The organism is Lysobacter sp. Root690 (genome assembly GCF_001427785.1).
In the GTDB taxonomy this organism is placed as follows: domain Bacteria; phylum Pseudomonadota; class Gammaproteobacteria; order Xanthomonadales; family Xanthomonadaceae; genus Lysobacter.
This window is the reverse complement of the sequence record NZ_LMHM01000011.1, coordinates 437,550-494,348: the sequence shown is the minus strand read 5'-3', so window position 1 is coordinate 494,348 and position 56,799 is coordinate 437,550. Positions and strand designations below refer to the sequence as shown.

48 protein-coding genes, 1 tRNA gene and 1 pseudogene (1 of these 50 cut by a window edge) are annotated in these 56,799 nt (G+C 66.4%); 21 read left to right on the top strand and 29 right to left on the bottom strand.

What is annotated here, in order from left to right; translation table 11 throughout:
- Positions 1–759 carry the 5' portion of a PD40 domain-containing protein gene (locus tag ASD86_RS07295; protein ID WP_157476276.1) on the bottom strand. It extends 177 nt beyond the left edge of the window, so only the first 759 of its 936 coding nucleotides appear in the window; it begins with the start codon at positions 757–759; its stop codon lies off the left edge, out of view.
- 23 nt (positions 760–782) lie between these two features.
- Positions 783–1,403 carry a CGNR zinc finger domain-containing protein gene (locus ASD86_RS07290; RefSeq protein WP_056108770.1) on the bottom strand — a complete coding sequence of 207 codons (621 nt, stop codon included), beginning with the start codon at positions 1,401–1,403 and terminating at the stop codon, positions 783–785.
- 172 nt (positions 1,404–1,575) lie between these two features.
- Between ASD86_RS07290 and ASD86_RS07285 the strand changes: the two genes are divergently transcribed.
- Positions 1,576–2,535 (top strand): MBL fold metallo-hydrolase, encoded by a 960-nt coding sequence (locus ASD86_RS07285; RefSeq protein WP_056108768.1) that lies wholly within the window; start codon positions 1,576–1,578, stop codon positions 2,533–2,535.
- Between the two features lie 84 nt (positions 2,536–2,619).
- Here the strand turns inward: ASD86_RS07285 and ASD86_RS07280 are convergent, their stop codons facing one another.
- Complete coding sequence (locus ASD86_RS07280; RefSeq protein WP_056108765.1) at positions 2,620–3,996, bottom strand: trypsin-like peptidase domain-containing protein; 1,377 nt, start codon at positions 3,994–3,996, stop codon at positions 2,620–2,622.
- A 217-nt stretch (positions 3,997–4,213) separates the two neighbouring features.
- Here ASD86_RS07280 and ASD86_RS26515 point away from each other — a divergent pair, with 217 nt between their 5' ends.
- Positions 4,214–4,474: a hypothetical protein gene (locus ASD86_RS26515; protein WP_157476274.1), complete on the top strand. Its 261-nt coding sequence runs from the start codon at positions 4,214–4,216 to the stop codon at positions 4,472–4,474.
- Here the strand turns inward: ASD86_RS26515 and ASD86_RS07275 are convergent.
- The gene (locus ASD86_RS07275; RefSeq protein ID WP_056108762.1) at positions 4,459–5,832 is read right to left on the bottom strand and encodes a hypothetical protein; all 1,374 of its coding nucleotides are present in this window, start codon (positions 5,830–5,832) and stop codon (positions 4,459–4,461) included. The genes ASD86_RS26515 and ASD86_RS07275 overlap by 16 nt on opposite strands.
- Positions 5,833–6,320: 488 nt before the next feature.
- Between ASD86_RS07275 and rnr the strand changes: the two genes are divergently transcribed.
- From rnr to sugE, 4 genes are all read left to right on the top strand, one after another.
- The gene (rnr, locus tag ASD86_RS07270; protein ID WP_056108757.1) at positions 6,321–8,807 is read left to right on the top strand and encodes a ribonuclease R; all 2,487 of its coding nucleotides are present in this window, start codon (positions 6,321–6,323) and stop codon (positions 8,805–8,807) included.
- Between the two features lie 573 nt (positions 8,808–9,380).
- Positions 9,381–10,142: a 23S rRNA (guanosine(2251)-2'-O)-methyltransferase RlmB gene (gene rlmB / locus ASD86_RS07265; protein ID WP_056108753.1), complete on the top strand. Its 762-nt coding sequence runs from the start codon at positions 9,381–9,383 to the stop codon at positions 10,140–10,142.
- A gap of 1 nt (position 10,143) precedes the next feature.
- A complete protein-coding gene (locus ASD86_RS07260; protein WP_056108751.1) occupies positions 10,144–10,857 on the top strand; it encodes a DUF3592 domain-containing protein in 714 nt (237 codons plus the stop codon).
- 151 nt (positions 10,858–11,008) lie between these two features.
- Positions 11,009–11,320, top strand: coding sequence for a quaternary ammonium compound efflux SMR transporter SugE (gene sugE, locus ASD86_RS07255; protein WP_056108749.1), 312 nt, complete (start codon positions 11,009–11,011; stop codon positions 11,318–11,320).
- Between the two features lie 431 nt (positions 11,321–11,751).
- Here sugE and ASD86_RS07250 read toward each other — a convergent pair whose 3' ends face one another.
- The 17 genes from ASD86_RS07250 to ASD86_RS07170 form a co-directional block, all read right to left on the bottom strand.
- Complete coding sequence (locus ASD86_RS07250; protein WP_056108746.1) at positions 11,752–12,363, bottom strand: glycoside hydrolase family 19 protein; 612 nt, start codon at positions 12,361–12,363, stop codon at positions 11,752–11,754.
- A 173-nt stretch (positions 12,364–12,536) separates the two neighbouring features.
- Positions 12,537–13,508: a hypothetical protein gene (locus tag ASD86_RS07245; RefSeq protein WP_157476272.1), complete on the bottom strand. Its 972-nt coding sequence runs from the start codon at positions 13,506–13,508 to the stop codon at positions 12,537–12,539.
- Between the two features lie 46 nt (positions 13,509–13,554).
- Positions 13,555–14,199, bottom strand: a complete 645-nt coding sequence (rnt, locus tag ASD86_RS07240) for a ribonuclease T (protein WP_056108740.1) — start codon at positions 14,197–14,199, stop codon at positions 13,555–13,557.
- 203 nt (positions 14,200–14,402) lie between these two features.
- Positions 14,403–15,197 carry a putative DNA-binding domain-containing protein gene (locus ASD86_RS07235; protein WP_056108735.1) on the bottom strand — a complete coding sequence of 265 codons (795 nt, stop codon included), beginning with the start codon at positions 15,195–15,197 and terminating at the stop codon, positions 14,403–14,405.
- Between the two features lie 3 nt (positions 15,198–15,200).
- The gene (locus tag ASD86_RS07230; protein ID WP_056109216.1) at positions 15,201–16,085 is read right to left on the bottom strand and encodes a DUF692 domain-containing protein; all 885 of its coding nucleotides are present in this window, start codon (positions 16,083–16,085) and stop codon (positions 15,201–15,203) included.
- A gap of 49 nt (positions 16,086–16,134) precedes the next feature.
- Positions 16,135–16,581, bottom strand: coding sequence for a hypothetical protein (locus ASD86_RS07225; protein WP_056108732.1), 447 nt, complete (start codon positions 16,579–16,581; stop codon positions 16,135–16,137).
- Between the two features lie 214 nt (positions 16,582–16,795).
- On the bottom strand, positions 16,796–17,311 hold the full coding sequence (locus tag ASD86_RS07220) for a sigma-70 family RNA polymerase sigma factor (protein ID WP_056108728.1): 516 nt from the start codon (positions 17,309–17,311) through the stop codon (positions 16,796–16,798).
- A gap of 509 nt (positions 17,312–17,820) precedes the next feature.
- Positions 17,821–18,531: a phosphate signaling complex protein PhoU gene (gene phoU, locus ASD86_RS07215; protein WP_046656171.1), complete on the bottom strand. Its 711-nt coding sequence runs from the start codon at positions 18,529–18,531 to the stop codon at positions 17,821–17,823.
- A 130-nt stretch (positions 18,532–18,661) separates the two neighbouring features.
- Complete coding sequence (gene pstB / locus ASD86_RS07210; protein WP_082578136.1) at positions 18,662–19,519, bottom strand: phosphate ABC transporter ATP-binding protein PstB; 858 nt, start codon at positions 19,517–19,519, stop codon at positions 18,662–18,664.
- The gene (gene pstA, locus ASD86_RS07205) at positions 19,512–20,417 is read right to left on the bottom strand and encodes a phosphate ABC transporter permease PstA (protein ID WP_056108719.1); all 906 of its coding nucleotides are present in this window, start codon (positions 20,415–20,417) and stop codon (positions 19,512–19,514) included. Before pstA ends, pstB begins: the two co-directional genes overlap by 8 nt.
- Positions 20,417–21,388 (bottom strand): phosphate ABC transporter permease subunit PstC, encoded by a 972-nt coding sequence (pstC, locus tag ASD86_RS07200; protein ID WP_036113863.1) that lies wholly within the window; start codon positions 21,386–21,388, stop codon positions 20,417–20,419. The genes pstA and pstC overlap by 1 nt, the downstream gene beginning before the upstream one ends.
- A 352-nt stretch (positions 21,389–21,740) precedes the next feature.
- Positions 21,741–22,826 (bottom strand): phosphate ABC transporter substrate-binding protein PstS, encoded by a 1,086-nt coding sequence (gene pstS / locus ASD86_RS07195; RefSeq protein WP_056109213.1) that lies wholly within the window; start codon positions 22,824–22,826, stop codon positions 21,741–21,743.
- 452 nt (positions 22,827–23,278) lie between these two features.
- Complete coding sequence (gene pstS / locus ASD86_RS07190; RefSeq protein ID WP_056109211.1) at positions 23,279–24,301, bottom strand: phosphate ABC transporter substrate-binding protein PstS; 1,023 nt, start codon at positions 24,299–24,301, stop codon at positions 23,279–23,281.
- A 261-nt stretch (positions 24,302–24,562) separates the two neighbouring features.
- Complete coding sequence (locus ASD86_RS07185) at positions 24,563–25,855, bottom strand: OprO/OprP family phosphate-selective porin (protein WP_056108715.1); 1,293 nt, start codon at positions 25,853–25,855, stop codon at positions 24,563–24,565.
- Positions 25,856–26,001: 146 nt separating this feature from the next.
- Positions 26,002–26,658 (bottom strand): endonuclease III, encoded by a 657-nt coding sequence (gene nth, locus ASD86_RS07180; RefSeq protein ID WP_056109209.1) that lies wholly within the window; start codon positions 26,656–26,658, stop codon positions 26,002–26,004.
- A gap of 281 nt (positions 26,659–26,939) precedes the next feature.
- Positions 26,940–27,338: a hypothetical protein gene (locus tag ASD86_RS07175; protein WP_157476318.1), complete on the bottom strand. Its 399-nt coding sequence runs from the start codon at positions 27,336–27,338 to the stop codon at positions 26,940–26,942.
- Positions 27,339–27,412: 74 nt separating this feature from the next.
- The gene (locus ASD86_RS07170) at positions 27,413–28,195 is read right to left on the bottom strand and encodes an enoyl-CoA hydratase-related protein (RefSeq protein WP_056108710.1); all 783 of its coding nucleotides are present in this window, start codon (positions 28,193–28,195) and stop codon (positions 27,413–27,415) included.
- 234 nt (positions 28,196–28,429) lie between these two features.
- Here ASD86_RS07170 and ASD86_RS07165 point away from each other — a divergent pair, with 234 nt between their 5' ends.
- From ASD86_RS07165 to ASD86_RS07145, 4 genes and pseudogenes are all read left to right on the top strand, one after another.
- A complete protein-coding gene (locus ASD86_RS07165) occupies positions 28,430–29,116 on the top strand; it encodes an FKBP-type peptidyl-prolyl cis-trans isomerase N-terminal domain-containing protein (protein WP_056108707.1) in 687 nt (228 codons plus the stop codon).
- 175 nt (positions 29,117–29,291) lie between these two features.
- A pseudogene (locus tag ASD86_RS07155) lies at positions 29,292–30,166 on the top strand (CoA pyrophosphatase).
- Complete coding sequence (locus tag ASD86_RS07150; RefSeq protein ID WP_056108703.1) at positions 30,163–31,014, top strand: sulfurtransferase; 852 nt, start codon at positions 30,163–30,165, stop codon at positions 31,012–31,014. The pseudogene ASD86_RS07155 and the gene ASD86_RS07150 overlap by 4 nt, the downstream one beginning before the upstream one ends.
- Before the next feature lie 453 nt (positions 31,015–31,467).
- Complete coding sequence (locus ASD86_RS07145) at positions 31,468–32,817, top strand: substrate-binding domain-containing protein (protein ID WP_056108701.1); 1,350 nt, start codon at positions 31,468–31,470, stop codon at positions 32,815–32,817.
- Positions 32,818–32,946: 129 nt separating this feature from the next.
- On the opposite strand, the gene ASD86_RS07140 is transcribed toward ASD86_RS07145, so the two are convergent.
- Both ASD86_RS07140 and ASD86_RS07135 read right to left on the bottom strand, forming a co-directional pair.
- Positions 32,947–33,705, bottom strand: a complete 759-nt coding sequence (locus tag ASD86_RS07140) for an enoyl-CoA hydratase/isomerase family protein (protein WP_056108699.1) — start codon at positions 33,703–33,705, stop codon at positions 32,947–32,949.
- Positions 33,702–35,258: a DUF4139 domain-containing protein gene (locus tag ASD86_RS07135; RefSeq protein WP_056108697.1), complete on the bottom strand. Its 1,557-nt coding sequence runs from the start codon at positions 35,256–35,258 to the stop codon at positions 33,702–33,704. Before ASD86_RS07135 ends, ASD86_RS07140 begins: the two co-directional genes overlap by 4 nt.
- Positions 35,259–35,295: 37 nt before the next feature.
- Here ASD86_RS07135 and ASD86_RS07130 point away from each other — a divergent pair, with 37 nt between their 5' ends.
- Entirely contained in the window at positions 35,296–35,796 is a 501-nt protein-coding gene (locus ASD86_RS07130) for a copper chaperone PCu(A)C (RefSeq protein ID WP_235567687.1), read from the top strand.
- Between the two features lie 253 nt (positions 35,797–36,049).
- On the opposite strand, the gene ASD86_RS27710 is transcribed toward ASD86_RS07130, so the two are convergent.
- The 4 genes from ASD86_RS27710 to ASD86_RS07110 all read right to left on the bottom strand — a co-directional run bounded on the left by ASD86_RS27710 (position 36,050) and on the right by ASD86_RS07110 (position 43,762).
- Positions 36,050–36,442 (bottom strand): thioesterase family protein, encoded by a 393-nt coding sequence (locus ASD86_RS27710; RefSeq protein ID WP_235567698.1) that lies wholly within the window; start codon positions 36,440–36,442, stop codon positions 36,050–36,052.
- A gap of 374 nt (positions 36,443–36,816) precedes the next feature.
- Entirely contained in the window at positions 36,817–39,744 is a 2,928-nt protein-coding gene (gene uvrA / locus ASD86_RS07120) for an excinuclease ABC subunit UvrA (protein ID WP_056108695.1), read from the bottom strand.
- Between the two features lie 465 nt (positions 39,745–40,209).
- Positions 40,210–41,139: an OmpA family protein gene (locus ASD86_RS07115; protein WP_056108693.1), complete on the bottom strand. Its 930-nt coding sequence runs from the start codon at positions 41,137–41,139 to the stop codon at positions 40,210–40,212.
- A gap of 544 nt (positions 41,140–41,683) precedes the next feature.
- The gene (locus ASD86_RS07110; protein ID WP_162253624.1) at positions 41,684–43,762 is read right to left on the bottom strand and encodes a S8 family peptidase; all 2,079 of its coding nucleotides are present in this window, start codon (positions 43,760–43,762) and stop codon (positions 41,684–41,686) included.
- Positions 43,763–45,068: 1,306 nt separating this feature from the next.
- Between ASD86_RS07110 and rplU the strand changes: the two genes are divergently transcribed.
- The 3 genes from rplU to cgtA all read left to right on the top strand — a co-directional run bounded on the left by rplU (position 45,069) and on the right by cgtA (position 46,917).
- Positions 45,069–45,389, top strand: coding sequence for a 50S ribosomal protein L21 (gene rplU, locus ASD86_RS07105; protein WP_036113830.1), 321 nt, complete (start codon positions 45,069–45,071; stop codon positions 45,387–45,389).
- A gap of 12 nt (positions 45,390–45,401) precedes the next feature.
- Positions 45,402–45,662: a 50S ribosomal protein L27 gene (gene rpmA / locus ASD86_RS07100; protein WP_036113826.1), complete on the top strand. Its 261-nt coding sequence runs from the start codon at positions 45,402–45,404 to the stop codon at positions 45,660–45,662.
- Positions 45,663–45,849: 187 nt separating this feature from the next.
- On the top strand, positions 45,850–46,917 hold the full coding sequence (cgtA, locus tag ASD86_RS07095) for an Obg family GTPase CgtA (RefSeq protein WP_056108688.1): 1,068 nt from the start codon (positions 45,850–45,852) through the stop codon (positions 46,915–46,917).
- Positions 46,918–47,209: 292 nt separating this feature from the next.
- Here the strand turns inward: cgtA and rpsT are convergent, their stop codons facing one another.
- Complete coding sequence (rpsT, locus tag ASD86_RS07090; RefSeq protein WP_036113822.1) at positions 47,210–47,479, bottom strand: 30S ribosomal protein S20; 270 nt, start codon at positions 47,477–47,479, stop codon at positions 47,210–47,212.
- 137 nt (positions 47,480–47,616) lie between these two features.
- Here rpsT and murJ point away from each other — a divergent pair, with 137 nt between their 5' ends.
- From murJ to ASD86_RS07060, 6 genes are all read left to right on the top strand, one after another.
- A complete protein-coding gene (gene murJ, locus ASD86_RS07085; protein ID WP_056108685.1) occupies positions 47,617–49,248 on the top strand; it encodes a murein biosynthesis integral membrane protein MurJ in 1,632 nt (543 codons plus the stop codon).
- A 163-nt stretch (positions 49,249–49,411) separates the two neighbouring features.
- Positions 49,412–50,398 (top strand): bifunctional riboflavin kinase/FAD synthetase, encoded by a 987-nt coding sequence (locus ASD86_RS07080; RefSeq protein ID WP_056108682.1) that lies wholly within the window; start codon positions 49,412–49,414, stop codon positions 50,396–50,398.
- 86 nt (positions 50,399–50,484) lie between these two features.
- Entirely contained in the window at positions 50,485–53,298 is a 2,814-nt protein-coding gene (gene ileS, locus ASD86_RS07075) for an isoleucine--tRNA ligase (RefSeq protein WP_056109198.1), read from the top strand.
- Between the two features lie 99 nt (positions 53,299–53,397).
- Positions 53,398–53,916: a signal peptidase II gene (gene lspA / locus ASD86_RS07070; RefSeq protein WP_056109195.1), complete on the top strand. Its 519-nt coding sequence runs from the start codon at positions 53,398–53,400 to the stop codon at positions 53,914–53,916.
- Positions 53,917–54,019: 103 nt separating this feature from the next.
- Positions 54,020–54,970, top strand: a complete 951-nt coding sequence (gene ispH / locus ASD86_RS07065) for a 4-hydroxy-3-methylbut-2-enyl diphosphate reductase (RefSeq protein ID WP_056108679.1) — start codon at positions 54,020–54,022, stop codon at positions 54,968–54,970.
- A 93-nt stretch (positions 54,971–55,063) separates the two neighbouring features.
- Positions 55,064–55,139 (top strand) — tRNA-Thr (locus tag ASD86_RS07060).
- 236 nt (positions 55,140–55,375) lie between these two features.
- Here ASD86_RS07060 and ASD86_RS07055 read toward each other — a convergent pair.
- A complete protein-coding gene (locus ASD86_RS07055) occupies positions 55,376–55,885 on the bottom strand; it encodes a hypothetical protein (RefSeq protein WP_056108677.1) in 510 nt (169 codons plus the stop codon).
- Positions 55,886–56,414: 529 nt separating this feature from the next.
- Between ASD86_RS07055 and ASD86_RS07050 the strand changes: the two genes are divergently transcribed.
- On the top strand, positions 56,415–56,702 hold the full coding sequence (locus ASD86_RS07050; RefSeq protein WP_148650303.1) for a hypothetical protein: 288 nt from the start codon (positions 56,415–56,417) through the stop codon (positions 56,700–56,702).
- Positions 56,703–56,799: the final 97 nt, after the last annotated feature.

Sequence of the window (56,799 nt, the reverse complement as noted above, 5' to 3'; positions counted from 1 at the left end):
GCGCTCCTTCCAGGCATTGCCGCTGCGTTCGAAACGGTACAGATGCGAGCGGTCGCCGCGGTCGATCACCGCGATCATGCGACGGCCGTCGCGCGAAACCTCGGCTTCGTACTCGTTCGCCGCGGTGCTGACCGGCGAGCCGAGATTGCGCACCTGCCAGGCGCCCTCGGCTTGCGGCGTGGCCAGGTAGATATCGCCGTTGCCATGGCCGCCGTCGCGGCTGGAGCCGAAGTAAAGACGACCGTCGGCCGTCGCGCGCGGCAGCAGTTCGGACGCTTTCGAATTGACCGGTTCGGGCAGGCGTTGCGGCTGACTCCATTCGCCTTCGCGTGTGCGTTCGACGACGTAGATGTCGAGGTCTTCGCCCTTGGGGTCGTGGCGCGCGGATACGAAATACAGGCGGCGGCCGTCGGCGGTCACGAACGGGTCCGCGTCGAGGCCCGGCTTGGACGCGGCGAACGGTGGCGCGCTTGGCGTCGACCAGCCGCCGGCCTCGCAGCGCGAATGCAGCAGCCGCCAGTTGGCGAATTGCCGGTCGCTGCGCATGAAATAGATCTCGCGGCCGTCGGGGCTGAAGGTCGGCGAGGATTCGTATTGGTCGCTGCTGATATTCGGCGGCGCCCAACGCAGCGGTTCGGGCGCATGCGCCGAGGGACGGTGGTAGGCCATGGCGTAGGCGGTCGCGCAGGTCGCGGCGAGCAGGGCGCTGGCCAGCCAGTACACGGCGGGTTCCGGATGACGCGGAGGCGTTGGGTTCACTGTGGCGTCCTGTGCGCGGAGCGCTAGTCGTCGCGTTGCCGCTGCTGGAACCGCCGCGCCTTGGCCACGTTGCCGCAGGTGGCCATATCGCACCAGCGCCGGCGGCCGTTCTTGGAGGTGTCGATGAACACCCAGCCGCAATCGTTGCCGTCGCACACGCGCAGCCGGTCCAGGCGCGCGTCCTTGAGCAGTTCGATCGCATACGCGGTGATGACGTGCGCGATCAGATCGAGGCCGGAACGTTCTACCGACCATTGCGTCTGCAAGCGCGAATCGCGCGAGACCAGCCGCGCGGCGCGCGAGGCGGCGAGCCGCGCCTGATCGAGGCTGTCGAGCGACGCATCGTCCGGCTGCCGGCCGTGGGCGAGCGCGTACAAGGCTTCGCACAGCGTTTCGCGCAAGGTCTTGCAGCGCGCCAACGCGGCCGCGGCCTTGGCCGGCGACTCGGCGGCGAGCGTGTCCAGCGTGTTCAGATCGCCGCGCGCGAACAACTCGCTCTGGCGCGCCCAGCGCAGCAGCCCGGCATAGTCGTCGAGCCAGTCGCGCGGCTGGGTGTCGCGCGCGGTGACGGTGTTGACCAAGTCCAGGGCAGGGTCGCCGCCGACCAGATCGGCCGGTTTGAAGGCATGGAATTCCAGTTGCATGCTTCACCTTTAAAATTCGTTTTAAAGGTTATAGCGATTCGGGCCCGGGCGGCAATGCGGCATCGACGGATTTCCGATGGGCGGCATGCGCGCAAGCCGTCACGCGATCTGCGCCGGATCTGGTTCACCCTGACCGCCACCTTGGTCTGCCCTTTCGTCGGAGAACCCCGCCATGCCCTCCTCCCGATTGTCTGTCGCAGTTTCGCTGGCCTGCCTGAGCCTAGGCCTCGCCGCTTGCACTCGGCACGACGCACCAGCGCCGTCTACCGCCGAACCGACCGCGTCCGCCGCCAGTGCTCCGGCTCAGCCCGCCGAACCGGCCGCGCAGCCGTTGCAGACCCAGGTCTACAACCCCGGTAAGAACGGCCTGTTCCAGGTCAGCTCGGTGCTGGTCACTGGCGCGCGCGATGCGGTGTTGATCGACGCGCAGTTCGGCGCGGCGCAGGCGCGCGAACTGGTCGAGCGGATCAAGGCGTCCGGCAAGACCCTCACCACCATCTATATCAGCCACGGCGACCCGGATTACTACTTCGGCCTGGACACGCTGCAGGCCGCCTTTCCGCAGGCGAAGATCCTGGCGACGCCGCAGACGGTCGAACACATTCGCGCGACCCAAGCGGCGAAACTCGCCTACTGGGGCCCCAAGCTCGGCGCCGATGCGCCCAAGCGCATCGTGATCCCCGAGCCCTTGCAAGGCGACCACATCGAGCTGGAAGGGCAGGCCTTGCAGATCGTCGGCCTCGATGGGCCGACGCCGGACCGCAGCGTGGTCTGGATTCCTTCGATCCGCACCGTGGCCGGCGGCGTGCCGGTGGTGGCCGGCGAACATCTGTTCATGGCCGATACGCCCACGCCGCAATCGCATCGGGATTGGCTGGCGACGCTGCAAAAGATCGAAGCGCTCAAGCCCGACGTCGTCGTGCCCGGTCACTTCGCGCCCGGTTCGGCGCAGAGCTTGGACGCGGTACGTTTCAGCGCCGATTACATTCGCGCGTTCGATGAAGAGGCGGCCAAGGCCAAGGATTCGAAAGCCTTGATCGCGGCGATGAAGCGGCGTTATCCGGCACTGGAAGGCGAGTTGTCCCTGGATATCAGCGCCAAGGTCGCCAAGCGCGAAATGCCCTGGCCGTAAGCATTCGATGGTTGTCGCGCCTAAAAAAACGGGCCGCTGCATCGGCAGCGGCCCGCGTCCTTCACGCATGTTCAGACCGAGTGATCAGGGATTGAAATAGCTCGATACGCTCGAATAGATGTCCGAGAAGCGCGAGTAGTAATCCGGATCGCGCGGCGCGCTGCAGTACGAGGTTCCGCCGTACAGGCCGCCGCGCAGCTGATAGCCGCCGCTGCTGGTCACGGTGAACAGGCCCGAACCGGAGGAGCCGCCTTCGGTGACGCCCGTGTTCCAGACCACGCGGTACAGCGGCGACTTGCCGTCGATCGAGGTCGACAGGCCGGTCACCGAACCCAGCGAGTATTTCTTGACGTCGCCGGCCGGGTGGTGGATGCCTTCGATGGCGGTGCCGGTGGAGGCGATCGCCGAGCTCGACCAGCCCGCATATACCGCGCCCGACGGCGGCGCGGTCTTGAGTTCGAGCAGCGCGGTGTCGCGGGTGGTGTTGGCATGACGCAGATAGGCGCCGCCGCTGAGCGTGGTGTAAGCCGAATTCACCACCGAGCCGTTGCAGGTGGTGACGTCGTAGAACCAGTACGTCTGCAGGGTGTTGGCGACGGTCTGGGTGCTGATGCAATGCGCGGCGGTCCAGAACAGGCGCTTCTTCGGCGAGTAATTGTTGTTGAGCAGGGTGCCGGTGCACAGGTAGGTGCCGCCGCCGGTGGTGAAGGTCATGCGCGCGACCGACTTGGCCGTCGACACGAAACCCGACGGCGGGCTGACCCGGCACACGATGTCCTTCTCGCATGAATCGCTGTCGCCGATGGCCTTCTGCAATGCCTTCTCGCTGGCCGCCGGGCTGACGTCCAGGTGCGAGAGCTGCGGAATGTTGAGCGACAGCGACTTCGCGCTGACGCCCTTGGGCAGGACGATTTCGACCGTGGCGGTATCGCCGGCGACCACCGGCGACCAGCCCAGCGCATTGCCGGCGAAATCCGCGCCGCTTTGTTCGAACACGCGACCGTCGTTGCCGGCGAAATGCAGCAGCGCCGACTTGGCGCCGGCGCCGCGCAGCGACAGGCCCGCGCGCAGCGCGACCGCGCCGGCCGAGGACACTTCGAAGCGCGCGGCGCTACCGCCATTGGCCAGCGGCAGCCAGTTCAAGGTCTTGAGATCAACTTGGCTGCGCGCGATGTTGCGCGCGTAGCCGATTTCCAACGGCTCGCCGTTCTTGTCCTGGCGGACCCGGCGGTCCTTGAGCGCGGACACGTCCAGGCTGGTCGGCTGGCCCAGGCTGACCAGACGCGGCGCGGCGGCCTTGGCGGAGATCGCGAAATCGGCGGCGCCCATGGCGCCGGCCAACGGAGTTTCGGTGACCGGCGCCGAATCCATTTCGGCGTTGGCGGTCTTGGCGGACGCTTGGATCGAGAAGCAGGACAGGCCGGCGACGAGCGCCAGGCAGAGTGCGTTCTTGCGGATCATCGTGCGTTTCCTTGGGTGGCTAGGGGAATGTCGGCGCAGTGGCCGAAAGCTCCGCGTGACCACGCGGAGTGAGCACGCTATGCCGCATCGATATGGCTTTTTTGTGCTCTTATTCGGGCTTCTCGGAAGCCGGTGAAGTGCAAGCCGTTACCGATGAAACGGATTCGGTCAAGCGTGGTTGCGATCACAGATGCGGCGATCGGGACCAGGCGCGCGCATGCGCTATCGCTTGCACGATCGATGTATGGGGCCGGTAGCTGCGGCATTGCAACACGCGCAGGGCGCACGCGCGGCGCCGACGATGCGTGAGGCCTGGGCATTCGCGTCGGTATTTTTTGTCAGCTTCGCTATTGCGGCGAAGGCTTGCGCAACCGGGCTTGAGCAGGGTTTGTTGAAGCAGACGAAAAAAACCGGCCGCTGCTTGCGCAGCGGCCGGTGGCGACTTTCAGCCCGTGTCGACGATCAGGGATTGAAGTAACTCGCGACGCTCGGATAGATATCGGCGAAACGCGAGTAATAGTCCGGAGATTTCGGGTTGCTGCACGAAGCGCCGCCGCCGAGCAGGCCGCCGCGCAACTGATAACCACCGCTGCTGGTCACGGTGAACAGACCCGAGCCGGACGAGCCGCCTTCGGTGGTGCCGGTGTTCCAGACCACGCGATATAGCGGCGAGCTGCCCAGCGCCGACGACGACAATCCGGTCACCGTGCCCAGCGAATATTTCTTGAGATCGCCGCTGGGGTGATGGATGCCTTCGACCGCGGTGTTGGTCGAGCCGATCAACGCGTTGGACCAACCCGCGTACATCGCGCCCGCCGGCGGCGCGGTTTTCAGCTCCAGCAACGAGGTGTCGCGCGTGGTGTTGCTATGACGCACGAACGCCCCGCCAGTGAGGACGCTGTAAGACGGATTCGCGGTCGAGCCGCCGCAGGTGGTGGCGTCGAACAGCCAATACGTCTGCAAGGTGTCGGCGACGCTCTGCTCGGTGAAGCAATGCGCGGCGGTCCAGAACAACTGCTTCTTCGGCGAGTGGTTGTTGTTGAGCAAAGTGCCGGTGCAGATGAAGGTGCCCTGTGGATTGGTGAAGATCATGTGCGCGACGGACTTCGCGGTGGAAACGAATCCCGCCGGGGGATTGACCCGGCAGACGATGTCCTTGTTGCACGATCCGCTCGCGCCGATCCGGGCCTTGAGGCCTTTTTCGCCTACGACCGGGCTCGCATCCAGATGCGACAGGCGGGGCACGTTCAAGCGCAACGCCTTCGGATTCACGCCCTTGGCCAGCACCAGCTCGACCACGACCGTATCGCCCATGACCACCGGCGACCAACCGGGCGAGGCGCCGGCGAATTCGCCGCCGCGGCTCTCGAACACGCGGCCGTCGTTGCCGCCGAAATGCAGCCTGGCCGATTTCGCGCCGGCGCCGCTCAGCGACAGTGCCGCGCGCATCGCGACCGCGCCTTCGGACGACATCTCGAAGCGCGCCGCGCGGCCGCCGTCGGCCAGCGGTTGCCAGGCCAGGGTGTTCAAGTCGATGCGGCCGCGTTGCACGTCGCGGTTGAAACCGATTTGCAGCGGCAGACCGTCTTTTTCCTGCTGCACGCGCTGCGCTTGCAAGGTGCTGACGTCGGCGCGGGTGAGCGGAGCCAGGCTCAGCACGCGCGGCGCGGAGATTTTCGCCGAGGCGGCGAATTCGGCCGCGCCCAGGGCGCCGGCCGAAGGCGCCGCGGTCACCGGCGCGGAATCCATCTGCGCGATGGACTGAGCCGCGGCGGACGCCGACAGGCAGGACAATCCGACGAGGACGGCGATACGAAGCGTGTGGTTGACGATCATTGAGCGGTTCCTTATCAGGGCGAGCGGAAGCAAAGGGGAGCGAGTCCGGCGGGGTGGCCGCCGTGTCGTGCGCGGTCTGAGCGGATCCAGGCGATGGGTGGCGCGAGATCCGGGCCGGGCAGGGACGCTTCGAACCTAGGCCGCGCGCGCGGCGAGGTTTTGTGCGCTCTGGCGGACTTCGCGAAAGCCGCGCGGACGCAAGGGGCGGGGCGGCGATGGCGGCGGCCGATCTGTGAAACGCCTAGCAACCCACGCTGAAAATTTGGGTGCATAAGCGGCACAAAATCGCTGATCTGGTTCGAAAATCCGGCAAATGCCGGTTCGACTGCGCGAATGCATGTGGTCGCGCATACCTTCGGATGTGCCGTCGCGGGCCCGCTCAGCGGCTGGGATCGGCGCGACGGGCAGGCCCGGCGCGACCTCGCTCACGGCCCTGCCGAGGGGCCGCTGCGACGCCGCGTTCATGGCGATGTGAGACCATTTAGGCCATGACCAAAAAAACGAACAGTAAGAAGCCCGGTAAGCCCGGCACTGGCAACACCCCCTCGCACACCGGCGCCGGCCCGGGTCCCAGCAAGAAAGGCGGCGCCAAGCCGCCCGCGGCGCGCCCGCCCTGGCTGCCCGACAATCTCCAGCACGGCGCCAGCAAGACCCCGCGCAAGAAGGCCGCGTCCGGCCCCGCCAGCTTCCTCCCGCAGGTTCCCGGCCCCGCTGTCAAAGGCCCGGCCGGCAAAGCGCCGCCTTACCACGATCCCTACGCCGACCGCGAAGCCTCGCGCTACGAGCAGCCGATCGCCAGCCGTGAACTGATCCTGCAGACCCTGGCCGCGGCCGACGGCCCGATGTCGGCCGAGACCCTGGCCGAACAGCTCAAGCTCAGCGAGCCCGACCGCGCCGACGCGCTGGGCAAGCGCCTGGGCGCGATGATTCGCGACGGCCAGCTGATCCGTAACCGCAAGGGCGATTTCGCCCCCGCCGCGCAGATGGACCTGATCCCCGGCGTGGTGATCGCCAATCCCGACGGCTTCGGCTTCCTGCGCCCGGAAAGCGGCGTGGGCGACGACCTGTTCCTGCCGCCGTACGAAATGCGCAAGGCCATGCACGGCGACCGCGTGCTGGTCAGCGTCACCGGCATGGACCGGCGCGGCCGCCGCGAAGGCGCGATCGTGGAAGTGCTCGAACGCCGGCTCAACCGTCTGATCGGCCGCTTCACGATCGAGCAGGGCATCAGCTACGTCGTGCCCGACGATCGCCGCATCCAGCGCAATGTGCAGATCCCGCCGGACGCGCGCATGGACGCGCACAACGGCCAATTGGTCGTGTGCGAACTGGTCCAGGCGCCCGATCACAAGCGTCCGCCGATCGGCCGCGTGCTCGCGGTGCTCGGCGACAAGCTCACCGCCTCGCTGGCGGTGCAGGCGGCGATCCACGGCCACGAAATTCCCGACGTGTTCCCGCAGGAAACCCTCGACGAAGCCGCGGCGGTGCCGCTGACCGTGCCCGAGTCGGTGGCCGCGCAACGCGTCGACCTGCGCAAGCTGCCGCTGGTCACCATCGACGGCGAAGACGCGAAGGACTTCGACGACGCGGTGTATTGCGAAAGCAACCGCGACGGTTTCCGCCTGGTGGTCGCGATCGCCGACGTATCGCATTACGTCCGCCCGGGCACGCCGCTGGACGATGAGGCGCAAAAGCGCGCGACCTCGGTGTACTTCCCCGGCTTCGTCGTGCCGATGCTGCCGGAGACCTTGTCCAACGGCATCTGCTCGTTGAACCCGAAGGTCGACCGCCTGTGCTTCGTCTGCGACATGCAGATCGATCGCGAGGGTCAGGTCAGCGAGTCGAAGTTCTATGAGGCGGTGATGAACTCGCACGCGCGCCTGACCTACACCACGGTCTGGAACGCGGTCGGCGACGTCCCGGAAGAATTGAAGAGCGAGGCGCGCGCGCAGATCGGCTCGCTGCTGCCGAACATCGAGCGCCTGCACCAGTTGTTCCATGTGTTGTTGAAGGCGCGGCAGAAGCGCGGCGCGATCGAATTCGAATCCAGCGAAGTGCGCTTCGTGCTCGGCAGCAACGGCGAAGTGACCCAGGCCGGCATGCTCCAGCGCAACGACGCGCACAAGCTGATCGAGGAATGCATGATCGCGGCCAATGTCGAGGCCGCGAAGTACCTGATCGCGCAGGAAGTGCCGGCGCCGTACCGCATCCACGATCGCCCGCCGGAACAGAAGTACGCCGATCTGCAGGAGTTCCTCAAGGAATTCAAGCTGCGCATGCCGGCCTGGAATCAGGTCGAACCACGCGATTTCACCGCGTTGCTGAAGAAGATCCGCGAGCGTCCCGATGCCGCGCTGATCGAATCGGTGCTGCTGCGCAGTCAGAGCCTGGCGGTGTATGCGCCGGAGAACGTCGGCCACTTCGGCCTGGCGCTGCATGCTTACGCTCACTTCACCTCGCCGATCCGGCGTTATCCGGACTTGCTGGTGCATCGCGCGATCAAGCACGCGCTCAGCGGGGCCAAGCCGAGCACGTACGGCTATTCGCCGCGGCAGATGAGCGCGCTGGCGCTGCAATGCTCCGAACGCGAGCGCCGCGCCGACGAGGCCGAGCGCGAGGTGGACGAGCGCTACCGCGCCGCGTGGATGGAGCAGCATGTCGGCGGCGAGTTCGAAGGCACCATCAGCGGCGTGACCAGCTTCGGCCTGTTCATCGAACTCGACGAATCCAAGGTCAACGGCCTGGTCCACGTGACCCAGTTGCCACACGACTACTACCACTTCGATCCGATCCGCAAGACGCTCAAGGGCGAGCGCACCGCGCGCGAGTTCCGGCTCGGCGACCGGGTCGCGATCGTGGTGCTCAAGGCCAGCGTGGAAGACCGCAAGATCGACTTCCGCCTGGTCGAGGAGCGCGGCGCCAAGCCGTTGCCGCCGCGTGGGCAGCCGGCCAAGCGGACTAAGCAGAAGTATTGAGGCCCCGCGGCCGGCGTGGATCGGGAGTTACCTGACCGCGCCGGAACCATCCCAGGCTGGATGTGAGCCGAACGCTGGCCGTGGGGCTTTATCGCCCTGCGACCGCGCCCGTGTGCTGGTGAGGCTGCGGGTGACTGCGACTTCGTAACCACGATCCAGATTGCCTGTGATTGCGACCGCGGCGCGTTAATCAGTCGCCCCCTTTGACAAAGGGGGCGGGCGCCCGGCGCAACTTCGATTCGAGCCACCAACTCCAGCGCGGGGGATTTGCTCTTCTTCCGGGTGGTTGCGTTGCTGCGGGTGGGTAAGAGCAAATCCCCCCTGGCCCCCCTTTTTCAAAGGGGGGAATCCTTCGGCGGGTGTCGCGGGATGGGGCGATTGCTTCGGCTCGGACGCAAGAACCCGCGCCGGCCGGCCCCTGCCACGGCAAAGAAACGCCACGCCGCGCGACTCCCACGACCCCCGCCAACCGCCCCCAACCCTGCGGTAGCTTAGAATTCATCCCCCAAGATCCAGCCCCGGCCTCGCGCGCCCGCGCGGGCGCCCCGGCCACGACCGCCCCACGGAATCCCCATGAGCCAGAAACAATGGATCGCCGGCATCAACGCCGTCGCCGCCTCGATCGAACACGATGCGTCCAACGTGCGTGAGGTCCTGATCGAGGCCGGCGCCAAGAACCCGCGTCTGACCGAGATCGAGACCGCCGCGCGCCGCGCCGACATCGATGTGCGCCGGGTCGCGACCAATGCGCTCGAAGGCGTGGTCGGCAATCTGCGCCATCAGGGCGTGGTCGCGCGCTACGCCGCGGCCAAGACCTGGAACGAGAACGAACTCGAAGGACTGGTCGAAGCCGCCGAGGGCAAGGCGCTGATCCTGATCCTCGACGGCGTGCAGGACCCGCACAACCTCGGCGCCTGCCTGCGCAGCGCGGCGGCGGCCAACGCGACCGCGGTGATCATCCCGAAGGACAAGTCGGTGCAGGTCAACGCGACCGTGCGCAAAACCTCGGCCGGCGCGGCCGACAGCATTCCGGTGATCCCGGTGACGAATCTGGCCCGGGCCATGCGCGATCTGCAGCAGTTGGGCGTATGGATCTACGGTCTGGCGGGCGAAGCCGAGGCATCGCTGTACTCGATCGATCTCAAGGGCAACGTCGCCCTCGTTCTCGGCGGCGAAGCCGATGGTCTGCGCCGCCTGACCCGCGAGAACTGCGACCAGTTGGTCAAGATCCCGATGCCCGGCGGCAATGCGGCCAGCGGCGTGGAAAGCCTCAACGTATCGGTCGCCTCGGGCGTGACCTTGTTCGAAGCGGTGCGTCAGCGCGGCGCGGCGTGAGATGAGCCTGTCGCTGGGCCGGGGCATGAATTGGTTGTGGCTGTTCCCGGCCATCGGCGCGGCGATGCTGCTCGGCGCGATCGCGATCGCGGTGACGCAGCAACGGTTCCGGACTCACGCGCTGCATGCGCAGGGCTTGGTCGTCGACCACAGCTTCAGTCGCTCCGACGATTCGAGCAGCGGCGGCACCTATTGCCCGATCGTGCGTTTCACCGCCGCCGACGGCCAGCAGATCGAATTCGCCGGCGGCGTGTGTTCGCAACCTCGCGCCGAAAATGTCGGCGACACGGTGGCGGTGCTGTATCGCGGGGACGATCCACACGACGCCAGGATCGATTCGTTCCTGACCCGCTGGCTCGCGGTGATGGTCGTGGGCGGCCTCGGTAGCGTGTTTCTCGCGATCGGCCTGCTGGCGGTGGTACCGGGTCTGCGAGGCCGTCGCATCGCGGCCGACTTGCGCGCGACCGGCGTGGCGGTGCAGGCCGATGTGGTCGAGGTGGCGCGCGACAGTTCGATCAAGGTCAACGGGCGCTCGCCGTGGCGGATTCACGCGCAATGGCGCGATCCGGCCAGCGGCAAGATCCACCTGTTTCGCAGCGACATGCTCTGGTTCGACCCGAGCGACTATGTCGGCGAACATATCAGCGTGTTGATCCGGCCCGGTAAGCCCAAGCGCTACTGGGTGGATACGCGTTTTCTGTCCGAGCTGGCCTGAGCGCGGCGGCGCGGCCGCAACGGGCCGCGGGGTTACATCCCGGTCATCGAAGGCCGCGGGGCGCGTGAGAAACTGCGCATCACGAGGCGGGGACGACCCCGCTGCTTCAATCGCATCCGGGGACGGCCCCATCGTCAACCTGGAGTCAGTCATGTCCTGGATCTTGCTCGTACTCGCCGGCCTGTTCGAAGTGGGCTGGGCGATCGGTCTGAAATACACCGAAGGTTTCACCAAACTTTGGCCCTCGCTCGGCACGGTCGCGGCGATGATCGTCAGCCTGGGCCTGCTCGGCCTGGCGATGAAGTCGCTGCCGGTCGGCACCGCTTACGCGATCTGGGTCGGCGTCGGCGCGGTCGGCACGGTCATTCTCGGCATCGTGCTGTTCAACGAACCGGTCAATGCGTTGCGCATCGGCAGCGTTGTGTTGATCGTCGCCGGTCTGGTTGGTTTGAAGCTGGCCTGACGTAGCGCGTGGTTCGGCGTGATCGACGCGAGAGGCGTCGATGGCGCTGACACGTTGGAATCTGATCGATGCGGGAAAACCAGGCAGCCGGCGGGTCGATGACCTTGCCGGCTGTTTTCTTTTGATGCCGCTTCCAGTCGGCAGTTTGATCGCTTCTTCGTGTCGTGCTCTTACGGCAACGGCAACGGCAACGGCAACGGCGATGGCGATGGCGATGGCGGATCGCGTGTGCCAGGCAGTCGATCGATTGAACTGTTGCCCCCTTTACAAAAGGGGGCGAGCGCCATCGCGGCCTCGTTTCGATCGCAATTGTCTGCGCGGGGGATTTGCTTTTATCGCGGCAGACGCAGTGGCTGGAAGCAAAAAGCAAATCCCCCCTGGCCCCCCTTTTTCAAAGGGGGGAAGTGCTTGGGGCGCGCGCGGACAGCGGTTTATTGCAGCGCGTTGACCAGCAACTCATCGAACCGGCGCGCGATGTCGGCGATGGTCTGCGCCTTGTCCTGGCCGTTGATGATGCGCCGCGCTTCCTCGTAGTTCGGCAGTTGCCCGGGCTTGAAGTAGTTGTCGAGCTTCTTGCCGGTGAACCAGCCCTTCTTCATGCCTTCCATCGCGATCGCGTAAGCGACCTCGGGCTTCTTGGCATCGTCGGGCTTGTTGAGCAGATCGATACCGAGGATCTTGCCGGCGCGCTCGTAGTTGGCGCGGCCGGTCAGCTGCACGTAGCCGCGGCCGTGGAAGCGCGCGCCGTCGCCCGCGCGGGTGTTGCCGAGCATCTTGCCTACGCGGGTGTCCGGGCCGTACAGGCGGTTGAAGCGCGCGTCGTCACCGAACTCGTCGATCGGGCGCAGGGTGTGCGCGGTTTCCCATTTGAACGTCGCCAGGCAATAGGCGATCTGATTGCGATGCACCGGGTTGGAACTGAAACTGGCGTCCTGCTCGATGCGTCCGATCAAGAAGCGCAGCGCCTGCGCGAGGTCGTCGCGCAACGGTCCGAAGCGCTTGCGGTAACCATCGAGAAATTGCTCGTCGTCGAAAGCGAACATCCTGTCCTCCTGTCCATGAGTACCGTTCGTGCGCGCGGCGGGCGCGGCGCATGAGGGCGGTCGAGGCGGCGCGATGCCGCTCGATGTTCATTGAACGCGCGTGCTTTGGCGGGCAGGACAGCGAGGGGTGTTACAGCGGTGAAACATGTCGCGCCGGCTGTCGCGGCGATGGCTCAGCTCAGGTCGTAGCGCTCGAGCACCACCAGCACGGCGGCGTCGTATTGCCACAAGGTGGTGGTGCGATCGCATTCGGGGATCGGACATTCCGCCAGCGCCTCACCCCAGCGCAGCATCGTTGTCAGGTCTAGCCGCTGCTTCAGCGACGCGACCACGACCCGACGCGGCGTTGCGCCGAAGAACGCGAACTGCGGCGCGTCCGGGTCGAGCGTGCGCGACGGAATGCTGCCGTCGAGCAGCCAATGTCCGTCCCAGCCGATGTCCAGATACGTCGGGTTGTGCATGTGCTCGGGCTGCTGGCCGTCGAACAGCAGTGGTGCGGCGCCAGCGAGCCAGACCACGAATGCGCAACGCCATGCGGCATCGTCGATGGCCAGCGCCGAGGCGATCCAGCCGTCGATCGACTGCTCATCCAGGTAGCGCAACACCAGGCAGCACGCGGCCGAGATCGCGTGGCCGGGATTGATCGCGTAGAAGCCGCTGCCGAGCGGTCGCAGCAAGGAGCCATCGCCGCCCGCCTGCGCGCCGGTCCAGCACGACGGCGCCATCAGCCTGCGGCCGAGCGTGTCGAGCAGGTCGCGGCGGAACCCCGGATCGCGTCCGGGCAAGGCCGGGTCCAGGCAATGCACGAACACCGCGGTGACCAGCAGTTCGTAGCTGTCGCCGTCGTCGGCGCGCTCGAGAATGCGCGGCAGCAGGAAGTCGAACCACTCGCTCCATTCGTCGCTGTGGTCGAAACAGCGAGGGCCCGAGGTCAATGCGTCGAGCGCGTTATCGAGTTCGCGCCGGGACCAGGTCTGCGGATCGGGCTGCATCAGGCCGCTGTACATCGCCCGCTCGCCGCCCATGAACCAGGCTTCGCCCATCGGTTTTTTCGGCCGCGGCGCGCGCTCGCGCAGTCGCCGCAAGGCATCGGCATCCGGGCCTTGGCCGGGAATCCATCGGTACGCGGGCGGTGCGGAAGGCACGCGGCGCTCCTTGCGCGGGCCGGTCAGGCGAGCGCCGGCGGGTGGATCAGCCGCGCGGCCACGCGTTGACGATCTTGCAGAACAGCTCGGCGGTGCGCTGGGTGTCGTAGACGGCCGAGTGCGCTTCCTGCGCGTTCCACGACAGGCCGGCGGCCTGGACCGCGCGCGCGAGCACGGTCTGGCCGTAGGCGACGCCGGCCAGGGTCACGGTGTCGAACACGCTGAAGGGGTGGAAGGGATTGCGCTTGTGGCCGCTGCGGGCGACCGCGGCGTTGAGAAAGTTGAGGTCGAAATGGGCGTTGTGGCCGACCAGGATCGCGCGCTGGCAGCCGTGGCGCTTGACCGCCTCGCGCACCGGTCCGAACACCGCTTCCAGCGCCTGCCGCTCGGGCTTGGCGTCGCGGAACGGGTGGTCGATATCGATGCCGGTGATTTCCAGCGACTTGGGGTCGATCAGGGTGCCGGGCGCGGGCACCACGTGGGCGCTGGCGATCTCGCCGGGCACGATCCGGCCTTCGGCGTCCAGTTCCAGCGGCTGCACCGCGATTTCCAGCAGCGCGTGCTTGTTCCAGTCGAAGCCGCCGGTTTCGACGTCGACGACGACCGGCAGGTAGCCGCGGAAACGGTTGGCCAGGGTGGTGGGGAAGGGCGCCGCGGTGGGCGCGGTCGCGGTCGGGCCGGTTTCGGTCATCGCGAAAGCCTAGCAGGTTGGGGCGATGGCTTTGGCGCGTTCGGCTGAACCGGTGGCGTGCGGTGTGGGTGGCCTGGCTCGGTCCAAGGCCTCGGTCTGAGGTCGTGATCAGGAGCGCAGTGGCGTCGTGGTTGCGGTGGCGCGGTCGCGGCTTGCGCCGCTCCTACAGTCTGAGACGGACCAGCGCGGATGTGGGGCGGGAATCAGGCTTCGGGATTCGCGGCGCGCGCAAAGACGATCACTCCGCTCGCGCGCATCTGCCGCAACAGACCATCGCCGAGCGCGAGGAAGGCGGAGCTGTCGTCGCTGCCGGCTTCCTGGGCCAGGGCGTGCAGTTGTTCGCGCGCGCTCAGTTCCGGCGATTCGCCGATGCGTTCGACCAGGCGATAGGCCAGTGGGCTGAGTTCGGAAAAACGCACGTCGCCATCGGCTTCGCGGCGCAGCAGGACCAGGGTCGGTGTCGCCGGCGGCTGTTCGGGTTGGTAGTCGGGGCCGAGCCGATGCACCGGCCAGGCATAGGCCAGCGGCCAGGCCAGCGGCGACAGCTGCGGGTGATGGTCCAGCAGTTCGTCGTCGCTGATTGCGACTTCGTCTTGCGGCGCGGCGGCGTCGCTGAGTTGCAGCGCCAGTTCGACCCACTCGTAGTGCGCAAGCTCGGGCAGGAACGGCGGGATGACGTCGCTGTCGAGAGCGTCGCTGTCGAGATCGTCCAGGTAGCGCAGGAACTCGCGCGCGATCTCGGCGAATAGCGGGGTGCGGCAGCGGTAGTCGCGGTAGAAATCGCGAACGAGCCGTTGCCAGCGTTCCTCGCCCAGCAGTTGGCTGATGACCGGGAAATTGCCCGACAGCAAACCCAGGATGTTGTTGAACAGCAGCTCGCGATAGATCCCCAGGCGCCGGTCCTCGATGCCTTGCGGCGCGGGGCTGGCCTGCGGATCGCGCAGATGCCGGGTCAGTTCGAACTGCTGCGCGCGCAGGCGCGAGGGGGCCTCGTTCATGGCTCAGGCGCGCACGCGGCGGGCCGGGCTGGCCGCGGCCTCGCTGGTCGCGGCTTGGCTCGATTCGCTCAGCACCCGGCGCACGATCCGCAGTTCGTCGACCAGTTCTTCGTAGGGCGGGAAATTGAAATCGCGTTCGAGCAGGGTCGGGCGCGCGCCGAACATGCGGTAGGCATCGCCGAGCAGCGACCAGACTTCGTTCTTCACCGGCGCGCCGTGGGTGTCGACCTTGAGATCGTCGGCCTCGTCGTAATGGCCGGCGACATGGATATAGGCGATGCGCTCGTGCGGCATCGCCTGGATGAATTCGCGTGCGTCGTAACGATGGTTGATCGAATTGACGTAGACGTTGTTGACGTCGAGCAGCAGGTCGCAATCGGCCTCGGCCAGGATCGCGCGGGTGAATTCGACCTCGCTCATCTCCTGGTGCGGAGCGGCGTAGTAGGACGCGTTTTCCACCGCGATGCGGCGGCCGACGATGTCCTGGGTGCGGCGGATGCGCGCGGCGACGTGATGCACGGCTTCCTGCGTGAACGGAATCGGCAGCAGGTCGTACAGATGGCCGTCGTCGCTGCAATAACTCAGGTGTTCGCTATAGCAGGCCACGCGGTGTTCGTCGAGGAAGCGACGCACCCGGGCCAGGAAGGTTTCGTCGAGCGGCTCGGTGCCGCCCAGCGACAGCGACAGGCCATGGCAGACCAGCGGATGGCGCGAGGACAGATCGCGCAGCGCTTCGCCGAAGCGGCCGCCGATGCCGATCCAGTTTTCCGGCGCGCATTCGAGAAAATCGAAATCGCGTTCGGTCTCGGCGGTCGGCGCGGACTGCAGCGGGCTCAGCAGAGCCCGCCGCAGGCCAAGACCGACGGCATCGGGTTTCAAATTGCGCATGCCGGCCATCGTGTCAGCTCAGTGGCATATCAGACCGATTCGAAACGAATCAGACCGAACCGCCGCACTTGCCTTCGCCGCACTTGCCTTCACCGGCCTTCTTGGCCGCCGCTTCGCCGGTCTTGACCGGCTTGGCAGCGTCCTTCTTGTCGCCGCCGCACTTGCCTTCACCGCACTTGCCTTCGGCGTGCTTCTTCTTGTCGACGCCGCACTTGCCTTCGCCGCACTTGCCCTCGGCGTCCTTCTTCTTGTCTGCGCCGCAGCTGCCTTCCTTCGCCTTCTTGTCGGCGCCACAGCTGCCTTCGGCCGTCTTGGCGGTGTCGGCGGCGGCCTTGGCGTCGGCGGCCTTTTCGGCGGCCGGCGGAGCCTGCTGGGCGCCGAGCAGGTAGCCCTGCGACAGATCGCTCATCGCGAACGCGGAAGCCGACAGGCTCAGACCACCGATCAGGGTGGCGCCGAGGGCGAGGGCGAGGGGCTTCTTGATTTGCTTGGACATGGATGACTCCTGTGGCGATGAGGGCGGAGGATGGTCCGCCGTTGGAATAACGGCCCAGTGTGCCGGGTTCCGTCAGATCGGGTTGTGCTTGAATCGCGATGGATGCGGTCGAGCTGTTGGGTGATACGACTTCGTTACGAACATGGATGCAGCGGGCCGGCGGCGGTCGACGGGCGTGGTCGTCAACAAGCGCGGCCTTCAAGCAGCGCGCGCGTCAACAGGCCAGGTACTCGCGGGCGAGCAGCCGCGCTCTGTGCAAACGCGATTTCACCGCTTCGCGGGTCAGGCCGAGCTGTTCGCCGATTTCGGCGATGGTCAGCCCTTCCAGATCGCGCAGCAGGATGATGCGGCGGTAATGCGCGGGCAGGGATTCCAGCGCGGCGGCGACATCATGCCGCCACTCTGCCGGTTCGTGGCTCACCATCGGCGCGATGTCGTCGCTGATGGCGTCGCCGCTGAGCATGCGCCGGCCGCGCTTGAGCCGGTTGCATTCGCGCTTGACGATGCGGAAGGTCCACGACACGAAGCATTCGAGTACGCGCAGGTCGCGCAGCTTGCGCGATACGGTGAACAGGCTTTCCTGGACCGCGTCCTCGACGTCGTTGATGACGCAGTGGTACTCGGCGTAACGGCGCAGGTCCTGGCGCGAATGCACCAGCACCCGTTCCAATGCGGCCGTGTCGCCCGAGCGGGCGGCTGCCAGATCACCGTTGGCCATCGATAGCGTCATGCCGGGCTGTCCTCCTGAGTTCCCAAAAATACACTGCAGCGTGGGGCTGCGGACATGTACCAAGAGTTTAGGAGGAGGCGAACGGATTCGCGCTTCCGCGGCGATGCGCCGAAATTGTTTAGAACGGGTTAAGCCGGATTGGGCTGTAACCGTTTGCAGCCTTTATTTGCAAGGCTCGGACGCGTGCGCGTCGAAGCGTCGCGCGAGAGGGGCGAAGGCGTCGACCGGCAGGACGCGTTGGAAGGTTGGCGCCGGCCGGGGCGGGCGATATGCCGTTGCTGCACTGCAACGTGCGCGAAAACGGCCGCTTCGTCGGACCGTTCGCTTCGGCGGTCGGGGTGACGTCGCCCGCCAAACTGACTCGTCGGAGCGAGGCTGGATGGGCGGGGTTTCGCCGGACGGGTTTCAGTCTCGGCGGTTCTAACCTCGCCGCGCGGACGCTCGCGACGCTCGATCGAAACAAGGACGGGGCCGAAGCCCCGCCCGTAACGGCATCCGCTGACGCGGGCTTACAGCGCGCCGGTGGTGTTGGTGTCGTCGCGCTTCTCGCGCGGCGGCAGCAGTTCTTCGCCCTTGACCAGGAACCACACGTTCTCGGCGATGTTGGTGGCGTGGTCGCCGATGCGCTCGATGTTCTTGGCCATGAACAGCAGATGGGTGCAGGCGGTGATGCTGCGCGCGTCCTCCATCATGTAGGTCAGCAATTCGCGGAACAGGCCGGTGTAAGCAGTGTCGATCTCGGCGTCGCGCGCGCGCACCTTCTGCGCCAGCTCAATGTCGTTGTCGCGATAGGCGCTCAGCACATCGCGCAGTTGCTTGACCGCGAGCGTACCCAGCGCATGCAGGCCGGCGACGTGCGGCAGCGGCGGCGACAGGTTCAGCGCGGTGGAGCGCTTGGCGACGTTGGCGGCGTAGTCGCCGACGCGTTCGATGTCGGAGGCGATGCGGATCGCGGCGAGGATCTCGCGCAGGTCGCGCGCCATCGGCCCGCGCAGCGCCAGCTTCATCACGTCGTGGCTGATTTCCTGCTCGAGTGCGTCGATCGCCTCATCGTTGGCGATGATGCGCTCTGCGGCCTTGTCGTCGCGGCGCTGGACCACGTCGAGCGCGGCTTCCAACTGCGAAGCGGCCATCTCGCCCATGCGCAGGGTTTCGTCGAGCAGGCGGCGCTGCTCGTCGTCGTAGCTTTTGACGATGTGGTCGTGCATTTGGGTGCTCATATTAATGCCGAGATTCGGGAATCGGGATTCGGGATTGGAAAAAGCAAGGCGATCTGCTCGGGATTGGCGGAGGCGGGGAGGCGATCGCTTTTGCGAATCCCGAATCCCGAATCCCTAATCTCGGGCCGCTTCAACCGAAGCGGCCCGTAATGTAATCCTCGGTCTGCTGCTTGGTCGGCTGCGAGAAGATCTGTTCGGTCGGGCCGTGTTCGATCAGGTCGCCCAGGTACATGAAGGCGGTGAAGTCGGACACGCGCGCGGCCTGCTGCATGTTGTGGGTCACGATCGCGATGGTGTAGTCCTTCTTCAGCTCTTCGACCAGTTGCTCGATGCGGCTGGTCGAGATCGGGTCGAGCGCCGAGGTCGGTTCGTCGAGCAACAGCACCGACGGCTTGAGCGCCACCGCGCGTGCGATGCACAGACGCTGCTGCTGGCCGCCGGACAGGCCCAGCGCGCTCTGGCCCAGCTTGTCCTTGACCTCGTCCCACAGCGCGCCCTGGCGCAGCGCGTGTTCGACCCGATCGTTCATTTCCGACTTCGACAGCTTTTCGTGGTGACGGATGCCGTAGGCCACGTTCTCGAAGATCGTCATCGGGAACGGCACGGGCTTTTGGAACACCATGCCGACCTTGCTGCGCAGCCGGTTCATCGGGTACTTCGGATCGAGGATGTTTTCGCCGTCGAGGATCACCTCGCCGCGCGCTTCCAGCTTCGGGTACAGCGCGTAGATGCGGTTGAAGATGCGCAGCAGGGTCGACTTGCCGCAACCCGACGGGCCGATCAGCGCGGTGACCTGCTTCTCCGGGATGTCCAGGTTGATCGACTTGAGCGCGTGGAACTTGTCGTAATAGAAGTCCAGGCCGCGCGCGGAGAGCTTGACCGGCGAAGCGCCGACCACGGCCGCGGCGCGGTCGGGGGTGGCGACGGAGATACGTGCATCGTTCATGGCCGGGGTCCGGGCAACAGGTTGGTTCGAGAGGTCAGTCATTGGCGATCCGATTGCGCAACACGAGGGCGCGGGCGAGCAGGCTGACGACGAGGACGAAGAAGGTGAGCACCAGGGCGCCGGCCCAGGCCAGGGTCTGCCAGGTTTCGTAGGGGCTGCCGGCGAACTGGTTCATGACCACCGGCACGCTGGCCATCGGCTGCAGCACGTTGTGGCTCCAGTACTGGTTGCCGAAGGCGGTGAACAGCAGCGGCGCGGTTTCGCCGCTGATCCGCGCCAGCGCGAGCAGCACGCCGGTGACGATGCCGGCCGAGGCGCTGCGGTACAGCACCTGCACGATCACCTTCCATTGCGGCACGCCCAGCGACAGCGCCGCTTCGCGCATCTGCGCCGGCACCAGCCGCAGCATTTCGTCGGTGGTGCGCACCACCACCGGCAGCACGATAAAGGCCAGGGAGATCGCACCGGCGAGCGCGGAGAAGTTGCCGCCGCTCTGCATCACCACCAGGGTGTAGACGAACAGGCCCAGCACGATCGACGGCGCCGACAGCAGGATGTCGTTGACGAAGCGCACCACCGTGCCGATCTTGCGACCGGCGCCGTATTCGGCCAGCCAGGTGCCGGCGGCGATGCCGAGCGGCGTGCCGATCACGATCGCGATCAGACACATCACCGCGCTGCCGAAGAAGGCGTTGAGCAGGCCGCCTTCCTGCATCGGCGGCGGCGTGTTCTGGGTGAACAGCGCGACGTTGATGCCGCCCAGGCCCTTGGCGAGCAGGGTGTAGAGAATCCAGCCCAGGAAGAACAGGCCGAACGCGGCCGCGGCGCAGGCGAGGATGACGGCGACTGTGTTGACGATGCGGCGGCGGCCGTACAGCGAATCGGCGACGCGATGGCGGCGCTGGGTGTCGGCATCGACGGTCTTGGCGACGGTGCTCATCAGTTGCCCTCCTTGCGCGAGAGCTGCATCAGCATGAAGCGCGCCGCGGCGAGCACGACGAAGGTCACGATGAACAACACGAAGCCGAGCAGCAGCAGCGCCGAGCGGTAGGTCTCGGTGGCTTCGCCGAAGTCGTTGGCGATCAGCGCGGCGATGGTGGTGCCCGGTTCCAGCAGCGAGGTCGAGAAGTTGACCGAGTTGCCGATCACGAACGCGACCGCCATGGTTTCGCCGAGCGCGCGGCCCAGGCCGAGGAACACGCCGCCGATCACCGCCGAGCGGGTGTAGGGCAGGACGATGTCCCAGCTCACTTCCCACTTGGTCGAACCCAGCGCGTACGCCGATTCCTTCAGGCGGGTCGGCACGGTCAGGAACACTTCGCGCATGACCGAGGAAATGAACGGGATCACCATGATCGCCAGGACGATGCCGGCGGTGAGCATGCCGATGCCGAGCGGCGGTCCCTGAAACAGCGTACCGATCACCGGCAGGGTGCCGACGTGGTCGTTGAGCCAGGGCGTGACGTACTCGGTCATCACCGGCACCAGCACGAACAGGCCCCACATGCCGTAGATGATCGAGGGAATGCCGGCCAGCAATTCGATCGCGGTGCCGATCGGACCGCGCGCCCAGCGCGGCGCGACCTCGGTCAGGAAGAAGGCGATGCCGAAGCTGATCGGCACGGCGATGATCATCGCGATCATCGCGGTGACGATGGTGCCGTAGATCGGCACCAGCGCGCCGTAGTGGTTCTCGACCGGGTTCCATTCGGTGGTGATGAAGAAATCGATGCCTTCTTCGGCCAGTACGTGGCGGCCGCCCCACAGCATCGACAGCGCCGCGCTGGCCAGCGCGATCAACACGAAGACGACGGTGGCGGTCAGTACGTAGCGGAACAGACGATCGTTGCGCGCATCTTTGCCGTCGCGGCTATTGCTGCCGGTATGGGCGGGTAGGGCGGTCGCGTTCATTGCGAGATGGGGTCCGTCGTGGCCGGGCTTGCGGTGGCGGGCTTGGTTCTGCGCGTTTGGGTGGTGCGAGATGCGGGAGTTCGTGAGACAGCGCTGCGAGCGGTTTTTTTGCTCGTCATTCCCGCGAACGCGGAAATCCAGCGACTTAAAGTTGTTGCGGTGTTGCGGCTTCTGCCTTTGCCGTCATTCCCGCGAACGCGGGGATCCAGGGCTTCATCGCGACGTATCTCTCAAGTGGAGAAACGTGTCGTTCTGAAGCAGGTGGCATTACGCGGAAGACTCTGGATTGCCGCTTTCGCGGGAATGACGAACCGGCAAACCCGCGTCCGCGATGCGGACGCGGGCCGATGCATCACTTGAACTCAGCCGCCCAATACGCCTCGATCTGCTTGACCAGTTCCGGCGGCAGCGGCACGTAGTCCAGCGCCTGCGCCTGCGTCTGGCCGTTCTCGAACGCCCACTTGAAGAAGCCGCGGGTGTCGGCGCTGCGCTTGGCGTCCTTGGGCTGCTTGTACATCAGGATGAAATTGGTCGCGGTGATCGGCCAGGACTTCTCGCCGGTGGCGTTGGTGATCACCAGGTTGAAGTCCTTGGCGCTCGCCCAGTCGGCGGTCGAGGCCGCGGCCTGGAAGGCTTCGGCGCTGGGCTGCACGAACTGGCCGGCCGCGTTCTGCAACTGGGTATGGGCCATCTTGTTCTGCAGCGCGTAGGCCAGTTCGACGTAGCCGATCGAGCCCTTGATCTGCTTCACGTACGAAGCCACGCCTTCGTTGCCCTTGCCGCCGACGCCGCCGGGCCACTGCACCGAGGTGCCTTCGCCGACCTTGGCCTTCCAGTCCGGGCTGACCTTGGACAAGTAGTTGGAGAAGTTGAAGGTCGTGCCCGAACCGTCGGAGCGGTGCACGATGTTGATCTTCACGTCCGGCAGGGTCGTGCCCGGGTTCGCCGCGGCGATCTTGGGATCGTTCCACTTCGACACGGTGCCCAGGAAGATGTCGGCCAGCAGCGGGCCGGTCAGGCGCAGTTTGCCGGCCTCGATGCCGTCGACGTTGACCACCGGCACCACGCCGCCGATCGCCGAGGGGAACTGGCCCAGGCCGGCGGCGGCGAGCTCTTCGCTCGGCAGCGGCTTGTCGGAGGAGCCGAAGTCGACCGTGCCGGCCTTGATCTGGGCGATGCCGCCGCCCGAACCGATCGACTGGTAGTTGACCTTGGCGCCGGTCGACTTGTTGTAGTCGTCCGACCACTTGGACAGCAGCGGGTAGATGAAGGTGGCGCCAGCGCCGGTGATCTGCACGGCGACCTGGTCGCCCGCGGGGGCGGCCGCGTCGGTCTTGGCTTCACCGGCCGGGGCCGGGTTCTGCTTGCCGCCGCACGCGGCGGCGGCCAGCGCGATGGCGAGGGAGAGGGCGGCGATGCGGGCCGGCGACGATTTCATGCGGTGCTCCATCAAGGGGGCCGGCATGGGCGCCGGCTGGGCTGGCGCCATTTGATGATCTTTTTGTTACACGGCTATGACACGGATTCGTCACGAATCTGTAGTGAAAGGCCGGGCGGGGTGCTGGAGGTCGCGGTTTTGCGAGTTTTCGGCGGGGCGGACGGTAACAAACGTGTGATGAGTGGGGGCGGGGAGGCCCTCATCCGGCCCTTCGGGCCACCTTCTCCCGCGGGAGGGAGAAGGGTTCGGTCAGCCGGCGGGCGAAATATCGACCCCACAGCGTATGCCTTCCCCAAACGCGCACTGAGGCCCTCTCCCGCTCGCGGGAGAGGGGTTGGGGTGAGGGCCGCAAAAACAAAACGGGCCCGAAGGCCCGTTTCATCCGATCACTGCAATTAAAAACCGATCTCCCCCGATCTGAAGGGTCCCCCCGGATCCGACGATCGCTCGGATCAGTAATTCATGCTCGTGGTCCAGTAGGTCTCGATCTGCTTGACCAGCGCGTCGGGCAGCGGGACGTAGTCCAGCGTCTTGGCCTGCGCGTCGCCGTTGGCGTACACCCAGCGGAAGAATTCCTTGGCGTTCTTGGCGCCTTCGGCGTTCTTGGGCTGCTTGTACATCAGGATGAAGTTGGTCGCGGTGATCGGCCAGGAGTTCTCGCCCGGCGCGTTGGTCATCACCAGGTAGAAGTCCTTGGCATCGCCCCACTGCGCGCTGGCGGCGGCCGCGGCGAAGGTCTCGTCGGTCGGCAGCACGAACTTGCCGTCGGCGTTCTTCAGGCGCGAATACGCCATCTTGTTCTGCAGCGCGTACGACAGCTCGACATAGCCGATACCGCCCTGGATCTGCTTGACGTAAGCGGCCACGCCTTCGTTGCCCTTGCCGCCGATGCCGATCGGCCACTTGACCGCGGTGCCTTCGCCGACCGAGCTCTTCCACTCGCCGCTGACCTTGGACAGGTAGTTGACGAAGTTGAAGGTGGTGCCCGAACCGTCGGAACGGTGGACGACGGTGATCTTCTTCGCCGGCAACGGCACGCCGCCGTTGAGCGCGACGATCGCCGGGTCGTTCCACATGGTGATCTTGCCGAGGAAGATGTTGGCGAGGGTCTCGCCGTCGAGCTTCATCGCGCCGGAAACGACGCCCGGAACATTGAGCACCGGCACCACGCCGCCGATCACCGACGGGAACTGGGCCAGGCCGAACTTGGCCAGTTCATCGGGCTTGAGCGGCGCATCGGACGAGCCGAAATCGACCGTGCCGGCCTTGATCTGGGCGATGCCGCCGCCGGAACCGATCGACTGGTAGTTGACCTTCTTGTTGGTGGCCTTGGCGTAGTCGGCCGACCACTTGGACATCACCGGATAGACGAAGGAAGCGCCGGCGCCAGTCACGTCGGCGGCCTGCGCGTTGAACGCGAAGGCGGCAGCCAGTGCAAGCGCGGTCACGCGGAACGAACGGGTATTGAACACGATGAGGCTCCTGAAGAGAGACGGCTGGCACGAATCCGTTGTGGCGCATTGCATAACGGTTCGATGACAGTCGCGAGTCGTAAACATGACAAACGCGTGACTTGCTCCCCGATCCGATCCCGGCCGTCGCGCGATCGGCGGCGGGCGAGCCCGGCGACGGGCGGCGATCGGAAAAATAAGGGCGCGGCACCGGCCGCGCCCTTGAACGATCGGTGCCGATCGAGGGGGAGAGATGTACGGTTTGACGCGGTGTGAGGGTGCGGCTTACCAGTAGAACTGGAAGCGCGCCGACAGGATGTTCGGGCTGTCGTCGACGACGCGGTTGAAGGTGCGGTTGTTGTAGACCGGGTTCTGCGAGTAGGTCGCGCTGGTCTTGCCGATGTAGCGCGAGCTGTCGACGACCGAGTAGTCGAGCATGAACTTGAAGTTCGAGCGCCAGTACCAGTTGACGCCGACGGTCCACGAATCCATCTCGCCGCCGAGCACGCCGTCGACGATCGGAGCGGCGGTCGGGGTCGCGCCCGGGCGCAGCGAGCCGTCGTTGAGGTCGATCTTGTCGTAGCGCACGGCGAGCTGCCACATGCCGCTGGAGGGTTCGTCGGGCAGCGGGGTGGTCGGCACGCCGGCCTTGTAGCCCCAGGTCTCGCCGGTGATGTTCCACACGCCGCTGACGTAGAAGCTGTCGGTGGTGTAGTCCTTGCCGGTCAGGGTCGCGGTCTTGTAACGGCCGATCTTGCTCTGCATGTACTCGGCCTGCAGCTTGATCGGGCCGTGCACGTACATCGCTTCGGCGCCGACGATGGCCTGGCGATCGAGGTTGGTCAGGGTGCCGCTGTCGACCAGGCGGCCGCCGGCGAGGTCGGCCTGCGGACGGGTGCGGATGCGCAGGCTGTCCTTGACCACGCCGGTGTTGCCTTCCAGCTCCGCTTCCAGGTTCACGTACGACAGACCCAGGTGCAGGATGTTGCCCTTCTCGTTGATCGGGGCGAAGGTGCCGCGCAGGCCGTAGCCGTCGCCGCGCTTGAGGTTGCGGGTCAGCTCGTCGCCGAAGTAGCTGGCGGTGATGCTCCAGTCGTTGCTGCCGTAGCTGTAGGCGGCGCCGACGCGGCGGGCGATGCCGAAGGTGTTGGTCACCATCGCCTTGGAGATGAAGTCGTTGTTCTTGGTCGAGGACAGCTCTTCCAGGCTGTTGGGCTGCTTGAACTGACCGAACTGGACGTAGTGGTTGGCGTCGCCGCCGAGCTTGTACTTCAGGTTGACGTCGAGGAACTTGTCGGCCTTGGCGTCGTAGCCGGCGACCCATTCGAAGTTGCCCGGGCCCTTGCCCTTGAGCACCAGTTCGGCGCGGCGCAATTCGTTGTCGGAATCCTTGCCGTCGGGCAGGTCGCCGTTGAGGTTCAACACGTCGCTGTTGAAGTCGTTGTAGTCGCCCTGGAGCAGACCTTCGAAGGTGACTTCCGAGTCGCCGATGACGTCGAGTGCGATTTCAGCATGCGCGGCGGGCGCCGACAGAGCGGCGAACAACGCGACGGCAAGGGTGGTGCGGGAGAGTTTCATTGGTCTAGCCCTGAGGCGTGGAGAGATGCCGCGCAGGCTAGGGTGTGAAAGTTGCGTAAATGTGACAGAACTGACTTATTTCGCGGGCATGACGCTGCGATGACGCTCGCGCAACCGCGGCGTGTCGGTTGCAAACGCGTTGAAAATCAAGCCGCTACGGGCTCCGGATCGCCTGGCGTCTTGTCCTGGAAGCGACAAAGATCACGGATGACACAATGCGGGCAATCGGGTTTTCGTGCCTTGCAAACGTAACGTCCGTGCAGAATCAGCCAGTGATGCGCGTCCTGCAGGTAGCGTTCGGGGACAACTTTGAGCAGTCCTTGTTCGACCGCGACCACATCCTTGCCGGGCGCCAGGCCGGTCCGGTTCGACACCCGGAAGATGTGCGTGTCGACCGCGATGGTGGGTTCGCCGAACGCGGTGTTGAGCACGACGTTGGCGGTCTTGCGGCCGACCCCGGGCAGCGCCTCGAGCGCGGCGCGGTCGCGCGGCACTTCGCCGCCGTGCAGGTCGATCAGTTGTTGCGACAGCGCGACCACGTTCGCGGCCTTGGTGTTGAACAGGCCGATCGTGGCGATGTAGGGCTTGAGGCCGTCGACGCCGAGCGCGGCGATCTGCCGCGGGGTATTGGCGATCGGAAACAACTTGCGTGTGGCCTTGTTGACGCCGACATCGGTCGCCTGCGCCGACAGCGCGACCGCGACCAGCAGTTCGTACGGGGAGCTGTATTCGAGTTCGGTGGTCGGATGCGGGTTGAGCGATTGCAGGCGCGAGAACATTTCCCCGATTTCGGGAGGGCTCAGGCGCGCGCTGCGTTTTTCGCGCTGGGCCGCGGGTTTGCTCGCCGATTTGCTTGCAGCCTTGCCGGTCGAAGTGCCGCCGAGGGTACGCGCAGGCTTTTTCGCGACCTTTTTCGCGACGGCTTTCTTGGCGGCGGATTTAACCGTCGCCGACTTCGGCTTGGCGTCAGTTGCCGCCGCGAATTTTTTCGCCGCGACGTTCTTGCTGGGCGTGCGCGCGGCGGCGGAAGCGGGCTTGGCTGGCGACTTGGCTGGCAGAGGCTTGGGCATGCGGGTTCGTGGGATCAGGTCGGTCCGCGTTGCGCGGCTTTGGCCTTGGCGCGCGCGAGCGCGGCCGCGGCCGCGGTGGGCAGGGCCGGACGCGGCGGCGTTGGCGCGTCGTCGGCCGCATTAATAAGGTTGCCGGCGGGTGCGGTGCCGGCTGCTGCAATGCTGGCGGATGCGACCGCCGCTGGCGCGCCCGCGCGTTGCGCGGCGCGTTCGTCGGCGCGGCGTTGCAGGCGTGCATCGCGCGCGCGATAGCGTTCGCGCGCGGCCAAGGCGCGCAGCCGTTGCGCGCGCGCGTCGCGCGTGGCCTGCGTGCATTGCGGTGTGCAATGCGCGCAGACCGGTGCTTGCTCGTCCTGCAACAAGCCGAGCGTGATCGCGCGATCCAGGTCGTCCGAGGCCAGCGCCAGCGCGATCGCATGCGCCGCCGCGCCGCTCGGGTCGGCGCAGCCGCAGGCACAGCTCGCGGAGACGACGGACACGGCCGGACTCAGGTGCCGTTGAAAGCCGGCTTACGGCGTTCCAGGAACGCGGTCGTGCCTTCGCGCATGTCGTCGGTCGAGAACATCAGGCCGAACTGCGCGGTTTCGTATTCGAGGCCTTCCTCGATCCCGCATTCGCCGCCGACCGCGACGCAGTCGAGCACGCCGCGCAGCGCCAGTGGCGCCGAGGCGGCGAACTGCTCGGCCAACTTATAGGTCTCGGTTTCCAGCTCGGCCGCGGGCACCACCCGATTGACGATGCCCAGCTCCTTGGCGCGCGCGGCATCGATCGGCGTACCGACCAGGCACAGCTCCAGGGTCGCGGCGCGTCCGGCCAGGCGCAGCAGGCGCTGGGTGCCGCCGAAGCCGGGAATCAGCCCGAGGTTGATCTCCGGCTGGCCGATCTTGGCGCTGTCGGCGGCGATGCGCAGATGGCAGCCCATCGCCAGTTCCAGCCCGCCGCCCAGCGCGAAACCGTTGATCATGCCGATCACCGGCTTGGGCATTTTCTCGATCCGGCGCATCAGTTTCTGCCCGCGCAGGGAGAAATCGCGGCCCTGGACCGGGCTGAGGGTGTTCATTTCCGAGATGTCGGCGCCGGCCACGAAGGCCTTCGGGCCGGCCCCAGTCAGGATCACCGCGCGCACCGAGGGGTCGTTGGCGGCGGCTTCGAATGCCACCAGCAGGGCGTCCAGGGTCGCGGCATTAAGCGCGTTCAGCTTGTCCGGACGGTTGACGGTGATCTGGCGCACGGCGCCGCGATCGGCGACGAGAAGGGGCGATTCGGTCATGTGATGGCCGTAGGATGTCGGGAAAGGGGGATGTGATCGCCGTGGAACTCCGGGCCTGGGGCGCGGTCAGATCCGGGGGCGTCAGTGGCGGTTAAGCGCTGCCGCCGGTATCCTAACCCGTCCTGTTGCGGCCTTACGACCGAACCGGGCTTTACCTATCGGGGCTTTGGAAACTGCCCCCAGCTGATCGGAACGGCCTCGCGCCTTCCGTGCCACCACCGGAGATTCCACCGAATGAAGTTGCGTTTGATTGCTGCCGCCGTCGCAGCCCTGGCACTGACCGCCGGCAACGCCGTCGCGCAGGACACTTCGTCCGAGAAGGGCAAGCTGAGCTACGCGCTCGGTTACGACCTCGGCCGCAACGCCGTGGAGAGCGGCGAACAAGTCGATGTGAACACGATCGTCAAGGGCCTGCAGGACGGCTACGCGAAGAAGCAGCCCGCGGTCGCGGTCGACCAGCTGCGCACCGCGGTGCAGAACATGCAGAAGCGCCAGCAGGACAAGGCCAAGGCCGAGTGGGACAAGGCCGCGTCCGAGAACAAGACCAAGAGCGACACCTTCATCAACGCCAACAAGGCCAAGGCCGGCGTGAAGGTGCTGCCGAGCGGCGTGCAGTACCGCGTGATCGACGCGGGCAGCGGCGCCAAGCCGACCCAGTCCAGCACCGTCGCGCTTGAAGTCGCCGGTCCGTTCCCGTTCGGCGAGCGTCCGGCGCAGGCGCGTCCGGCCAATGCGATCCCGTCGATCAAGGTCAGCGAGATCGAAATGGCGGCGATGCGCGAAGTGCTGCTGCAGATGCCGACCGGCGCGAAGTGGGAAGTGACCCTGCCGTCGGCGCAGGCCTACGGCGCCGACCCGCGTACCCCGTATCCGCCGAACGTGGCGGTGCAGTTCGAAATCAAGCTAGTCAGCGTCAAGTAAGACCGGCGCGAACGAAAGTGTGATGCGCTTGCGCCGGCATGTCCGGCGCAAGTCGTTTCTGGGGTCTGGCGGTGCGCGAACGGTTATTCGTTCGCGCGCCGCGCCGATATTCCGATCTGCTTGCCGGCCTGCCGGTAAGGCTTTACCCCGCCGTGTCGCCAGGCAGAATGGCGGCATGGCCTCGGTGGACGATATGACGACTTTTCGCGCGGTGCTGAGCCCGTGCATCGGCATTTGCCAACTCGGCGACGACGGCCTGTGCGAGGGCTGCCTGCGCACCACCGCGGAAATCGCGCGCTGGTCGCAGATGAACGACGACGAGCGCCTGCGCCTGATGGAGGATGTGTTGCCGCTGCGCGAGTCGAGGGTTCGATGAGCGGTGCCACATCCGATTCCGGTTTCGGCGGAACGTTGTTCGACAAGAACTTTCTCGACGGCGATTCGCGCGCGCGCACCCGCCTGATCGCCGCGTTGCATCCGCTCGATGCCGCGCCCGAGAGCGACGGCTGGAACCTCGACGACCTGACCGACCTGCTGCCGGCCGACGCGCTGCGCGCGCAAGCCGCGGTGCTGGTCGGCCTGGTGCCGCGCAGCGACGGCGTGCAAGTGCTGCTGACCCGCCGCACCGATGGCCTGCGCCAGCACGGCGGCCAGGTCAGCTTTCCCGGCGGCCGCATCGAGCCCGACGACGAGGACGCGGTCGCCGCGGCCTTGCGCGAGACCGAGGAAGAGATCGGCGTGCCGCCGGCGTTGATCGCGCCGCTGGGTTTTCTCGATCCGCTGGTGACCATCACCGGGTTTCGGGTGCTGCCGCTGGTCGCGGTGATCGATGCGGACTATGTCGCGCGGCCCGATCCCAATGAAGTGGCGCAAGTGTTCGAAGTGCCGCTCGATTTCCTGCTCGATCCGGCCAACCTGACCACCCGCACCCTTGATTACAAGGGCCGCGCGCGGCATGTATTGGAGTACCGCTATCCGACCCAGCGCATCTGGGGCGCGACGGCGTCGATGCTGTTGAATCTGCGACAACGACTGGAGGCGACGCGATGAGCGACTGGACCACGCTGGTATCGGCCGAAGACCTGGCGGCCGCGCTGGGCAACGACGATCTGATCGTTGTCGACACGCGCACTTCGCTGACCGATCGCGCCGCGAGCGAGCAAGCCTATCGCCAGGCGCACATCCCCGGCGCGCGTTACGCCGACCTGGATCGCGACCTGTCCGATCACCGCAAGACCACCGGCGGCCGCCATCCGTGGCCGGACGCGGCCGATTTCACCGCGACGCTTGGCCGCTGGGGTATCACCCCGCAGCACCAGGTCGTCGTCTACGACAGCGCCGACGGCGCCCTGGCTGCGTCGCGCCTGTGGTTCCTGCTGCGCGTGCTCGGCCATCGCCGCGTGGCCGTGCTCGACGGTGGCTGGCAGCGCTGGAGCGCGCTCGGCCTGCCGAGCGACGCCGAGATTCCCGCGCCGCAACCGATGCAGTACGAAGCCAGTTTCGATGCGCGCCGCCTGCTCGACGCGCAGGACGTGCGCGGCCTGCTCGATTCGGGCGGGCTGTTGATCGATGCGCGCGCGGGCGAGCGTTTTCGCGGCGAAGTCGAGCCGCTGGATCGCGTCGCCGGCCACGTGCCCGGCGCGCGCAACCGCGCCTATGCGCTCAACCTCGACGATGGGCGTTTCAAGTCGCCGGAGGTGTTGGCGGCGGAGTTCGCGCCCTTATTCGACGGTCGCGAACCGTCGCAGGTCGCGGCGATGTGCGGCTCGGGTGTCACCGCCTGCCACCATCTGCTGGCGATGTCGCATGCCGGGTTCGACGGAGCGGCGTTGTATACCGGATCGTGGAGTGGGTGGATCGAGGATTCGCAGCGGCCGGTTGCGATTGGCGACAGCTGAGCGGGCCGAGCAACACACCGCGATCCGCTCAGAAACTGTCTATCAGTTTCATCGTTGCGACGAACGCTACCTGTAGGAGCGGCGCAAGCCGCGACCGTGATGCATCCGTTTGTGTCGTTGCCGCCCGAAGGGTAGTTGCCGCGACTGCGCGGTAGCGGTTTACCTCGTCGGCGTAGGTTCGCGGTCGCGGCTTGCGCCGCTCCTACAGTTTGGGGCCGGACAGACGTCGGATTTGACTTGGGAGTTTGGCCTTTGATGGGCGTTCGCGTCCTGCGATCGCGGTAGTCCGTGTGCGAACGCCGCCGCTAGGCAAAACACACCACACCCATCGCTCATGCGATTTGCGCAATGTGCTAATTCCATTGCGTTACCGAAGTGACGCGCATCGCGTAATGGCGGCGTCACAGGCCGCACCCATCCTTGCGCGAAATTCGCACAGGGGGAGTGCGCACCATGTTGCGTGCCGTGGTTTTGCCGCTGTTGTTGTTGTTCGCGTCGCTGTCGTCCCTGTTCGCCGCGCCCGCTCGGGCCCAGGACGCCGAACGCGTACGCATCCATGGTTCCAACACGCTCGCTCACGCGCTGGTGCCCGGCGTGGCCGAAGCATGGCTGCGCGATATCGGCTACACCGGCATTCGCAGTTCGCGTCCGCGCGCGACCTTGACCGAAATCCACGCCAGCCGCGATGGCCTGCCGTTGGTGGTGGAGATCGATGCCAGCGATTCGGCGCAGGGTTTCGCCGATCTGGTCGAGGGCGAAGCGCAGATCGCGATGATGACGCGGCGACCGAACGCGGCCGAACTCGATGCCGGCTGGCAACTCGGCGATCTGGGTTCGCAGGATCAGGAGTTCGTGGTCGCGCTCGACGGCGTCGCGGTGGTGGTCAACAGCCGCAACCCGGTGCTGCGCATGGATCTGGACCAACTGCGCAAGCTGTTTTCCGGGCAGTCGCGCGATTGGAGCGAACTCGGCGGCGCGGCCGGCGAAGTGCGCGTGCATCTGGACCCGAACGCCGGCGCGGTGCGCGATCTGATGAACGAGCGGGTGATGCGCGGCGCGGCGTTCGCCGAAGCGCAGTTGCACGCCAGCGCGCGCGAACTGGTCGCCGCGGTCGCGGCCGATCCGCTCGCGATCGGTCTGATTCCGATCGGCGAGCATTACGGCGATGGCACCCGGCCGCTGGCGATCGCCGACGGCGGCCGCGCGATCGTGCCGACCCGCACCGAAGTGCTCGGCGAGGACTATCCGCTGAGCCGGCGTCTGTATCTGTATGGCGGCCAGATGATGGGCGCGCTGAGCCGCAGCTTCGCGCTGTACGCGATGACCCGCGCCGGCCAGCGCGCGGTCGCGCGCAGCGGTCATCTCGCGGTGACCCTGGTGCCGGGCCGCGCGCGCGCGGCGACCGCCGGACCGGTCGAGTATCGGCAACTGGTCGAAGGCGCGGTGCGTCTGCCGCTGAGCCTGCGTTTCAATTTCAACGGCGCCGGCGAAGCCGGCGTCGCCGCGAGCGTTTACGACAGCCGCGCGGTGCGCGATCTCGATCGCCTGCGCGCGTTCATGCAATTGCCGCTCAATCGCGGCCGCCGTCTATTGGTGATCGGTTTCGCCGACGCCAGCGCGGGTTCGAGCATGGCCGCGATGATGATGAGCAACGACCGCGCCGATCTGGTCGCGCAGGAACTGATGTCGCGCGGCCTGAAAGTGCAGCAGGCGCGCGGGATGGGTACAGCGCTGCCGCTGACTTCGAGCCGAAACGCGGGAGCGCGTTACCGCAATGAACGCGTCGAGGTTTGGCTGCTTTAAAGCGAAAAAATAGTTGAAAGGAGTGAGTAAGAGCCAGAAGTGAGTGCAGAGGAGTGAGAAGTGAGTAGGACCGAGTGGCGATCCCGCTTTTACTCACTTCTCACTTCTCTGCACTCACTCCTCGCTTCATCACTTGCCGAGCTTCGCCACCAACGCCTTCAACGCACCCTGGGTATCCGGCGAATACCACGCATCAACAAAGCGATCGAGTTCGATGTGTTCCGGACGCAGTGCTTCGACCAGATCGGCGCGGGCCAGCAAGCGCGTCTGCAGCATCGCGCTGCGCGGCAGGGTCAGCAGCTGCGCCAGCCACGCGCGCGCGCGTTCGCTGACGGCGTCGATTTCGACCAGTTCGTCGACCAGGCCTATCCGCAGCGCGGTGTCGGCATCGACCATCTCGCCGGCGATCAACAGGCGCTCGGCGCGGTAATGGCCGATCACTCGCCGCATCAGGCGCTGGATGCCTTCGGGCGCGACCAGCCCGACCTGGGTTTCGTTGAGGCCGATGCGGTAATTGCCCGCGGCCATGACCCGGTAATCGCAGCACAGGGTCAGCACGCAGCCGCCGGCCGGAGCGTGGCCGGCGATCGCCGCGACCACCGGCACCGGCGCCGACGCCAACGCGCGCGCCAGGCCGAAGAACGACTGCCATGCCAGCAGAAGATGATCGCGCTGATCGCCAAGCGACAGCAGGTACGGCACGTCGAGGCCGGCCGAGAACACCTTCGGCCCGCCGCTGAGCACGATGCCGTGCGCGCCGTGATGGATCGCGCTTTCCAGCGCTTCGCGCGCGGCGTTGCACAGCTTGGGATCGAGCGCGTTGACCGGCGCGCGCGCCAGTTTGATTTCGACGATGTCGCCGTGTTGGAGGGTTTCTACGCAATTCATGGTTTGACGTCCTGGGGCCAGCGATAACGCACGGTGTAGGTCAGCTTGGTTTCGCCGTCGGCCGGCACCGCCACGTCGAACTCGGCATGGCGCGCGTCCTTCTTCTTCGACGGCAGGCTGGACGACACGATCTCCCAATCGGCCCAGCGCGGCAAGGGCTCGGTGACCCGAACCGTGGCCGGGTTCTTCTTCGCGTTCTTGAGCGTGATCGCGAACGATTCGGTGATGGTGCGTCCGGTACGGTCCAGCTTGAACGCGGTCGCCTCACGCTTGCCGCTCAGGTCGAACACTTTGCCGAGTTCGAGCTTGATCTGGGCATTGGCCGGAGTGTGGCCGAGCGCAGATTCGCCGAGGAAATCGCCGCCGTCGAACACGCGCACGCGCCCGGCCGGCAGCGGCAGGCCCAGCCCGGAGGCCTTGTCGTTGTTGAACTCGACCTTGGACATCACCGGCAGGTCGCCGAGCTGGCCGTGATAATCGCGGTCGATCAGCGGCGTGGGCGGCTGCCAATCGTTGTCGGCGCTGGCGAAGGAATAGATGCGTTCGCAGGCGACCGCGCCGTTGCGCGGGAACAGCGCGATGCGCTCGGTGCTGCCGTTGGCCAGGGTCACCGCTTGCTGCAGATCGTAGGCGTGGTATTCGCCGGCGGCGCGTTCGACCGGCATCAGCGCCGCGGCTGGCATTTCGGCGTAGCTGTCGGCCTGGAGCCTCGCGGCGCTCACCTGAATACGATCGAGACCGGCGTTGCTGCTGCGATTCGGTTCGCCCGCGACCAGGCTCAGACGCGCGCCGTTGAACGCGCCGCCGGAGCGATTGGCGATCAGCGCCGCGCCGTCGAGCGCGAGCTTGCAGCCGCCGCCCGGCGCCAGCGTGGCGAGGTATTCCGCACGCCAGGCCATGCCGCCCATCGGGTACGACAGCAGGAATTCGGCATCGCCGGCCTTGTCGGCGTTGACCGTCCATTGCAGCGAGGACTGGCGCGGCAGCAGGTTGTCGTTGTCGATCAGGCTGAAGCTATCGTAGCTGCGGATCACCTTGACCCGGCCGTCGTCGAGGGCGAGGGTGAGGCCGTTATTGGCCGAGATCAGCACGCCGCTGTCGGTCTGCTTGGCGCCGCCGGCGGTGTGTTCGACCGAGACCTTGCGCCCGATCGCAACCACGATGACGTTCTGCGCGCCCGCGACCGCGGAGACATGACGTTGGCCGATCACGCTCACGCCGCCGCCTTGAGGTTGCAGCAGCGCCGCTTCGATGTCCATCGCCGGCGGCAGCGATTGTTCCGATACGTCGTTGCGGCCGCTCTTGAGCTTGAAGCGCAGCGGCCGTCCGACCAGCGCATAACCGGGCATGCCGACGCTGGCGCCCTGGGTGCCGGCCAGTGCTTCGTAACCGCCGCTGTAGACGGTGAGCTTGGTGCTGGCGCCGGTGGTGGTGCCGGTCTTGTCGGTCGGTGTGTCGGCGCCCGTGGATTCGGCGCGGTCGGCGCCGGAGGGCGCGGCGGAGCAGGCGGCCAATGCGCAGGCCAGGGCGAGCAGGCTCAGTGACTGTTTCATCGTCAACTCCGTGGAGGCTCGGGGGTATGATAAGGCGATGAACGTATCTGCCATCCGAATGGGGTTGACGCTCGCCGCCGCGCTGGGCGCGGCGTGCGCATTTCACGCATCGGCGAAGGATCGGCCCGCGCCGCCGGTCGCGACCGCGGCGAGTGCGTGCATCGCCAAGGGACAGATCGTGGTGCGCCATGCATGGGTGCGATTGCCGCCGATGCAGATGCCGATGATGGCCGGTTTCGGCCGGATCGAGAACCGCTGCGCGGCGCCGGTGGTGATCGTCGCGGCGAAGAGCGCGGCGTTCGCCGACGTGTCGCTGCACGAGACCCGCATCATCGACGGCGTCAGCAAGATGCGCGCGTTGCCGGAGCTGCGCATCGCGCCCGACGGCGCGGCGGTGTTGAAGCCCGGCGGCATGCACCTGATGCTGATGCAGCCGCACGCGCCGCTCAAGCAAGGCAGCCGGGTGGCGATCGAGTTCGAACTCAAGGGCGGCGGTTCGCTGCTGGGCGAGTTCGAGGTGCGTAAGGCCGCGCCTTGATCCAGGCGTCGTGCCGACAGCGTCGAATATCGCGCCAGCTCCCTGTAGGAGCGGCGCGAGCCGCGACCGCGAAATAGCGCTTACCGCGCAAGCCCTGATGTCGCGCTCGCGAATGAAACATACGACGTAATCGCGGTTTCGCGGTCGCGGCTTGCGCCGCTCCTACAAGGGCGCCCGTAGTTAAGCCGCGTGCGACGCCCGCGCGGTGCGATCGGTTATTTGCGGACGGCGATGTACGCCGTCCGTATGAGGCTCAGCCGGCCGAGCAGGCCGCGCGCACCGGTTCGGGCAATGCCGCTGGCTGCCCGGTTTCGCGGTGGATCCACACCAGCACCACGTTGCCGTCGCAATACAGCGCGCTGGAATCGTTCGCGCCAACGATGCGGTGGCCGATGCTCAGGCTGGTGGTGCCGAGGCGTTCGACGAACAGTTCGACCTCGAGTTCGTTCGGCCATTCGATCGGACGGCGATAGTTCAGATGCGCGGCCGCGACCACCGGCGCGACATGGTCGTCCATGCCGTGGCCGGGCAGGGTCACCATCCAGCGCAGGCGCGCTTCCTCCAGATAGCTGAGAAATTTGGAGTTGTTGACGTGGTTGAACGCGTCGAGATCGCGCCAGCGCACCGACAGAGGCACCCGGATCAAGGCGGGATTCGGCGCCGGTTCGGGCAGCGCCGATGCTTGCGGCGCGGTGGCGTTGCCGCTGCCGGCGAGCGCCGCGATCGCGGGTTGCTGGGGCGCGCCGGGTTTCGCCGCCGCGTGCTGCGCGGCCTTCGGCTTGGAACCGCCGCGCTTCGAATCCACAGGCTTCGAATCTGCATGCTTAGAGCCGGCATGCTTAGAGCCGGCAGGCTTCGAATCGATACGCTGCGAATCGGCCTGCGTGGCAGACCCCTCGTCGACAGCCGCCGCGGCACTCGCGGATTTGCGCGATCGCGGCTTGCGTTGCTTGCGCGGCGGCGACGTGGTTTCGCCGGCAGTGTTGTCCACTACCGGCGTTTGCTTCTTGTTGCGACCGGTCATGCGGCGGATTTCTTCTTGGCGCGCGTGGCCGGCGCGGCGGTCTTGGCGGCGGGTTTCTTCTTCGCCGGCTCAGCGGGCGCCTTGGCTTTCTTCGGCGTGCCGAGCAGCGGCGCGAGGAAGTGGCCGGTGTGCGAGTGCGGCAGCGCGGCGATCTCTTCCGGCGTGCCGGTGGCGAGGATGGTGCCACCGCGATGGCCGCCTTCCGGACCCAGGTCGATGACCCAGTCGGCGGTCTTGATCACGTCGAGGTTGTGCTCGATCACCACCACGGTGTTGCCGTCGTCGCGCAGACGATGCAGCACGGCGAGCAGGTGCTCGATGTCGTGGAAGTGCAGGCCGGTGGTCGGCTCGTCGAGGATGTACAAGGTGCGCCCGGTGTCGCGGCGCGAGAGTTCCTTCGACAGCTTCACGCGCTGCGCTTCGCCGCCCGACAAGGTGGTCGCGCTCTGGCCCAGCTTGATGTAACTCAGGCCCACGTCCATCAGGGTTTCGAGCTTGCGCGCGATGGTCGGTACCACTTCGAACAGGTTCAGCGCCGCCTCGACCGTCATCTCGAGCACGTCGTTGATGTTGTAACCCTTGTACAACACCTCCAGCGTCTCGCGGTTGTAGCGCTTGCCGTGGCAGACGTCGCAGGGCACGTACACGTCCGGCAGGAAGTGCATTTCGACCTTGATCAGGCCGTCGCCCTGGCAGGCTTCGCAGCGTCCGCCGCGCACGTTGAAGCTGAAGCGGCCCGGCGAGTAGCCGCGCGCGCGCGCTTCGGGCACCTGCGCGAACAACTCGCGCAACGGCGTGAACAGGCCGGTGTAGGTGGCCGGGTTCGAACGCGGGGTGCGGCCGATCGGCGACTGATCGATATCGACGACCTTGTCGAACAGCTCGATGTTCTCCACCGACTTGTACGGCGCCGGCGTCTGCGAGGCGCCGTTCAACTCGTTGGCCGCGATCACGTACAAGGTGTCGTTGATCAGGGTCGATTTGCCCGAACCCGACACGCCGGTGACGCAGGTCAACAGGCCCGCCGGAATGTCGAGATCGACATTCTTGAGGTTGTTGCCGGTCGCGCCGCGCAGGTGCAGGGTGGTCTTCGGATTCGGCTTGTGCCGGGTCTTCGGAATCTCGATCTTGCGCTTGCCGCTGAGGTACTGGCCGGTCAGCGAACGCGGCGCCTTGAGGATGTCGGCGAACTGGCCCTGGGCGACGATTTCGCCGCCATGCACGCCGGCGCCGGGGCCGATGTCGACGATGTAGTCGGCCAGACGCATCGCGTCTTCGTCGTGCTCGACCACGATCACCGTATTGCCCAGATCGCGCAGACGCGTGAGCGTGCCGAGCAGGCGTTCGTTGTCGCGCTGGTGCAGGCCGATCGACGGCTCATCGAGCACATACATGACGCCGACCAAGCCCGCGCCGATCTGACTGGCCAGTCGGATGCGCTGCGCTTCGCCGCCCGACAGCGAGTCGGCCTTGCGTTCCAGCGTGAGGTAATCCAGGCCGACGTCGACCAGGAAGCGCAGGCGATCGACGATTTCCTTGACGATCTTGACCGCGATTTCGCCGCGCCAACCCGGCATTTCCAGGGTCTTGAAGAAGTTCAGCGCTTCGTCAACCGGCAGCACCACCAGGTCCGGCAGCGGACGCTCGGCCACGAACACGTTGCGCGCGGCGCGGTTCAGGCGCGCGCCGCCGCAATCGGGGCAGGGGCGCTGGCTGATGAACTTGGCCAGTTCCTCGCGCACCGCGGCCGATTCGGTCTCGCGGTAACGCCGTTCCAGGTTCGGCACGATGCCTTCGAAGCGATGCTTGCGCTGGCTGCGGCCGCCGCTTTCGGTGATGTAGTTGAAGCTGATCTGCTCGTCGCCGCTGCCGTACAGCACGGCCTTCTGCTGCGACGCGGTCAGCGCCTGCCACGGCGTGTCGACGTTGAACTTGTAGTGCTTGGCCAGCGACTGGATCAACTGGAAGTAATACGCGTTGCGCCGATCCCAGCCACGCACCGCGCCGGCCGAGAGCGACAGCTCCGGATGCACGACCACGCGCGCGGGATCGAAGAACTCGGCCACGCCCAGGCCGTCGCAGGTCGGGCATGCGCCGACCGGCGAATTGAACGAGAACAGGCGCGGTTCGAGTTCGGGTAGCGAGTAATCGCAGACCGGGCAGCTGTACTTGGACGAGAACAGCAGCGGCGCGGTTTCGGCGTTGTCGAGCGACTGCACCTGGGCCATACCGTCGCCGAGCTTGAGCGCGGTCTCGAACGATTCGGCCATGCGCTGCTTGATGTCTTCGCGCGGGCGGAAGCGGTCGACCACCGCTTCGATGGTGTGTTTGACCCGCAGCGCCAGTGGCGGCACCGCGTCGATCTCGTACAGCTCGCCGTCCACGCGCACGCGCACGAAGCCCTGCGCGCGCAGTTGTTCGAACACTTGCGCGTGCTCGCCCTTGCGTTCGCGGATCACCGGCGCGAGCAGCATGTAGCGCTGCTCGGGATCGAGGGTCATCACTTGATCGACCATCTGGCTGACGGTCTGCGCCTCCAGCGGGTAGTGATGGTCCGGACAGCGCGGCGAACCCACCCGCGCGTACAGCAGGCGCAGGTAGTCGTAGACCTCGGTGATGGTGCCAACGGTCGAACGCGGGTTGTGCGAGGTGGATTTCTGCTCGATCGAAATCGCCGGCGACAGGCCTTCGATGTGATCGACCTCCGGCTTCTCCATCACCGACAGGAACTGGCGGGCGTAGGCCGAGAGCGATTCGACGTAGCGACGCTGGCCCTCGGCGTAGATGGTGTCGAAGGCGAGCGAGGATTTGCCCGACCCGGACAGGCCGGTGATCACGATCAGCTTGTCGCGCGGCAGATCGAGATCGATGTTCTTGAGGTTGTGCGTCCGCGCGCCGCGGATGCGGATGTAGTCCAGCGCCATCGGGTGCCTGCAAGGGGGGAGTAGAGCCGCCGGCGCGAAACGCGACGGCGAACAGGGGAGCGTATCGAGTGGGGAAGGTGGGGGCAAATCCCGGAAACGAAAGCGCCTGTCGCGGGCATGAGGGATGTCATCCGGGGCCCGTGGCGCTTGGGGTTCAGGCGCTCGCGGGAATCGCGGCCGGACCTGGGTTCGAGGCGATCGCCGGGTTCGGCAAAGCCGAGTGCGCGAACTTGGAGTGGGAGGTGGCGGGTCGAGCGCGGATCGCTCCGCGGCAGGCCTCGCCGCCGCGACGAGAGGCGGCGCAGCGATGCGATTGTGGCTAGCGTCACCGTGGGCGAGGGCTTCAGCCCCGGCGCTGTTTAGTCAGCTCGCCGGTGTGTGGCCGAACAGCGCCGGGGCCGAAGCCCCACCCACCTAAAAACGCATGACTTGTTCAGGTTCGGACGCGTTACCGCGCCCCAGTGTTCACTTGACCGCGTTGAACTGCAGCGGCGTGGTCGCCGCGCCGCTGGCGGCCTTGGTGTCGAGCGCGCCCGGATTGACCCCGGCGACGATCAGCTGGACCTTGACCGCCTCGGCGCGTTGGCGCGACAGGGTTTCGTTGTCGCTGGGCTGGCCGGCGCCGCCGCCGGGACCGACGATCTCGTAGCGCGCGTCGGCCGGGCCGGCCTGGATCGCCTTGGCCGCGCGGCTGAGGATGTCCAGGCTGGCCGGTGCGATGCGGGCGCCGCCGTCGTCGAAGCGCAGATTGATCTGGTTGAGCGCCTTGACGATCTCGGCCGGGCCGGCCTTGCCCGGCTCCAGCGCGGCCAGCGCCTGCGCGGCCGCGTCGCTGGACGCCGCGGCGCCGCCGACGCCTTCGAACAGACCACCGTATTGGTAACCCGGGAACAGGGTCTTGGCTTTTTCCAGCAGGATCGCGCGGTCGGCGTCGGAGGCCTGGCCGCTGAGTTCGATCTTCTCGCCTTCGAAGCTCACCGCCGCGCCGGACATGCTCAGCGCCGCGGCGAACTGCGGCAGCTTGTCCAGCCACGGCGCCGGCTTGGCGGCCTTGTCGACGTTGAGGTTGCCGCTGATCTGGCCGCTGTAGGCCTGGGCCAGGGCGATGCTCAGGGCCTTGCGGTTGGCCTCGCTGTCGAGGGTGCCGTCGTAGCGGATCGCGCCGTTGTTGTTGACCAGGCTGAGCTTGGCGTCGAAGCGCACGACCGGCGCGGGCGCGGCGGTGGCGGCGGGATTGGCGGTCGCGGCATCGGGGGATGCGGCGTCGCGGTTGCAGGCGCTCAGGCCGGCGCTGAGCGCCACGGCGAGGGCCAGCGACGGCAGGCCGAGACGGCGGCCGAAGGCGAAGGCGAGGGCGGACGGGTTGGCGCGGGCGGCGGGCGGGATGGTGCGCATGGATTCTCCGCTGGGTGGAAACCGGGGTCGTGATGGTGCGGCGCGTGGGGAGATCGGCAAAGCGTGTCGGAGCGGGGCGGTGGATCGAGGCCGGGCGACGGGTTGCGGGGCATTGCGGTGCGTGGGCGGCTGATGGAGCGGTGGCTAATGGAGTGCGGTTATGCGGTGGAGTTCCCGATTGCCGCGGTTGATGTAATTGCCGAGTGATCGCTCATGCCTTCGGGATGTATCGATTTTTTGATCGTAATCCCACCAGAACGTCATTCCCGCGAACGCGGGAATCCAGTGACTTTGAACGTTGCTGCAAGAAAGTAGACGTACTTCAGATCGATCAGTCTGACGACCTTCGTTGTAAGTAAATCGCAACTGAGCCCTATGCAAAGTCACTGGATTCCCGCGTTCGCGGGAATGACGTTCTTGAAGTCGCGCGGCGACTTGCAGTCGTTCAACCTCGATAACATCAGCCGACGCCGCCGACACAACCTCATCCCAAAAAACGAAGGGCCCGGCAACCGGGCCCCTCGTGGTTACGCGAACGCTGCGATCAGCGGCTGGAGCTGTAGGTGATCGAAACTGGATCAGCACATTCCTGAGTACCGTTGTTGCACAGCTTGTAGCTCATGGTGCCGCTGCCGATGATGCGGAACGTATCGGTGTTGGCGCCGGTGTTGCGCACGGTCTTGAGGATCGCGCCGTTGCGGTAGACGTCGATGTTCTTCTTGCCCTTCTCCCACGACAGGTTCACCGAGGTGCGGTGATTCGGCAGCGCGCTGGCCTTGGCTTCGACGCGACGCGGATAGTTGGCGTCGACGAAGCTCGGGTACAGCGACATGCCGGCGGAAGCGCGGTAGCCCTTGACCTGGACGTACCACACGCCGCCCTGCGGGGTCGGGAAGAAGCAGGTCTCGTTGTTGGACGAGGTGAACGGACGGCAGTCGTACGACGTGCTGGTCGGCTCGGCGCCGTACTTGACGTAGATGTCCGAATCGCCGGTGCCGCCGTACAGGGCGAACAGCAGGTTGGACGCGCCGTTCGGAACCAGCAGCTGGTACTTGATCACGCCGTTGGCGGCGACTTCGATGTTGGTGACGGTGACGCCGTTCTCCAGCTCGATCGCCGGCTCGGGTTCCGGCGCCTGCGGATCGGGCGGCAGCGCTTCGGTGCCCTTGGCCACGGCGACGGCATAACGCGCGTCGACGATGCCCGAGCCGCACCAGTTGCTGAAGCTGCAACCGCCCGGCTGGCCGCCGACATGCGCGGTGTTGACCAGGATCTTCTCGATCTGGGCCGGAGTCAGCGGGCTCGGCGCGGCGGACTGCATCAGCGCGGCCACGGCGGCCACGTGCGGCGCCGCCATCGAGGTGCCGGCCATCCACGCGTAACCTTCGCCTTCCTGGCCCTGCAGGCCCAGGTTGAGGGTCGACAGGATGTTGTCGGCCGCCGGATTCACGCCCGAACCGCCGGGCGCGGCCACGTCGACCTTGTCGCCGAAGTTGGAGTAATCGGCCAGGGTGCCGGTCGGGCCCACCGCGGACACCGCGATCACGCCTTCGCAGTTGGCCGGCGAGAAGCCGGACACGTCGGCGCTGGAGTTGCCCGCGGCGATGACCACGGTGGTACCGCGGTTGCGCGCTTCGGTGAAGGCGAGCTGTTCGGCCGCGCTGCACGCGCCGCTGCCGCCGAGGCTGAGGTTGATGACCTCGGCCGGGGTCGCGTTGGCCGGAACGCCGGTGACAGTGCCGCCCGACGCCCAGGTCACCGCGTCGATGATGTCGGACTCGTAACCGCCGCACTTGCCGAGCACGCGCACCGGCTGGACCTTGGCGCCGAACGCGACGCCGGCCACGCCCTTGCTGTTGTTGGCGACCGCGGCGATGGTGCCGGCCACGTGGGTGCCGTGCCAGCTGCTGTCCTCGGGAATGCCGAAGATGTTGCACTCGCCGTCGTGCCAGTCGCCCGGATCGTTCGGATCCGCATCGCGGCCGTCGCCGTCGACGCTGACGTCGGTATCGACGATGAAGTCGTAGCCCGCGACGATATTGGCGTCGAGGTCGCTGTGCGGGGTGATGCCGGTGTCGAGCACGGCGACCACGATGCCGTCGCCGTTGGCGATGTCCCAGGCCGGTTCGACATTCAGGCCGCCCGGGCCGTTCTTGTAATGCCACTGCTGAGCGTAGCCGGGGTCGTTGGGGACCAGCAGCGGCTTGTAGAAACGGTCGGTGCTGACTTCGACGATGCTCGGGTCGAGCTTCATCAGCTCGATCGCCAGCTCTTTCTGGGCGGCCTTGTCGAGCGCGGTATCGGTCTTGATCAGGCTCGAGCCGGTGGCCAGCGTGCGCAGCGGCAGGATGCCGACGCCCAGCGTGGTCGCGGCCTTGGCGTATTGCTGGTTGAGCGCGGCCGGAGCCAGCTTGGTCGCGGCGCCGGGCGCGCGGGTGATGATGAAGCGGTTGCTCTTCTCGGCCGCGGCCGCCTTCACCGCCTTGGGCGAGGTCGTGGCGTTGGCGGTGTGCACCTTCGAGAACGTCTGCAATTTGCTGCCCGAATAGGCCACCGGCGCGACGACTACGGCCGTCGCGAGGGCCAGTGCGGTCCATTTCAATGAACGTGCTTTGCGAGTCATGACAAACATCCTTGATCCTTCGTTGCGCATGATCCCCTTCGCATCCCCTGTTTAGCGTCGGGCCTTAGGTCCGCCACGGCTGTGCCGTCGTGCCGTCGCGGGACTTTCTTGCGCAGTCGGCCGCGCGCATCGCGCCGCGCCCGAACTGCAGGGTGCTGTGACACACGCACGCCGCCGTTACCGTGCGCGAAGCGCTGCACGGATGAGGAGAGGAGTGCGGCTGATGCGCGAAGGCGAAGCCTCTGCGCGGAAAACCGATGTGAACTGACGACTGCGAACCACATGCACGGAGCCCCCGGATACAACGCGACCGCTTCATCGTTGCGCGTGTGCGTCGCACGCATTGCGCTTCGATGTCGCCGTTCCTTGTCGCGCGACCCCCTGCAAGTCGCTCACAACCGAAGCTAAATGAGCGCACCCATCGCATGCAAGTGTCATCAAAGCTGTGATATCGACATGAATGCGACTGAGCGCACAAACACGCGCGATGCACCTCGATGGCGAGGGTAGGGAGGCAGGCGCCAGGGCCTGCGAATACAGGGATTTTCAGGCTCCGGCGCGATTGCCGAAAGCTGCGCGAATATTTTCGCGTCGAATCGAGTTTCTTTCGGAACTGTGAACTAGGTCGATCTATATTTCGCCGCGTCACGCGCGATTTGTATGAACTGCCGCACGATTCTTCACTGTGCATGCGACGCGGTGCGATTTCGCGCCGATGGTGACTCGATTGTTTTCGCGCGGTTTCGCTGTTGCAGCTCCGCAACATCAGCATCGAGCCACGTGTTCGCGATGAGGTTGCATGAATGCGCGCGAATATTTCCGTTTGCGCAAATCGTTTTGAGCCGCGGGGTATTGAGTCGCGTTGCGCCGCGATCGCGCGCTGGATCTTTTTTTCGCGTGGTTTTGCGAGTCGACGACTCGGGAGGCATGCGGCAAAGAAGACGAGGAGCTGCGGTGCAACGCGGTCCCGGCGCGTGCCTCGGACTGGCCCTGTAGGAGCGCCGCGGGCCGCGATCGTGACTTCCAAGGGCCGACGTTGGCGTGGGTGCGCGGTCGCGGCTCGCGCCGCTCCCTACAGGGGATAGGGACGGTCCGGCGGGGCGGAATTCGCCTAAATCATTAATTTTCATGGAAAAATGGCCGGGTTACGCGGGATTCGGCCGGGACGCCCACCGCCCACGCGGCCCCCGAGCCCGTCCGGCCAGGGGCCATAGTTGCCGTAACCCGCTGAATCCCCTAAAATTCCGCTTCTGTCCGCCCGGTTCGGGTGCGGCAGGACCAAAAATAACTACAGAGGAATCTGGTCATGTACGCAGTACTGGTCACCGGCGGTAAGCAATACCGCGTGATGCAAGGCGAGACGCTCCGCGTCGAGCTGCTCGATGTCGAAGCCGGCAGCGAAATCAAGTTTGACACCGTCCTGATGCTCGGCGACGGCGAAGGTGTGAAGCTCGGCGACGCGCTCAAGGGCGCCAGCGTCACCGCCAAGGTCGTCGGCCACGGCCGCGCCGACAAGGTGCGCATCGTCAAGTTCCGCCGCCGTAAGCACCACCGCAAGCAGATGGGTCACCGTCAGCACTACACCGAAATCGAAATCACCGGCATTGCCGGTGGTGACAACAAGTAAGGAGCAGCAGCCATGGCACATAAAAAGGGCGTAGGTTCCACCCGCAACGGCCGCGACTCCAACCCGAAGTACCTGGGCGTGAAGATCTACGGCGGCCAGTCGATTGAGGCCGGCAACATCATCGTGCGTCAGCGCGGCACCCAGTTCCATCCGGGCGCCGGCGTCGGCCTCGGCCGCGACCACACCTTGTTCGCGCTGGTCGATGGCAAGGTCGAGTTCTCGACCAAGGGCCTGAAGAAGCGTCGCACCGTCAGCGTCGTCGTCGCCGAGTAATCGCGCCGCCACGCTGCATGAGGAGCCCCGCTTCGGCGGGGCTTTTCGTTTGGGGGCCGGGATTTTGGATTGGTGATTCGGGATTCGCAAAAGCGAAAACCGCATTCGCCGCTCCCGTTACAATCCCGAGTTGCCCTGTTTTTTGCGTTTCCCAATCCCGAATCCCGAATCCCAAATCCCGGCTCTTATGAAACTCGTAGACGAAGCAGAAATCAAAGTCATCGCCGGCAATGGCGGCAACGGCTGCATCGGCTTCCGTCGCGAGAAGTTCATTCCGCTCGGCGGGCCGGACGGTGGCGATGGCGGCGCGGGCGGCAGCGTGTGGCTGGTCGCCGACGAAAACGTCAATACCCTGGTCGATTTCCGCCATCAGAAGCAGTTCCGCGCCCAGCGCGGCGAGAACGGCATGGGTCGGCAGGCCTACGGCAAGGGCGGCGAGGACATGGTCATCGTGGTGCCGGTCGGGACCGTGGTGACCAACGTCGAGACCGACGAAGTCATCGGCGACCTGGTCGCGCACGGCGACCGCCTGCTGGTCGCGCACGGCGGCAAGGGCGGCCTGGGCAACATGCATTTCAAGAGCTCGGTCAACCGCACCCCGCGCAAGGCCCTGCCGGGTCTGCCGGGCGAGGAGCGCGAACTCAAGCTGGAACTCAAGCTGCTGGCCGACGTGGGCCTGCTCGGGTTCCCGAACGCCGGCAAGAGCACCCTGATCCGCGCGGTCTCGGCGGCGACGCCGAAGGTCGCGGACTATCCGTTCACGACGCTGTATCCGAACCTCGGCGTGGTCAGCGTGGAAGCGCACCGCAGCTTCGTGATCGCCGACATCCCGGGCCTGATCGAGGGCGCCGCCGACGGCGCCGGCCTGGGCGCGCAGTTCCTGCGCCATCTGCAGCGCACGCGTCTGCTGCTGCACCTGGTCGATATCGCGCCGATGGAAGGCGGCGTCGACGGGGTGAGCCCGGCCGAGCAGGTACGCGCGATCGAGCGCGAGCTGCACAAGCACGATCCCGAGTTGTTGGCCAAGCCGCGCTGGCTGGTGCTCAACAAGGCCGACCTGTTGCTGGAAGAAGAGCAGCAGGCCGCGGCCCAGGCGATCATCGACGAATTGGGCTGGAAGGATCGCTGGTATCTGGTGTCGGCGATCGGCCGCGACGGCACCTTCCCGATCATGCAGGACGTGATGGCGTTCTTCGATCGTCAGCGCGTCGAGGCGCTGGAAGCCGCGCATGCCGCCGGCGACCATGTGCCCTGAGCCGCGGGCTCACCGGTATTCGAATGCAAACCCCGAGCGTCGCGCGATGCGGCGCCGCCGGCGTTCGCGCGCCCACTCGCGCGCCGACTTCAAGCTGACTTCACCGGTCGCATCGATGATGCGCGGCATGCCCCGCGCGTGCGCCAGCGACCGTGTGTCCGCCGATGTCCTTCGCGGCGAAGCCTTTGGCGAAATTTTCCTCCGCCCAAACAAAAGCCCGGCCGAAGCCGGGCTTTTGCATGCCGTCGCGAACGATCTTTCAATCGCGCGCGACAATAGGTCGTCGCAAGACTCAGGCCGCGGCCAGCGCCTTGATGCGGGCCGACAGGCGGCTCTTGTGACGGGCAGCCTTGTTCTTGTGGATCAGACCACGGGAGCTGAAACGGTCGAGGATCGGCTGAGCGACGTCGAACGCGGACTTGGCACTCGCGGCGTCGTTCTCGCCGAGGGCCTTCAGCACCTTCTTGACGGCGGTACGCAGCATCGAACGCTGGCTGGCGTTACGGGCGTTACGCACGACAGTCTGCTTGGCGCGCTTCTTGGCGGACTTGATGTTTGCCACGGTGGATTCCTGGAATTTTGGTTGAAAGCGTTAATGGAACTGGACGAAGAGATGCTGCTAGAAACGAAATTACGGAAAATCAGACCGAAAAGTATGGCCGATTCAGTGGGTTGCGTCAACTGGCTGGGGACGCGCCGATGAGCAAGGGCGGTTTGCTGCGTTCATCGGTGATTTTCAGCTCCATGACCTTCATCTCGCGGGTCACCGGCCTGGTCCGCGACCAGGTCTACGCCTGGCAGTTCGGCGCCAGTCCGGCCATGGATGCGTTCTTCATCGCGTTCAGGATTCCGAACTTCATGCGCCGGATCTCGGCCGAGGGTTCGTTCTCGATGGCGTTCGTGCCGGTGCTGGCCGAGTACAAGGAAAAACAGGACCACGCCGCGGTCAAGGCGCTGGTTGACCGGGTCACTGGCACCTTGATGGCCGCGCTGCTGGCGATGACCGCGGTGGTGGTGATCGCAGCGCCGTGGATCATGCAATTGTTCGCGCCGGGCTGGGACCCGTTGAGCGAGCAATACGCGCTGGCGACGGAAATGCTGCGGATCACCTTCCCGTACGCCTTGTTCATTTCGCTGGCCTCGCTGGCCGGCGGCATTCTCAACAGTTACGAGAAATTCGCGATTCCGGCCTTGTCGCCGGTGCTGCTGAACGTGTCGATGATCGCCGCGGCGGCGTGTTCGACCCCGCTGATGGCGCGGCTGGGCCTCAATCCGGTGCTGGCGCTGGCCTGGGGCGTGTTCTTCGCCGGCATCCTGCAGCTGGCGTTCCAGTTGCCGGCGCTGAAAAAGCTCGGCCTGCTGCCGCGACCGCGTTGGGGCGGGGCGCATCCGGGCGTGCGCAAGATCATGCGGCTGATGGTGCCGACCCTGTTCGGCTCCTCGGTGGCGCAGGTCAATTTGCTGCTCAACACCGCGCTGGCCTCGTTCCTGATCGTCGGCAGCGTGAGCTGGCTGTATCTGACCGATCGCCTGCTCGAATTCCCGCTCGGCATGTTCGGGGTCGCGATCGGCACGGTGATCCTGCCGCATCTGTCCAAACGCCATGCCGCGACCGATGTCGACGGCTATTCCAAGGGCCTGGATTGGGGCTTTCGCCTGTGCCTGCTGATCGGCATCCCGGCCTGCCTGGGCCTGGTGCTGTGCGCCGAGGCGCTGATCGCGGCCTTGTTCCAGTACGGCAAGCTGACCCCCAACGACACCGCGATGATCCGCCTGAGCCTGATGGCGCAGTCGACCGCGGTGCCGGCCTTCCTGCTGGTGAAAGTGCTGGCGCCGGCGTTCTATTCGCGCCAGGACACCAAGACCCCGGTCAAGTCGGCGGTGGTGTCGGTGATGGTCAATCTGATCGCGACCGTGGCGCTGTTGCTGGCGGCGTTGTATCTGACCGATGTCGGCCAGGCCGCATTGGCCCGCACCGGCGGCGATCTGCGCGAAGCGCTCGGCGAAATACCCGGCGCGCATGCCTGCCTGGCGCTGGCGATTGCGATCGCCGGCTGGACCAACGCGCTGCAACTGGCCTGGTATCTGCGCCGGGCCAAGGTTTATCGACGCCAGCCCGGCTGGGGCCGGTTCCTGCGCCAGATCGCGGTCGCCAGTGTGGCGATGGCGGCGGTGGTGCTGAGCCTGCTGTGGCTGTGGCAGGGCTGGACCGGCTGGCCGTGGTGGGAACGCCTGCTCAAGCTGGCGGTGGTGGTCGGCGCCGGCGGCGCGGTCTACGGCGCGGCGTTGTGGCTGCAAGGCATCCGTCCGCGCGATCTGCGCGGGCATTGACGGCGAGGGTGCGCCGTATCGCGATGGCCAGTTGTCGCCATTGCCATCGCAACGGCATCGAACCGGCGGGTTCGGATGCCGTTGAGACTTGCGTGCGGCGGCTATACTTCCTTATTCATCCTTTCAGCAGGCCCGGCCCGTCCGGGTTTCCAATACCGAACCAATGAGCAGGCTGTTTCGTGACGTCGAGGGCGGGCCGCGGTGCCCGCACGGCAGTGTGGTCTGCATCGGCGCCTTCGATGGCCTGCATCTCGGGCATCGCGCGCTGGTGCGCCATACGGTGGCGCGCGCGCGCGCGCTGGATTTGCCCGCGGTGGCGCTGAGTTTCGAGCCCTTGCCGCGCGAATTCTTCGCGCCGCAGGCGCCGCCGCCGCGGCTGCTGTTGCCGCGGGCCAAGGCTGAAGGACTGTTGGCGCTGGAAGCCGATCAGGTCGGCCTGCTGCGTTTCAACGGCCGGCTCAGCGGCCTGAGCGCGGAAGCGTTCGTGCAGCGCGTGCTGGTCGAGCGGCTGGCCGCGCGCGAAGTCTGGGTCGGCCCGGAGTTCCGCTTCGGCAAGGCGCGCGGCGGCGACATCGCGCTGCTGCGCCGGCTCGGCGAACAAGCCGGTTTCACTGCGCACGAAATCGAGCCGGTGCATCTGGACGGCCAGCGCGTATCCAGCACGCGCATTCGCGAGGCGCTGCTGACCGGCGACTTCGCCAGCGCCGGGCGCTTGCTCGGGCGGCGCTACGCGATCGGCGGCCACGTCGTGCATGGCAAGCAACTCGGCCGCACCCTGGGCTTTCCGACCGCCAACCTGCGTTTTGGCGGCAAGACGCCGGCCTTGTCCGGCATCTACGCCACCTGGGTCCACGGCATCGGCGATCAGCCGCGCGCGTCGGTGTCGAGCCTGGGCACGCGCCCGACCGTCGCCGGCGTCGAACCGCTGCTCGAAGCGCATCTGTTCGATTTCGACGGCGACCTGTACGGTCGTCGCATCGAGGTTGAATTCGTCGCCCACCTGCGCGCCGAACTCAAGTTCCCCGATCTGGATTCACTGACCGTGCAAATGCACCGCGACGCCGAACAGGCGCGCGCACTCCTGCAACTCGATCCGCGACGCCCGACCGCGTCGCCAGCCCTGGGCGCCGACGCGACCCAAACTGCCTGAGACCCGCTGTGACCAACGATTCGAGCCAATCCGCACCCGCCAATCCGTACAAGGCCACCCTGCTGCTGCCGGCCACCGATTTTCCGATGCGCGGCGATCTGCCCAAGCGCGAGCCGGAAACTCTGGCGCGCTGGGAGAGCGAGGGCCTGTATCAGCGAATTCGCGAGAAGGTCGGTCAACGCGAGCGCAGCTTCATCCTGCACGACGGCCCGCCGTACGCGAACGGCGAGATCCACATCGGCCACGCGCTCAACAAGGTGCTCAAGGACATCGTGGTCAAGTCCAAGCTGCTGGCCGGCTTCGACGCGCCCTACGTGCCCGGCTGGGATTGCCACGGCCTGCCGATCGAGACCAAGGTCGAGAAGGCCTACGGCAAGGTCGGCGACAAGCTCGATGCGGCTCAGTTCCGCGCCAAGTGCCGCGAGTACGCCGCCAGCCAGGTCGACCTGCAACGCCGCGACTTCAAGCGCCTGGGCGTGATCGGCGATTGGGAAAATCCCTACCTGACCATGGATTTCCGCTACGAGGCGGACATCATCCGTTCGCTGGCGAAGATCGTCGAACGCGGCCATCTGGTGCGCGGCTCCAAGCCGGTGCATTGGTGCTTCGACTGCGGCTCGGCGCTGGCCGAGGCGGAGATCGAATACCAGGACAAGGAGTCGACCCAGATCGACGTGGGCTACGTCGCCAAGCATGCGCGCGGGCTCGCGGCGCTGTTCGGCGCGGCGATCGACGATGACACCCTGATCGCGATGCCGATCTGGACCACCACGCCGTGGACGCTGCCGGCCAGCCTGTCGGTGACGGTCGGCCCCGAACTCGACTACGTGCTTGTCGAAGGCCCGAAGCGCGCCGACGGCGGTCGCCGCCTGCTGGTGATCGCCGAATCGCTGGCCGAGAAGGCGCTCAAGCGCTACGGCGTCGACGAGGTGGTGGTGCATGGCCGCGCGCGCGGCGTCGAACTCGAAGGTCAGCGCCTGCAGCATCCGTTCTACGCCGAACGCGAACTGCCGGTGCTGGTCGACAGTTACGTGTCGGCCGAAGACGGCACCGGCATCGTCCACAACGCGCCGGGCCACGGCCAGGAAGACTATGCGGTCGGCCTGAAGTACGGCCTGCTCGATCAATACACCGCGGCGCAGATCAACCCGGTCGACGGACGCGGCCTGTACCTGCCGTCGACGCCGCCGGCCGATCAGCACACCCTGGCCGGCGTGCATATCTTCAAGGTCGATCCGATCATCCTTGAAGTATTGAAAGCGCACGACGTGCTGCTGGCCTCGGGCCGGCTCAAGCACAGCTACCCGCATTGCTGGCGGCACAAGTCGCCGGTGGTGTTCCGCGCCACGCCGCAGTGGTTCATCTCGATGGAGAAGGCCGGCCTGCGTCGCGACGCGCTGGCCGCGATCGGCGGCGTCACCTGGATCCCGGGCTGGGGCGAGGCGCGCATCTACAACATGATCGAGAGCCGCCCGGACTGGACGATCTCGCGCCAGCGCTACTGGGGCGTGCCGATCGCGCTGTTCTTCAGCCGCGAAACCGGCGAGCCGCATCCGCGCTCGGTCGAGATCATGCGTCAGGTCGCCGACGTGGTCGAACGCGAAGGCGTCGACGCCTGGTACGCGATGACCGCCGAACAACTGCTCGGCGAGGAAGCCGCGCAGTACGAGAAGGCCACCGACATTCTCGATGTCTGGTTCGACTCGGGCGTCAGCCACGAATGCGTGCTCGCGCAGCGTCCGCAGGATGGCCTGCGCAAGCCGGCCGATCTGTACCTGGAAGGTTCCGACCAGCATCGCGGCTGGTTCCACAGCGCGCTGCTCAGCGGCGTGGCGATGGACGGCGCGGCGCCGTACCGGCAGGTGCTGACCCACGGCTTCACCGTCGATGAAAACGGCAAGAAGCAATCCAAGTCGCTCGGCAACGTGGTCGTGCCGCAGACCGTGATCGACGCGATGGGCGCCGACGTGCTGCGCCTGTGGGTCGCCTCGACCGACTTCAGCGCCGAAATGTCGGTGTCGGACAAGATCCTCAAGCAGAACGGCGAGGGCTACCGCCGCATCCGCAACACCGCGCGCTTCCTGCTCGGCAACCTGAGCGGCTTCGACCCGGCGCGCGATCTGGTCGCATTGGACGACATGGTCGCGCTGGATCGCTGGATCGTGCATCGCGCCGCCGAACTGCAGGACCGCATCGCCTCGGCCTACGAGCGCTACGACTTCGCCGAGATCGTGCAGCTGCTGACGAATTTCTGCAGCGTCGACCTGGGTTCGTTGTATCTCGATGTGACCAAGGATCGCCTGTACACGATGCAGGAAAACTCGCGCGGCCGGCGTTCGGCGCAGAGTGCGATGTACCGCATCGCCGAAGCGTTCGTGCGCTGGATCGCGCCGATCCTGAGCTACACCGCCGACGAAATGTGGCGGCATCTGCCGGCCGGCACGCAAAGCGGCCCGCGCGAGGACAACGTGCTGTTCGCGACCTGGTACGACGGCCTGGCCCTGTTGCCGCCCGACGCGGCCTTGTCGTCGGAAGACTTCAAGCGCCTGCTGGCGCTGCGCGACGACGTGGCCAAGACCCTGGAACCGATGCGCGCCGCCGGCCAGATCGGCGCCGCGCTCGAAGCCGAGATCTCGCTGCGTTGCGGCGTCGCCGATCAGAACTGGCTCGCGCCGCTGGCCGACGAACTGCGCTTCTTGTTCATCAGCGGCGATGTCGAAGTCGTCGCCGACGACGCGATCCAGGACATCGCCGTGCTCGCGGTCAAGACCGGCAAGCGCAAGTGCGTGCGCTGCTGGCATTACCGCGCTGACATCGGCGTCAGCGCCGAGCATCCGGACCTGTGCGGCCGCTGCGTCGACAACATCGCCGGCGAGGGCGAGGACCGTCGCTGGTTCTGACGCTCCGATCGATGCGCGCGGCATCGCGCCGCGCGCATCGAACCAGTGTTCCTCGCGCCATCCCTTTCGCAAGCACAGATTCGAGCCACGATGACCGATATCGCAAGCAAACCCGGCCGCAACGCGCTGCCCTGGCTGATCGTCTCGATCGTGGTGATCGCGCTCGACCAGCTCAGCAAGGCCTGGGTGCTGGCCTCGCTGCCCGAGTACACCGCGGTGCCGGTCATCGACGGCGTGTGGAACTGGTACCGCAGCTACAACACCGGCGCGGCCTTCAGCTTCCTCAGCGATGCCGGCGGCTGGCAGAAATATTTCTTCCTGGTGCTCGCGGTCGGGATCAGCGGCCTGCTCGCGACCTGGCTGGCGCGCACCGAGCGCAGCGACTGGAAGACCGCGCTGCCGTACGCGCTGGTGATCGGCGGGGCGATCGGCAACGTCATCGACCGCATGGTCCATGGCCACGTGGTCGACTTCATCCAGTGGTACTGGCGCGACTACCACTGGCCCTCGTTCAACATCGCCGACTCGGCGATCGTGGCCGGGGCGATCGGGATCGCGGTGTACGGGCTGTTCAGCGGCAAGCCGGCCGAGCACAAGCCGGGTCAGGGCAAGGCCTAAGCCCGCCGCGGTTTTCCGCCGGCCGGGCGGTGGTATTCAGCCAGTTCCCAGCCGCCTTCCGTCACACCAAGCCGCCACCGCCACAGGAGTACAATCTCGTCCCATGGACGTCCTGCTCGCCAACCCCCGCGGCTTCTGCGCCGGCGTCGATCGCGCGATCGAAATCGTCAAGCGCGCCATCGAAACCCTCGGCGCGCCGATCTACGTGCGCCACGAAGTCGTGCATAACCGCTTCGTCGTCGACGACCTCAAGCGTCGCGGCGCGATCTTCGTCGAGGAACTCGACGAAGTCCCCGACGGCGCCACCGTGATCTTCAGCGCCCACGGCGTGTCCAAGGCGGTGCGTCAGGAGGCCGAACGGCGTGCGCTCAAGGTGTTCGACGCGACCTGTCCGCTGGTCACCAAGGTGCATCTGGAAGTCTCGCGCCACTGCCGCGCCGGCCGCGACGTGATCCTGATCGGCCACGAAGGCCACCCCGAAGTCGAAGGCACCATGGGCCAATGGCGGCGCGAAGCCGGTACCGGTCGGATCTACCTGGTCGAGGACGCGGCCGACGTCGCCGCCTTGCAGGTCGATCAACCCGACAACCTGGCCTACACCACCCAGACGACCTTGTCGGTCGACGACACCCGCAGCGTGATCGAAGCCATGCGCGCCAAGTTCCCGGCGATCCAGGGCCCGCGCCACGACGACATCTGCTACGCCACCCAGAACCGCCAGGACGCCGTGCGCGAACTGGCCGCGCAGTGCGACCTGGTGCTGGTGGTGGGATCGATCAACAGCTCCAACTCCAACCGCCTGCGCGAGCTGTCCGAGCGCGAGGGCGTGGAAGCCCACCTGATCGACGGCGCGGTCGAAATCGACCCCGAATGGGTGCGCGGCCGCAAGCGCATCGGCGTCACCGCCGGCGCCTCCGCGCCCGAGGTGCTGGTACGCGGGGTGATCGACCGCCTGCACGAACTGGGCGCCCAGGGCGTGCGCGAACTCGAGGGCGAGCGCGAGGACATGGTCTTCGCCCTGCCCAAGGAACTGCGCCTGCAACTTGTCGGCTGAGAGCTGGTGGGCTGAGAACGGGGCGCTGAGAGCCGGCACCGGACCGGATCGAATTGACCGCCCGGCCCCGTCCCGCCTAGAATTGCCGTCCTCGCCGGAATAGCTCAGTTGGTAGAGCGGCGCATTCGTAATGCGTAGGTCGTAGGTTCGATTCCTATTTCCGGCACCACGTAACTCCGAGAAGAAAACAACCGCCCGGCCAACGATCCAACGGCCGGCAAGCTTCCCGGAAAACAAAGGCCTCGCATCCGCGAGGCCTTTTTGTTTGCCGACCAACCAACTCCGCTCACCCCGCGGCGCTGGACTCGCACGGCAAGCAAGTCGACACCGCGCCCAGCGACGTCAGCGATGCTCCATGACGCGCCGCGATGGGCGTGCAGCGACCATTCGCCGACCTCACCAGACTCAAGGCGACGACTTGGTCTCGATCTTCTCGTACCCCGGCGAGTAATACCCGCCGCCGCCATCCGTCCCCGTCAGCGTCCGGCCTTTGCACGCGTACTGTTTCTCGTTGTACGAGTAATTGGTCTGGATGTAGCCGCGTTCTTCGTCGCGGCTGCGGATCTGCGCGCCGACGCGCGAGGAATAGGTCGCTTGCTTGGAGCCGGTTTCGACAACGCCGTCGGTCTCCACCAGCATCTGCCGGGTCACGCCCGGGCGGATTTCCTCGGGTTTGTCGGTGGCGGTGGCCAAGTCGACGCGATGCGCTTCCTGCAAGTGCGCCTTGCAGGCGGCGTAGTCGGCGAAGTCGCGCGGCGGTACCGGCAGGCCGGGCAGATGGCCGCTGGCTTGCGCGGCGCTGGTCGCCAGGAACAGTGCGATCAGCGCGACGCGCGCGCCGATTGCTCGCGTGTCGATGCGAGCGGCGCGATGCGCATGATCCGCGGTGGTGGCGTCCAAATAACGTTCTTCCATAAACATCGTTCCCGATTCGATAGGTGCATGCGCACCGATTGGCCTGCAATGTAACTCCGGCACCACGCCGATGCATGCCTCTGTCCGGATGCGGCGAAGACGCCGCGGTATTCGAGCCGCTGAAGCTCGGTCGTGGCCGCTGATCTGGACGCGGTCCGTCGAATGCGGCGATGAGGGACTTATGGCCGCGCGAATTTCCCGCGCGGCCAGTTTGACGACGATTCGATGATCCGGTCGCGCCGGGGCATGTTGCGTCGCAGCGAAAGGCGCGGGCGCAACCCAGACTTCATGTGCTGATGCTGCGTGAAACCAGCCTCGTGGTCGCAAGCCCTGCGACCGTCGCCATGCAGACTGTGCTCATTGCGGCGCTTGTCATCTGCGTGCATAGAACGTGAACCCACACTGCGCGTCGGCGGCGTCTTCACCAATCCGCCATCCCTTTTTCACTATTTTTTATCGGGCCGGTCGCCACCATGCGCCGGCTTGCGGATCAACAGCAAACGTATCGACAGCGAAGGCACTGACGAAAATGCGCGTAGACGTATTCGTGGTAGGGAACGAGGAAGGGTATGTGGTGGCGCCGGCGGACAGCTGGCTGCCGCTGGACGAAATGAAGGCGCTCGGCGCGCTGCGCTTCGGTTGGACCATCGATACCGCGATGGCCATGCCGAAGCTGGATTGGCATGCGATCGCCAAGGACATCGACGCGCGCGGCTACAGCATCGTGGCCAGCGACGATGTCGGCGGGCTGTTGGCGCAGCCGCAGCAGACGCTGTATGCGATCTATCCCGAGCAGCATCGGCCGATTGCGGCGTGAAGGCTTGCGACCGGGCGGACGTTGCGCCAAGCGGCGGGTAAATCCCGCCCGGGCGCGGCGTCAGGCCAGGCGCGTTGATCGAAGCCAGACTGCAAGC

What these genes read in the sequence shown, in the direction of transcription:
- pstB (WP_082578136.1), bottom strand. Translation starts at nt 19,519, where the DNA reads ATGACTGACCTCTCGAACCAACCTGTTGCCCGGACCCCGGCCATGAAC.
- ispH (WP_056108679.1), top strand. Translation starts at nt 54,020, where the DNA reads ATGGACGTCCTGCTCGCCAACCCCCGCGGCTTCTGCGCCGGCGTCGAT.
- sugE (WP_056108749.1), top strand. Translation starts at nt 11,009, where the DNA reads ATGTCCTGGATCTTGCTCGTACTCGCCGGCCTGTTCGAAGTGGGCTGG.
- pstC (WP_036113863.1), bottom strand. Translation starts at nt 21,388, where the DNA reads ATGAACGCGACCGCCCTACCCGCCCATACCGGCAGCAATAGCCGCGAC.
- ASD86_RS07230 (WP_056109216.1), bottom strand. Translation starts at nt 16,085, where the DNA reads ATGCGCAATTTGAAACCCGATGCCGTCGGTCTTGGCCTGCGGCGGGCT.
- ASD86_RS07080 (WP_056108682.1), top strand. Translation starts at nt 49,412, where the DNA reads ATGAGCAGGCTGTTTCGTGACGTCGAGGGCGGGCCGCGGTGCCCGCAC.
- rnr (WP_056108757.1), top strand. Translation starts at nt 6,321, where the DNA reads ATGACCAAAAAAACGAACAGTAAGAAGCCCGGTAAGCCCGGCACTGGC.
- ASD86_RS07050 (WP_148650303.1), top strand. Translation starts at nt 56,415, where the DNA reads ATGCGCGTAGACGTATTCGTGGTAGGGAACGAGGAAGGGTATGTGGTG.
- phoU (WP_046656171.1), bottom strand. Translation starts at nt 18,531, where the DNA reads ATGAGCACCCAAATGCACGACCACATCGTCAAAAGCTACGACGACGAG.
- ASD86_RS07150 (WP_056108703.1), top strand. Translation starts at nt 30,163, where the DNA reads ATGAGCGACTGGACCACGCTGGTATCGGCCGAAGACCTGGCGGCCGCG.
- ASD86_RS07290 (WP_056108770.1), bottom strand. Translation starts at nt 1,403, where the DNA reads ATGCAACTGGAATTCCATGCCTTCAAACCGGCCGATCTGGTCGGCGGC.
- rpmA (WP_036113826.1), top strand. Translation starts at nt 45,402, where the DNA reads ATGGCACATAAAAAGGGCGTAGGTTCCACCCGCAACGGCCGCGACTCC.
- ASD86_RS07285 (WP_056108768.1), top strand. Translation starts at nt 1,576, where the DNA reads ATGCCCTCCTCCCGATTGTCTGTCGCAGTTTCGCTGGCCTGCCTGAGC.
- rlmB (WP_056108753.1), top strand. Translation starts at nt 9,381, where the DNA reads ATGAGCCAGAAACAATGGATCGCCGGCATCAACGCCGTCGCCGCCTCG.
- ASD86_RS07280 (WP_056108765.1), bottom strand. Translation starts at nt 3,996, where the DNA reads ATGATCCGCAAGAACGCACTCTGCCTGGCGCTCGTCGCCGGCCTGTCC.
- ASD86_RS07140 (WP_056108699.1), bottom strand. Translation starts at nt 33,705, where the DNA reads ATGAATTGCGTAGAAACCCTCCAACACGGCGACATCGTCGAAATCAAA.
- ASD86_RS07055 (WP_056108677.1), bottom strand. Translation starts at nt 55,885, where the DNA reads ATGGAAGAACGTTATTTGGACGCCACCACCGCGGATCATGCGCATCGC.
- rnt (WP_056108740.1), bottom strand. Translation starts at nt 14,199, where the DNA reads ATGACCGAAACCGGCCCGACCGCGACCGCGCCCACCGCGGCGCCCTTC.
- ASD86_RS07235 (WP_056108735.1), bottom strand. Translation starts at nt 15,197, where the DNA reads ATGAACGAGGCCCCCTCGCGCCTGCGCGCGCAGCAGTTCGAACTGACC.
- cgtA (WP_056108688.1), top strand. Translation starts at nt 45,850, where the DNA reads ATGAAACTCGTAGACGAAGCAGAAATCAAAGTCATCGCCGGCAATGGC.
- murJ (WP_056108685.1), top strand. Translation starts at nt 47,617, where the DNA reads ATGAGCAAGGGCGGTTTGCTGCGTTCATCGGTGATTTTCAGCTCCATG.
- ASD86_RS07145 (WP_056108701.1), top strand. Translation starts at nt 31,468, where the DNA reads ATGTTGCGTGCCGTGGTTTTGCCGCTGTTGTTGTTGTTCGCGTCGCTG.
- ASD86_RS07220 (WP_056108728.1), bottom strand. Translation starts at nt 17,311, where the DNA reads ATGACGCTATCGATGGCCAACGGTGATCTGGCAGCCGCCCGCTCGGGC.
- ASD86_RS26515 (WP_157476274.1), top strand. Translation starts at nt 4,214, where the DNA reads ATGCGCTATCGCTTGCACGATCGATGTATGGGGCCGGTAGCTGCGGCA.
- ASD86_RS07135 (WP_056108697.1), bottom strand. Translation starts at nt 35,258, where the DNA reads ATGAAACAGTCACTGAGCCTGCTCGCCCTGGCCTGCGCATTGGCCGCC.
- ASD86_RS07170 (WP_056108710.1), bottom strand. Translation starts at nt 28,195, where the DNA reads ATGACCGAATCGCCCCTTCTCGTCGCCGATCGCGGCGCCGTGCGCCAG.
- ASD86_RS07115 (WP_056108693.1), bottom strand. Translation starts at nt 41,139, where the DNA reads ATGCGCACCATCCCGCCCGCCGCCCGCGCCAACCCGTCCGCCCTCGCC.
- ASD86_RS07275 (WP_056108762.1), bottom strand. Translation starts at nt 5,832, where the DNA reads ATGATCGTCAACCACACGCTTCGTATCGCCGTCCTCGTCGGATTGTCC.
- rplU (WP_036113830.1), top strand. Translation starts at nt 45,069, where the DNA reads ATGTACGCAGTACTGGTCACCGGCGGTAAGCAATACCGCGTGATGCAA.
- pstS (WP_056109213.1), bottom strand. Translation starts at nt 22,826, where the DNA reads ATGAAATCGTCGCCGGCCCGCATCGCCGCCCTCTCCCTCGCCATCGCG.
- ASD86_RS07260 (WP_056108751.1), top strand. Translation starts at nt 10,144, where the DNA reads ATGAGCCTGTCGCTGGGCCGGGGCATGAATTGGTTGTGGCTGTTCCCG.
- uvrA (WP_056108695.1), bottom strand. Translation starts at nt 39,744, where the DNA reads ATGGCGCTGGACTACATCCGCATCCGCGGCGCGCGGACGCACAACCTC.
- ileS (WP_056109198.1), top strand. Translation starts at nt 50,485, where the DNA reads ATGCGCGGCGATCTGCCCAAGCGCGAGCCGGAAACTCTGGCGCGCTGG.
- pstA (WP_056108719.1), bottom strand. Translation starts at nt 20,417, where the DNA reads ATGAGCACCGTCGCCAAGACCGTCGATGCCGACACCCAGCGCCGCCAT.
- ASD86_RS07250 (WP_056108746.1), bottom strand. Translation starts at nt 12,363, where the DNA reads ATGTTCGCTTTCGACGACGAGCAATTTCTCGATGGTTACCGCAAGCGC.
- ASD86_RS07225 (WP_056108732.1), bottom strand. Translation starts at nt 16,581, where the DNA reads ATGTCCAAGCAAATCAAGAAGCCCCTCGCCCTCGCCCTCGGCGCCACC.
- ASD86_RS07110 (WP_162253624.1), bottom strand. Translation starts at nt 43,762, where the DNA reads ATGACTCGCAAAGCACGTTCATTGAAATGGACCGCACTGGCCCTCGCG.
- ASD86_RS07130 (WP_235567687.1), top strand. Translation starts at nt 35,296, where the DNA reads ATGAACGTATCTGCCATCCGAATGGGGTTGACGCTCGCCGCCGCGCTG.
- ASD86_RS07165 (WP_056108707.1), top strand. Translation starts at nt 28,430, where the DNA reads ATGAAGTTGCGTTTGATTGCTGCCGCCGTCGCAGCCCTGGCACTGACC.
- ASD86_RS07185 (WP_056108715.1), bottom strand. Translation starts at nt 25,855, where the DNA reads ATGAAACTCTCCCGCACCACCCTTGCCGTCGCGTTGTTCGCCGCTCTG.